The sequence below is a fragment of the Phocaeicola vulgatus ATCC 8482 genome, from assembly GCF_000012825.1.
GTDB classification, from domain to species: domain Bacteria; phylum Bacteroidota; class Bacteroidia; order Bacteroidales; family Bacteroidaceae; genus Phocaeicola; species Phocaeicola vulgatus.
On record NC_009614.1, the window covers coordinates 3,286,151 to 3,343,821 of the forward strand.

Annotated in this window: 56 protein-coding genes, 2 tRNA genes and 2 pseudogenes (2 of these 60 running past the window's edge); 20 read left to right on the forward strand and 40 right to left on the reverse strand. The window is 40.3% G+C overall.

The genetic code is table 11. The features are described from left to right. Positions 1-946 carry the start of a valine--tRNA ligase gene (locus BVU_RS12960; protein ID WP_005848198.1) on the reverse strand. 1,682 nt of this gene lie to the left of the window's left edge, so 946 of the gene's 2,628 nt are visible here — the first part of the coding sequence; it begins with the start codon at positions 944-946; the stop codon falls past the left edge of the window. Positions 947-1,056: 110 nt separating this feature from the next. Here BVU_RS12960 and mazG point away from each other — a divergent pair, with 110 nt between their 5' ends. Next, on the forward strand, positions 1,057-1,842 hold the full coding sequence (gene mazG, locus BVU_RS12965) for a nucleoside triphosphate pyrophosphohydrolase (RefSeq protein ID WP_005847278.1): 786 nt from the start codon (positions 1,057-1,059) through the stop codon (positions 1,840-1,842). Between the two features lie 193 nt (positions 1,843-2,035). Here mazG and BVU_RS12970 read toward each other — a convergent pair. The 21 genes and pseudogenes from BVU_RS12970 to BVU_RS13075 all read right to left on the reverse strand — a co-directional run bounded on the left by BVU_RS12970 (position 2,036) and on the right by BVU_RS13075 (position 25,976). Further along, positions 2,036-3,767 (reverse strand): annotated as a pseudogene (locus tag BVU_RS12970) (RagB/SusD family nutrient uptake outer membrane protein). Positions 3,768-3,790: 23 nt separating this feature from the next. Continuing rightward, positions 3,791-6,952, reverse strand: coding sequence for a SusC/RagA family TonB-linked outer membrane protein (locus tag BVU_RS12975; protein WP_011965651.1), 3,162 nt, complete (start codon positions 6,950-6,952; stop codon positions 3,791-3,793). 273 nt (positions 6,953-7,225) lie between these two features. Further along, positions 7,226-7,672 (reverse strand): hypothetical protein, encoded by a 447-nt coding sequence (locus tag BVU_RS12980; protein ID WP_005847287.1) that lies wholly within the window; start codon positions 7,670-7,672, stop codon positions 7,226-7,228. An 11-nt stretch (positions 7,673-7,683) separates the two neighbouring features. After that, positions 7,684-8,061 (reverse strand): hypothetical protein, encoded by a 378-nt coding sequence (locus tag BVU_RS12985; RefSeq protein WP_005847289.1) that lies wholly within the window; start codon positions 8,059-8,061, stop codon positions 7,684-7,686. Between the two features lie 44 nt (positions 8,062-8,105). Further along, positions 8,106-8,657: an RNA polymerase sigma factor gene (locus BVU_RS12990; RefSeq protein ID WP_011965652.1), complete on the reverse strand. Its 552-nt coding sequence runs from the start codon at positions 8,655-8,657 to the stop codon at positions 8,106-8,108. A gap of 33 nt (positions 8,658-8,690) precedes the next feature. Next, positions 8,691-9,620: a ribonuclease Z gene (locus tag BVU_RS12995; RefSeq protein ID WP_011965653.1), complete on the reverse strand. Its 930-nt coding sequence runs from the start codon at positions 9,618-9,620 to the stop codon at positions 8,691-8,693. 70 nt (positions 9,621-9,690) lie between these two features. Next, positions 9,691-10,137, reverse strand: a complete 447-nt coding sequence (locus BVU_RS13000; protein WP_005847295.1) for a cold-shock protein — start codon at positions 10,135-10,137, stop codon at positions 9,691-9,693. Positions 10,138-10,386: 249 nt separating this feature from the next. Further along, complete coding sequence (gene rpsA, locus BVU_RS13005) at positions 10,387-12,183, reverse strand: 30S ribosomal protein S1 (RefSeq protein ID WP_005847297.1); 1,797 nt, start codon at positions 12,181-12,183, stop codon at positions 10,387-10,389. A 526-nt stretch (positions 12,184-12,709) separates the two neighbouring features. Beyond that, entirely contained in the window at positions 12,710-13,411 is a 702-nt protein-coding gene (locus BVU_RS13015) for an SIMPL domain-containing protein (protein ID WP_005847301.1), read from the reverse strand. Between the two features lie 3 nt (positions 13,412-13,414). Next, the gene (gene murQ, locus BVU_RS13020; protein ID WP_011965654.1) at positions 13,415-14,251 is read right to left on the reverse strand and encodes an N-acetylmuramic acid 6-phosphate etherase; all 837 of its coding nucleotides are present in this window, start codon (positions 14,249-14,251) and stop codon (positions 13,415-13,417) included. Continuing rightward, positions 14,248-15,087 carry an ATPase gene (locus BVU_RS13025; RefSeq protein WP_011965655.1) on the reverse strand — a complete coding sequence of 280 codons (840 nt, stop codon included), beginning with the start codon at positions 15,085-15,087 and terminating at the stop codon, positions 14,248-14,250. The genes murQ and BVU_RS13025 overlap by 4 nt, the downstream gene beginning before the upstream one ends. 155 nt (positions 15,088-15,242) lie before the next feature. Further along, positions 15,243-16,028, reverse strand: coding sequence for a LytR/AlgR family response regulator transcription factor (locus BVU_RS13030; protein ID WP_008669963.1), 786 nt, complete (start codon positions 16,026-16,028; stop codon positions 15,243-15,245). Then, entirely contained in the window at positions 16,021-17,064 is a 1,044-nt protein-coding gene (locus BVU_RS13035) for a sensor histidine kinase (protein WP_005847311.1), read from the reverse strand. The genes BVU_RS13030 and BVU_RS13035 overlap by 8 nt, the downstream gene beginning before the upstream one ends. Before the next feature lie 116 nt (positions 17,065-17,180). After that, positions 17,181-17,819: an outer membrane beta-barrel protein gene (locus tag BVU_RS13040; protein ID WP_005847313.1), complete on the reverse strand. Its 639-nt coding sequence runs from the start codon at positions 17,817-17,819 to the stop codon at positions 17,181-17,183. Between the two features lie 12 nt (positions 17,820-17,831). Then, positions 17,832-18,464 (reverse strand): DUF4136 domain-containing protein, encoded by a 633-nt coding sequence (locus BVU_RS13045; RefSeq protein ID WP_005847315.1) that lies wholly within the window; start codon positions 18,462-18,464, stop codon positions 17,832-17,834. 25 nt (positions 18,465-18,489) lie between these two features. Then, positions 18,490-19,047, reverse strand: coding sequence for a DUF4251 domain-containing protein (locus BVU_RS13050; protein WP_005847317.1), 558 nt, complete (start codon positions 19,045-19,047; stop codon positions 18,490-18,492). A gap of 233 nt (positions 19,048-19,280) precedes the next feature. Then, the gene (locus BVU_RS13055; RefSeq protein ID WP_005847321.1) at positions 19,281-19,835 is read right to left on the reverse strand and encodes a DUF4251 domain-containing protein; all 555 of its coding nucleotides are present in this window, start codon (positions 19,833-19,835) and stop codon (positions 19,281-19,283) included. Between the two features lie 776 nt (positions 19,836-20,611). Then, positions 20,612-20,778: pseudogene (locus BVU_RS23035) on the reverse strand (glycosyl transferase); the annotation flags it as partial. 21 nt (positions 20,779-20,799) lie between these two features. Further along, the gene (locus BVU_RS13065; RefSeq protein ID WP_011965657.1) at positions 20,800-22,074 is read right to left on the reverse strand and encodes an MFS transporter; all 1,275 of its coding nucleotides are present in this window, start codon (positions 22,072-22,074) and stop codon (positions 20,800-20,802) included. A gap of 57 nt (positions 22,075-22,131) precedes the next feature. Continuing rightward, positions 22,132-23,448 carry a SpoIID/LytB domain-containing protein gene (locus tag BVU_RS13070; RefSeq protein ID WP_005847325.1) on the reverse strand — a complete coding sequence of 439 codons (1,317 nt, stop codon included), beginning with the start codon at positions 23,446-23,448 and terminating at the stop codon, positions 22,132-22,134. Between the two features lie 56 nt (positions 23,449-23,504). Beyond that, the gene (locus BVU_RS13075) at positions 23,505-25,976 is read right to left on the reverse strand and encodes a DUF4922 domain-containing protein (RefSeq protein ID WP_005847327.1); all 2,472 of its coding nucleotides are present in this window, start codon (positions 25,974-25,976) and stop codon (positions 23,505-23,507) included. 86 nt (positions 25,977-26,062) lie between these two features. Between BVU_RS13075 and rlmN the strand changes: the two genes are divergently transcribed. The 9 genes from rlmN to BVU_RS13120 are packed head-to-tail and all read left to right on the forward strand — an operon-like array spanning position 26,063 to position 34,841. Beyond that, positions 26,063-27,112, forward strand: a complete 1,050-nt coding sequence (rlmN, locus tag BVU_RS13080; protein ID WP_005847329.1) for a 23S rRNA (adenine(2503)-C(2))-methyltransferase RlmN — start codon at positions 26,063-26,065, stop codon at positions 27,110-27,112. A gap of 25 nt (positions 27,113-27,137) precedes the next feature. Continuing rightward, positions 27,138-28,202 (forward strand): DUF4837 family protein, encoded by a 1,065-nt coding sequence (locus BVU_RS13085; protein ID WP_005847331.1) that lies wholly within the window; start codon positions 27,138-27,140, stop codon positions 28,200-28,202. Between the two features lie 26 nt (positions 28,203-28,228). Further along, positions 28,229-29,329, forward strand: coding sequence for a 4-hydroxythreonine-4-phosphate dehydrogenase PdxA (gene pdxA / locus BVU_RS13090; RefSeq protein WP_005847333.1), 1,101 nt, complete (start codon positions 28,229-28,231; stop codon positions 29,327-29,329). Between the two features lie 41 nt (positions 29,330-29,370). After that, positions 29,371-30,081: a nucleotidyltransferase family protein gene (locus tag BVU_RS13095; protein WP_005847335.1), complete on the forward strand. Its 711-nt coding sequence runs from the start codon at positions 29,371-29,373 to the stop codon at positions 30,079-30,081. Positions 30,082-30,100: 19 nt separating this feature from the next. Further along, positions 30,101-30,952: a hypothetical protein gene (locus tag BVU_RS13100; protein ID WP_005847337.1), complete on the forward strand. Its 852-nt coding sequence runs from the start codon at positions 30,101-30,103 to the stop codon at positions 30,950-30,952. A gap of 7 nt (positions 30,953-30,959) precedes the next feature. Then, on the forward strand, positions 30,960-31,910 hold the full coding sequence (locus BVU_RS13105) for a CDP-alcohol phosphatidyltransferase family protein (RefSeq protein WP_005847341.1): 951 nt from the start codon (positions 30,960-30,962) through the stop codon (positions 31,908-31,910). Beyond that, a complete protein-coding gene (locus BVU_RS13110) occupies positions 31,907-32,908 on the forward strand; it encodes a lysylphosphatidylglycerol synthase transmembrane domain-containing protein (protein ID WP_005847343.1) in 1,002 nt (333 codons plus the stop codon). The genes BVU_RS13105 and BVU_RS13110 overlap by 4 nt, the downstream gene beginning before the upstream one ends. 4 nt (positions 32,909-32,912) lie before the next feature. Continuing rightward, the gene (locus BVU_RS13115) at positions 32,913-33,635 is read left to right on the forward strand and encodes an HAD family hydrolase (protein ID WP_005847345.1); all 723 of its coding nucleotides are present in this window, start codon (positions 32,913-32,915) and stop codon (positions 33,633-33,635) included. 6 nt (positions 33,636-33,641) lie between these two features. Continuing rightward, positions 33,642-34,841 carry a sugar MFS transporter gene (locus BVU_RS13120; protein ID WP_005847347.1) on the forward strand — a complete coding sequence of 400 codons (1,200 nt, stop codon included), beginning with the start codon at positions 33,642-33,644 and terminating at the stop codon, positions 34,839-34,841. Positions 34,842-34,894: 53 nt separating this feature from the next. Here BVU_RS13120 and BVU_RS13125 read toward each other — a convergent pair whose 3' ends face one another. Beyond that, positions 34,895-35,791 carry a PfkB family carbohydrate kinase gene (locus tag BVU_RS13125; protein ID WP_005848170.1) on the reverse strand — a complete coding sequence of 299 codons (897 nt, stop codon included), beginning with the start codon at positions 35,789-35,791 and terminating at the stop codon, positions 34,895-34,897. Between the two features lie 135 nt (positions 35,792-35,926). Here BVU_RS13125 and BVU_RS13130 point away from each other — a divergent pair, with 135 nt between their 5' ends. From BVU_RS13130 to BVU_RS13160, 7 genes are all read left to right on the forward strand, one after another. Beyond that, positions 35,927-37,234, forward strand: a complete 1,308-nt coding sequence (locus BVU_RS13130; RefSeq protein ID WP_005847351.1) for an inositol-3-phosphate synthase — start codon at positions 35,927-35,929, stop codon at positions 37,232-37,234. A gap of 166 nt (positions 37,235-37,400) precedes the next feature. Then, on the forward strand, positions 37,401-38,666 hold the full coding sequence (locus BVU_RS13135; protein WP_005847353.1) for a sigma-54 interaction domain-containing protein: 1,266 nt from the start codon (positions 37,401-37,403) through the stop codon (positions 38,664-38,666). Then, positions 38,653-39,180, forward strand: coding sequence for an LptE family protein (locus tag BVU_RS13140; protein ID WP_005847355.1), 528 nt, complete (start codon positions 38,653-38,655; stop codon positions 39,178-39,180). The genes BVU_RS13135 and BVU_RS13140 overlap by 14 nt, the downstream gene beginning before the upstream one ends. Before the next feature lie 16 nt (positions 39,181-39,196). Beyond that, positions 39,197-39,949 (forward strand): hypothetical protein, encoded by a 753-nt coding sequence (locus BVU_RS13145; RefSeq protein ID WP_005847357.1) that lies wholly within the window; start codon positions 39,197-39,199, stop codon positions 39,947-39,949. 5 nt (positions 39,950-39,954) lie between these two features. Next, positions 39,955-40,320: a preprotein translocase subunit SecG gene (secG, locus tag BVU_RS13150; RefSeq protein WP_005847359.1), complete on the forward strand. Its 366-nt coding sequence runs from the start codon at positions 39,955-39,957 to the stop codon at positions 40,318-40,320. Positions 40,321-40,480: 160 nt separating this feature from the next. Continuing rightward, on the forward strand, positions 40,481-41,239 hold the full coding sequence (locus BVU_RS13155) for an exodeoxyribonuclease III (RefSeq protein WP_005847361.1): 759 nt from the start codon (positions 40,481-40,483) through the stop codon (positions 41,237-41,239). A 154-nt stretch (positions 41,240-41,393) separates the two neighbouring features. Next, positions 41,394-41,687, forward strand: coding sequence for a hypothetical protein (locus tag BVU_RS13160; protein ID WP_011965658.1), 294 nt, complete (start codon positions 41,394-41,396; stop codon positions 41,685-41,687). Positions 41,688-41,909: 222 nt separating this feature from the next. Here the strand turns inward: BVU_RS13160 and BVU_RS13165 are convergent, their stop codons facing one another. The 5 genes from BVU_RS13165 to BVU_RS13185 form a co-directional block, all read right to left on the reverse strand. Beyond that, positions 41,910-42,614: a pirin family protein gene (locus BVU_RS13165; protein ID WP_005847365.1), complete on the reverse strand. Its 705-nt coding sequence runs from the start codon at positions 42,612-42,614 to the stop codon at positions 41,910-41,912. Between the two features lie 139 nt (positions 42,615-42,753). Next, positions 42,754-42,826, reverse strand: a tRNA-Gly gene (locus BVU_RS13170). A 9-nt stretch (positions 42,827-42,835) separates the two neighbouring features. Beyond that, positions 42,836-42,918 (reverse strand) — tRNA-Tyr (locus tag BVU_RS13175). 111 nt (positions 42,919-43,029) lie between these two features. Next, positions 43,030-43,536, reverse strand: coding sequence for a 6,7-dimethyl-8-ribityllumazine synthase (gene ribH, locus BVU_RS13180; protein ID WP_005848165.1), 507 nt, complete (start codon positions 43,534-43,536; stop codon positions 43,030-43,032). 92 nt (positions 43,537-43,628) lie between these two features. After that, complete coding sequence (locus BVU_RS13185) at positions 43,629-44,306, reverse strand: tetratricopeptide repeat protein (RefSeq protein ID WP_005848164.1); 678 nt, start codon at positions 44,304-44,306, stop codon at positions 43,629-43,631. A gap of 152 nt (positions 44,307-44,458) precedes the next feature. Here BVU_RS13185 and recF point away from each other — a divergent pair, with 152 nt between their 5' ends. After that, positions 44,459-45,574 (forward strand): DNA replication/repair protein RecF, encoded by a 1,116-nt coding sequence (gene recF, locus BVU_RS13190; protein WP_005847371.1) that lies wholly within the window; start codon positions 44,459-44,461, stop codon positions 45,572-45,574. After that, on the forward strand, positions 45,571-45,861 hold the full coding sequence (locus BVU_RS13195; protein WP_005847373.1) for a DUF721 domain-containing protein: 291 nt from the start codon (positions 45,571-45,573) through the stop codon (positions 45,859-45,861). The genes recF and BVU_RS13195 overlap by 4 nt, the downstream gene beginning before the upstream one ends. 353 nt (positions 45,862-46,214) lie before the next feature. On the opposite strand, the gene BVU_RS13200 is transcribed toward BVU_RS13195, so the two are convergent. From BVU_RS13200 to BVU_RS13230, 7 genes are all read right to left on the reverse strand, one after another. Continuing rightward, the gene (locus BVU_RS13200; protein WP_011965174.1) at positions 46,215-47,573 is read right to left on the reverse strand and encodes a transposase; all 1,359 of its coding nucleotides are present in this window, start codon (positions 47,571-47,573) and stop codon (positions 46,215-46,217) included. Between the two features lie 144 nt (positions 47,574-47,717). Then, on the reverse strand, positions 47,718-48,197 hold the full coding sequence (locus BVU_RS13205; protein ID WP_032934734.1) for a 5-formyltetrahydrofolate cyclo-ligase: 480 nt from the start codon (positions 48,195-48,197) through the stop codon (positions 47,718-47,720). Beyond that, complete coding sequence (locus tag BVU_RS13210) at positions 48,172-49,920, reverse strand: S41 family peptidase (protein WP_005848162.1); 1,749 nt, start codon at positions 49,918-49,920, stop codon at positions 48,172-48,174. Before BVU_RS13210 ends, BVU_RS13205 begins: the two co-directional genes overlap by 26 nt. A gap of 14 nt (positions 49,921-49,934) precedes the next feature. Continuing rightward, complete coding sequence (locus tag BVU_RS13215) at positions 49,935-50,369, reverse strand: deoxycytidylate deaminase (protein ID WP_005844718.1); 435 nt, start codon at positions 50,367-50,369, stop codon at positions 49,935-49,937. 4 nt (positions 50,370-50,373) lie between these two features. After that, complete coding sequence (locus BVU_RS13220) at positions 50,374-50,868, reverse strand: DUF4847 family protein (RefSeq protein ID WP_005844720.1); 495 nt, start codon at positions 50,866-50,868, stop codon at positions 50,374-50,376. 13 nt (positions 50,869-50,881) lie between these two features. After that, positions 50,882-52,924 (reverse strand): M3 family metallopeptidase, encoded by a 2,043-nt coding sequence (locus tag BVU_RS13225; RefSeq protein WP_005844722.1) that lies wholly within the window; start codon positions 52,922-52,924, stop codon positions 50,882-50,884. Positions 52,925-53,081: 157 nt separating this feature from the next. Continuing rightward, positions 53,082-53,759 carry a Crp/Fnr family transcriptional regulator gene (locus BVU_RS13230; RefSeq protein ID WP_005844724.1) on the reverse strand — a complete coding sequence of 226 codons (678 nt, stop codon included), beginning with the start codon at positions 53,757-53,759 and terminating at the stop codon, positions 53,082-53,084. Positions 53,760-53,947: 188 nt separating this feature from the next. Here BVU_RS13230 and BVU_RS13235 point away from each other — a divergent pair, with 188 nt between their 5' ends. Beyond that, positions 53,948-54,550, forward strand: a complete 603-nt coding sequence (locus BVU_RS13235) for a MarC family protein (protein ID WP_005844726.1) — start codon at positions 53,948-53,950, stop codon at positions 54,548-54,550. A gap of 158 nt (positions 54,551-54,708) precedes the next feature. Here the strand turns inward: BVU_RS13235 and BVU_RS13240 are convergent, their stop codons facing one another. The 5 genes in view from BVU_RS13240 to BVU_RS13260 are tightly spaced (at most 13 nt apart) and all read right to left on the reverse strand, a layout consistent with a single transcriptional unit that may run on beyond the window. Next, complete coding sequence (locus BVU_RS13240; RefSeq protein ID WP_008669987.1) at positions 54,709-55,725, reverse strand: FAD:protein FMN transferase; 1,017 nt, start codon at positions 55,723-55,725, stop codon at positions 54,709-54,711. A gap of 13 nt (positions 55,726-55,738) precedes the next feature. Next, the gene (locus BVU_RS13245) at positions 55,739-56,311 is read right to left on the reverse strand and encodes a manganese efflux pump MntP (protein WP_011965660.1); all 573 of its coding nucleotides are present in this window, start codon (positions 56,309-56,311) and stop codon (positions 55,739-55,741) included. A gap of 3 nt (positions 56,312-56,314) precedes the next feature. Continuing rightward, positions 56,315-57,016 carry a DUF6048 family protein gene (locus BVU_RS13250; protein ID WP_008669988.1) on the reverse strand — a complete coding sequence of 234 codons (702 nt, stop codon included), beginning with the start codon at positions 57,014-57,016 and terminating at the stop codon, positions 56,315-56,317. Further along, the gene (locus tag BVU_RS13255) at positions 56,964-57,512 is read right to left on the reverse strand and encodes a DUF6452 family protein (RefSeq protein WP_005844744.1); all 549 of its coding nucleotides are present in this window, start codon (positions 57,510-57,512) and stop codon (positions 56,964-56,966) included. Before BVU_RS13255 ends, BVU_RS13250 begins: the two co-directional genes overlap by 53 nt. 1 nt (position 57,513) lies before the next feature. Beyond that, positions 57,514-57,671: the 3' portion of a glycosyltransferase family 2 protein gene (locus BVU_RS13260; RefSeq protein WP_005844746.1), read on the reverse strand. It continues 796 nt past the right edge of the window; only the last 158 of its 954 coding nucleotides appear in the window; its start codon lies beyond the right edge, outside the window; the stop codon is at positions 57,514-57,516.

Below are 57,671 nucleotides of genomic sequence, written 5' to 3' on the forward strand. Positions count from 1 at the left end.
AACGGTCCATACCTACATACAGTCCGGCAGCTTCGCTCAATGTTCCGTTATCATTGAAGATATCAATGCTTGGCAAGTTATATTTTTCGCCAAGCATATAGTCATTCACATCATGGGCGGGTGTTACTTTCAGACATCCTGTACCAAATTCAATGTCTACGTAGTCGTCTTCGATAACCGGAATGATACGGTTTACCAGTGGTACAATTACCTTTTTGCCTTTCAGCCATTGGTTTTTCGGGTCATTGGGATTGATACACATGGCAGTATCTCCCATAATTGTTTCGGGACGAGTGGTAGCAACTACCGCATAGCGTCCTTCAGCATCACCTTCTACTTTGTAACGGAGATAATACAGTTTGCTGTGTTCTTCCTTATAAATAACTTCTTCATCACTGAGAGCTGTCAGTGCTTTTGGGTCCCAGTTTACCATGCGTACACCGCGATAGATCAAACCTTTGTTGTAAAGGTCTACGAATACTTTGATGACACTTTCGCTACGTTCTTCGTCCATGGTGAATGCTGTACGGTCCCAATCGCAGGATGCACCTAGTTTGCGCAGCTGTTTCAGGATAATACCTCCATGTTCTTCAGTCCATGCCCAGGCATGTTTCAGGAATTCGTCACGGCTAAGGTCAGTTTTCTTTATACCTTGTCCGGCCAGTTTGTTCACCACTTTGGCTTCTGTGGCAATGGAAGCATGGTCGGTTCCCGGCACCCAGCAGGCATTCTTGCCTTCCATGCGGGCACGGCGTACTAATATATCCTGAATGGTATTGTTTAGCATGTGTCCCATATGGAGTACTCCGGTTACGTTGGGTGGTGGAATGACGACTGTGTAAGGTTCACGTCCGTCGGGTTTTGAACTAAAGAGTTTGTTGTCCAGCCAATACTGATACCATTTTCCTTCCACGTCAGCGGGATTGTACTTACTTGCTAATTCCATTTTATATTTTATTTATTTAATTGATTATCGCATAATTGAGTGCAAAATTAATAAAAGTCGTTGGATTATTATGTACTTTTGCACTACAAAATGATATTAATAAACTGATTATGCATACAAGAAAAGAACAAATGGAAGCATTTGGCCGCTTCCTCGATATTTTAGACGAGTTGCGAGAGAAGTGTCCTTGGGATCGGAAACAGACGAATGAAAGTCTGCGTCCTAATACGATTGAAGAAACTTACGAACTTTGTGATGCTTTGATGAAGGATGACAAGAAGGATATCTGTAAAGAGTTGGGTGATGTGTTGTTGCATGTGGCCTTTTATGCAAAGATAGGTAGTGAAACAGGAGATTTTGATATCAAGGATGTGTGTGACTGTCTTTGTGAGAAGCTGATTTTCCGTCATCCTCATGTTTTTGGCGAAGTGAAAGCCGAGACTGCCGAGAAGGTGACTGAAAATTGGGAACAGTTGAAGATGAAGGAAAAGGATGGTAACAAAATGGTTTTGAGTGGAGTACCTTCTGCTTTGCCTTCGCTAATCAAGGCATACCGCATTCAGGATAAGGCCCGCAACGTGGGATTTGATTGGGAGGAGCGTTCGCAGGTTTGGACTAAAGTAAAAGAGGAGATCGGCGAGTTTGAAGCTGAGGTGGAGAACATGGATAAGGAGAAGGCGGAAGCGGAATTCGGTGATGTAATGTTCAGTCTTATAAACGCGGCCCGCCTTTACAAGATTAATCCGGATAATGCATTGGAACTCACTAACCAGAAGTTTATCCGTCGTTTCAATTACTTAGAGGAACACACCATCAAACAGGGAAAGAACTTGAAGGATATGACTTTGGAAGAGATGGATGCTATATGGAATGAGGCTAAAAAGGAAGAAAAATAGTAGGGTTGGAATTGTTTTTTATGATGTGTGCTATTTTTGTCTTGCTTGTTTTTCTGTTTTAATCAATAAAGGGTATTGTATTTATTCTAGGTAATTTAATGTATGGTGATATCAAATTGTGTTCTATAAGAATGAGGGGCTGTCTTTTTTATGACAGCTCCCCATTCTTTATGAAATAAGTTTTATATGAATTTTATTCTACCCATTCTTTGATGGCTTGTGAAGGATCAGGATTTAAAACAGCACCTTTGTTGAATACATTTTCATAAAGACTGATAAAGATATTCATCCAGGGCGCACAGTAGCCTTCTATTGAATTAAATCGATATCCGATAGGAGCATTAGTACCCGGATAACCACGAACAACTTGTAACTCTAACCGTTTGTAATCCCAAAAGATGATCCCTTCACCCCAGAATTCAATACGTTTCTGTTCAACAACCTTCTTTTGAAACTCTTTTAGATCATTTACTTTACATGTATAGCTACCCACAGAAGTATTATAACGAAATGTGTTTACGAAATCTTCTAATTTAGAAATACCGGCTGCTAATCCTTGGCTCATTCCTATTGCTTCGGCTTCGATTAAATACATTTCCTCTATACGCATTAACGGATAGTCAACGGCAGCTCCGATTGTATAATCGTTCATTTCTCCATTTTTAGGTCGGAATTTGATACCTGTATATGGAGGCATATCAGCGAAATCATCATCGGTCAACAAAGTTCTATATTTAGTTCCGGGAGCTTTGTGTGCATCTTCAGGAGCAATCCAAGTTGTTTTTCGCCAGTCTGCATTTGGTATTTGATCGAACAATTTTTTGCCGATAAGCTTGTATCCTTGCCATTTTCGGTTACCGTAACCGAAAGTTTGTTCAGGACACATGCTTCCGGCAAAGTTGAGCCAATAGCTATGTACATCCTCGGTAGTCATGATGGATCCCCATACCCATGAATTGGTTAGTACACTGTTGAAGCCGGTAGTATAGCTGTCTCCACCAAACCATTCCTTTTCAGTCAGAGGCATTGCTCCGCTTTCGTTAATGACTTTGCGTGCGTATTCGGCTGCTTTAGTGAAACAAGTTTCTTTTGATGCAATGTTTAAATCTGTATTGTTGTTTAGGGTGTTGAGATCTTCAGGGTAAAGTTCGAAACGAGATCCCATTTCCAGCCACATACGTGCCATCAGACCATGGACAACTGGGGTACAGGGCAAGTTTTTGGTTGGGCGTTGATAATCACTCAAAAGCTCCTCAGCTGAGGCTAGGTCATCTAATATGAATTTGTATACGGCATAGAAGGGAGCACGTGGATTATTACGCCCTTCTTCTTCTGTGGTTTCAGCGGTAATAATAGGTACGGTTATGCCATATAAATTTTTACTGGCTGCTTCTGCATCTAATTTCTCTACTCCTGTTTTTTTTATATTCATACATTCGGACTAAGTCCATGTATATCATGGCTCTATAAGATAGGCATATACCTTTATAATACTTGTTTTCGGGTGCATCATCTGCTTTTTCTAAAGCACTCAGTGCATTATTTACATTATTCAGAAACTTGTAGTTATAATACCAAATGGTATTGACAACATCGGCATCACCCAAATCATTACATACTCCATAAGTATCAAAAAAGTCAAATTTGGGTTCGTGGCAGAAGAAGTCTTCGCATGCACTTTCTCTGATTAAATTATATCCACTATATCCAAAATCATGATAAAATTGTGGACCGTAACTTCTAAATGCATTAATAAATGCGACTACTGAATTTACCATTGCGCTGATAGCTTGGTCAGATTTTCCTATTTGGTCTATGGTAGCTGTGCTACTTTCTGGAAATACCTCTTCGATACAACTGTTTAAGCTTAATGCTGATGACAGACATGCAGCAATCATTAGTTTGGTAATATATTTCTTTTTCATATTCTTGATTGTTTATGTGTTGATTAGAATTGTAAACTTAGACCGGCGGAGAATGCGCGTACGGCTGAATATTCTCCGGATGAATCTTTATTTCCGTTCCATGTTACGCGTGAATCGAAACCTTTTCTTTTTGACCAATAATAAACATTGTCACAGGCCACATAAATGCGCAGATTAGTTAGATATAGACTTCTAAGTGTTTTTTTGCTGAAAGTATATCCTAATTGAATGTTTTGAATACTTATGGAAGATGCATTAGTTAGAAACCTGTCGGATGTTTTTACACTGTACAGGTCATTGAATTGCCATTGTGGAATATCACTTTGAGTATTCTCCGGGCTCCATGCTTTATAAATATCTTTGTGAACATTGTATCCTAAATGAGTTGAAGTAGGAGGTGACATTAATGCTTGGTAACCATAGTCGTATGCCTGACCTCCTATACTGTAGTTTATTTGTGTAGAGAAATCAAAACCATAAAATGAAAGAGAGGTATTGATACCACCGTATAGGTCTGGAACAGCGTCACCACATAAGTATAGATCAGCTTGAGAATAGGTTGTTGTTGTTTTCATCTCACCGGTTTGCTTATCTGTATAATACCATTGTGGTTTGCCTTCTTCGGACACACCTGCATATTTTTGAACATAGTTAGTATACATTGGAAGTCCTTCTCCGTAATAATACAGACCGTTTACATAACCGGCATGTCCATCTATAATGTCTGTTTTTTTACTTTCTGCAAGACGGCTGATCTTATTTCTATAATGTGTTGCATTAAAGCCAATATTCCATGTTACGTTTCTAGTCTTGACTGGTATATATTTTAAATCAATTTCAACACCTTTGTTATTCATGTCACCAATATTGTCATAATAGCCTGAGTACCCTAATGATAAAGGTACAGAAAAACGGTTAAGCATATCAGTTGTTCTGCGATTGAAATATTCTATGCTGCCACTTAATCTGCCTTTTAATAGTTCGAATTCTATACCTAAATTTATATTTGTATTGGTTTCCCAGGTAATATTTTTATTTCCTTTTCTGGAAAAACCTAATGATAACTCATTATTGCTGTTATTGATATTGTAAGTATCTACATATAAGAAATCGTCTATTCTGTCATTACCCTGTTGACCTACAGAAAACTTTAGTTTTAATAAATCGAGCCATTTAATGTCATCCAACCATTTTTCTTTGGTAAGAATCCAAGCAGTTCCCACAGAGTAGAAATTACCCCAGCGATTATCCGGGTGAAAGCGGGAAGAGGCATCGCGCCGGTAAGAAAGTTGGAAAAAATATTTGCCGTCATAGTCGTACATACCTCGGAATAAATATCCTTCAGTATTGTATTTACTCTTATAGGATGACTCATCGTTGGTACCACTGATGGCACCGTTTAATTCTTGATTCTGAAAAAAAGAGAACATACTGTTTTTGGCTGCGTATAATTCTTCATAAACGTTATTAAAGCTTTCATGACCTGCCATCAATGAAACGTTATGTAATCCGAAGCTATGATTATAATTTAATATTTGTTGTAGGTTGAGGGTTGTTCGACGCCAATGCTGGACATTGATGCTTCCATTCAAAGAATTTGCTGTTCCATAAAAAGGATTTAAAGCATTTTTGTACCGGCTGTCACGTATCGAAGTGCCTGCATTGAATGTGAATTTGAAGTCTTTCAGGAAATTAACATCTATAAATGCGTCTCCATTCAAAGTATTTGCAGAGGTGTTATATGTATCGAGCTGACTTAATTTTATTCCGTTAGAGTTCGGGTTGATAGGACGGTTTAGAGGACCTTGGTTGGATACTCCGAAATCGTACATGTCACCATTTTTATCCTGCATGATCTTACCATTTGTATCACGTAGGTAAAGTGGATATATGGGAGCTGTATTGAAAGCTTGGCTAAAACCGCCAGCGGCTGAATTCTGTATTGAATGTGTATAACTGATGTTGGCGCCAAATCTCATCCACGGTTTAGCCTGATATGTGGTTTTCAAACGACCGGTGATACGGCTATAATCAGACCCTTCTGCTATACCGTCTTCATCTAAATATCCAAAAGAAGCATAGATTTGTGCTTTATCACTTCCGCCTGAAATATTGACGTTGTATTCTTGGCGTAATGCTGTATGATATACAGCATCGACCCAATTGTCGGGAGTGAGATAATAACCGTTTACTATCCGTCCTAATTTTGCATTAGGATTAAGAAGACCGTTTTTACCAATCAGATATTCTCCTTCAGGATATGAATATACGTTGTAGGATAAACCACCGGTTTGACTGTTGGTTCCTATCATATTAGTATTTGCGCTGACATATGCTTGGTCAGGAGTTTGTCCTTGGGCATTTAAATAATAATTGTATAATGCTTTATAGTGTGCTTGATAATATTCTCCTGGATCTTTTATGTAGTCATATTCTATTTCACCACGGGTATTGGCACTCCATTTAGCGTCTACTGTGATTTTTGCATCGCCTGCTTTAGCTGATTTTGTTGTTATAATTATGACACCGTTAGCACCTCGAGCACCATAAAGAGCTGTGGATGCTGCATCTTTTAGTACAGAAATAGATTCTACATCTGCTGGATTGATGTTATTCCATCCTCCTTCGTATGGCATACCGTCTAATACGATGAGGGGATCTGTTTTTGCGCTCATTGAACTGATGCCACGTATCAGAATGCTTGGAGTTTCTCCAGGCTGCCCATTTGTCATTGTCATTTGTAGGCCTGCCACTTGTCCAGATAAACTTTCTATGACATTAGTAACCGGACGTTTAGTTATTTGTTCTGTATGAATCATTTTTGCAGATCCTGTAAAAGCTGATTTTTTTGCAGTACCATAAGCAACTACCAAAACTTCTTCCATCACTTCTGTTGTTGAAGTCATAACAATTTTCATTTCCGGCTTGATGGTTACTTCTTGGGTTTCCATTCCAATGAAAGAAACAATAATTGTTTTGTTGGTAGGTGAGATGTTTGTAAGTGTGAACTGACCATTGATGTCGGTGATTGTTCCATTGGTTGTTCCTTTTACCAATACGGAAGCTCCGATTACCGGTTCGTTGTTTTCGCTTGAGATAACGGTTCCTTTCACTGTTACCTGTGCTTGTGCATGGCTTATTCCTACGAATAAGCATACGAATAGTAGTAATAGTGTCTTTTTCATAATGTTTGTAATAGATTTGTGAGTTTATGGTTTGTACAAACCTAGGAATAAAATCTAATAAATCAAAATATTTTCGATGACAAATGTTTAAAAATAAAAGTATATTCTAATCAATGTAATAAAAACTTAAACAAGCAAGAAAATTAACTTGTTTTTATAAAAGAAACATCTTAATCATTTTGTCGTTCCGCTGAACTTTTTACATACAAAAATCCCCAAATCTAAGTTGATTGATAGATTTGGGGAAAAAGTTGGAAATATCTCTTGTTGCTTTTATTTTTTTTGAGATTGGTGCATAATTTTTAAGATATCACGGTGGAATTTAATCTCTGCACGTTGTAACTTATATATTTTCTTGGGAGATAAGATTTTTTTAAAGCGCTGTAGATATTCCAAATCCAATTTATCGGCTTCAATCCTTGCTTTGACAATACCTTCTATAATTTGTTCGTATTCGGCATCGGTTGTTTTAGGATTTTTGCCTTTGCGTGCTTGCTCCCATGCTTTATCATTTACTGTTTTTTTACGGTCTTGTAATTCGAAGTAGATAGGGAAGAATTTAGTGGCCTCTTCTTGCGTTATTTCTGCTTTTTGCGTGAGATATGCTTCTTGTCTAGCTCTGAATTCTTCTTTGGTGAAACCAGGTTTCTTTTTGTCTTGCGCCTGTAGCGAAATGCTTATATATAAAGTGATAAGCAAGGTTGCCAGTCTTTGTATCATGTGGTTATTATTTAATTATACATATCTGAATTTGCATCTGTCAAGTATTGATAGAGCGTATAATCATCCATCATGGAATGATCTAAAATCGTTTCAATATATTCGTCTGAGAATTGTTCAGTTTCCGCTGCTGTAAAAATAGGAGTGTCTTGTTTAGGGGGACCTACAACAACTCTGACGCTGAACATCAATCCACAAAACATAGCTGCCATATATATCCAAGGCTTGATACGTTGCCAAGTAGTTATTGTTTCTTGCGGAGCAGAAGTTTGTTCCTTCTCCGGCAATTTATTCATCAACTCTTTTGAGAAGTTGTCGAAATAACCTTCGGGTACCATGAATGGATTTTTTGTCCCGCATTTTTTTAATAGTTCATCTTCTTCCTTCATAGTGGTTCTCCTTTCTTTGTTAGATACATTTCTTTTAAAAAGGTTTAAAGGCATTCTTTTAAAAAGTTCTCTATTTTTTTCACTGCATGGTGGTAGGAGGCTTTCAGTGCCCCTATACTTGTTCCTAATATTTCAGACATGTCTTCATATTTCATTTCTTGAAAGTATTTTAAATTGAATACTATACGCTGCTTTTCAGGGAGCGTCAGTAATGCTTTTTGAAATAATATTTGAGTTTCATCTCCATTAAAATATGTATTACTTTCCAGTTTGTTCACCATATCTGCATCAGCGTCGTCTATGGATAATTGGTTGGTGGCACGTTGTTTATTTAAAAAGGTCAAGCATTCATTCAAAGCTATGCGGTAAAGCCAGGTCGACATTTTGGCTTCGGCACGAAAATACTCTAGATTAGTCCATGCTTTGATAAATGTATTCTGTAACAGATCATTGGCATCTTCATGAGAAAGTACCATCCGGCGTATCTGCCAATATAGCTGTTCGCTGTATTCGTTGACAATACATTCGAAGGCTTCTTTTTGTCGTGCCGGGTCCTGTAATAACGCTATTATTTCTTTCTCATTATAAGTGTTCATGTTCCTATTTTTAAATTAGATATCCGGTTTATGTTATGGTTTAATGGATTCTATTGAAATTTTTAATGTTTCCCGTGCAAGTAGAGTGTTAGGAAAAATATCCGATGCTTCCTGTAACAATATGCTTTCATCTTCGTAGCGGGCTGAAAAATGTCCTATAAGAAGTTGTTTTACTTTTGCGGTACGGGCGATTTCTCCAGCTTGCGAAGCAGTTGTGTGAAAGGTTTCTTTCGCACGGGCTTGTTCGCTTTGTGCAAAGGTGGCTTCATGAAATAACAGGTCCACTCCGTATATTTGTTCTATGATATGTGGCAAATAAATAGTATCTGAACAATAGGCATATCGGCGGGGAAGGGCAGAAGGGATAGTCAATTTGTTGTTTGGTACTATTTTTCCGTCCGGTAATGTGTAATCGGCGCCATTCTTTATCCGGTTGAGTTCGTATACGGGGATTTCATAAAAGTCAATCATGTCGCGACGAATATGGGCGGGGATCTGTTTCTCTGAAAAGAGGAATCCGCATGTTGGTATCCGATGACGTAAGGGAATTGTTTCTATGGTTAGCGAACGGTCATCATAAATTATTTCAGCTTTGCCCGGATCAAAAGTTTGGAAAACGACTTTGTAACTCATACCTTTGCAAAAAAAGTCGAGTTGTGGAGTAAGAAGACGTTCTAATTCTGCGTGACAGTGAATATAGAGTGTGGCTGTCCTTCCCAGCATACCGAAAGTTGATATCAGTCCCATTAGTCCGAAACAATGATCACCGTGCAAATGTGAAATGAATATATGGTTTAGCCGGGTGAATTTCAGTTTTGATTTGCGTAATTGCATCTGTGCTCCTTCACCACAGTCTATCATAAATAGTTTTTCACGGATATTTACGACTTGTGATGTTGCAAAATGCCGTGTGGTCGGCAATGCTGACCCGCATCCTAATATATGTACTTCAAATTTCTCCATCGTTACAAAGATACTATCTTTTTTGAATGGAAAATAAAAAATGCCGTAAAAACGGCATTATAGGATTGAACTATTTCTTAAGTTTTATTTTCACAGCATTCATGCCACGTGACCCTTTTTCCAGTTCAAAAGTCACGATGTTATTTTCTATGATATTATCTATCAGTCCACTAATATGAAAGAAGTATTTCTCTGCATTCTTCAAATCTTTTACAAATCCATATCCTTTGGATACATTGAAGTGTTCTATTCTTCCTTCATGTACTAGTTCTATCGGTTCTTCAGTTCTACGAGGAGTTGAAACTTCAATGGTGGACATATCCACTTCTTGTGGTTTATTATTAGGAGTGGGAGGAGTATCGGTTATCATACCGTTCTCGTCTACATAGGCAATCATATCTTCAAAGGAAGATGTGCCGTTACTTTTTCTTTCTTCTTTTTTTTGCTGTTTTGCTAAACGCTTTTCTTGTTTTTTCTTTTCTAGATCTCGTTTGGTAAATGAAATAGGTTTCGCCATTTGATTCTTTTTAAATTAGTAATATACAGTTCGGCCTGCTACGGGGAAGTGTATGGAATTAATAGTGAGGTAATAAGAAAACGGGGGAGAAGTCGTTATGAAATACTAACTCGAAATTTTATTACTCTATAAAGATACGGTTTTATTACGGATATCCCATAGAATATTTTCCTTTTTAAGAAATAATGGCATAAAAAAAGGATGCATTTTAATAAATGCATCCTTTTGGCTTATCTTAAAGTAAACTGATTACTTCTTTTTGTTTTCCAACTGTTCTTTCAAAGCAGCCAAAGCATCGATATCGCCTAAAGTGGTAGAGGCTGCCTGATTTTGGATAGCAGGAGCTTCTTCTCTCTTAGTTGTTTTCTTTGCATTAGAAGCTGCTTTCTTTTCAGCTCTTTCTTCTGCCTTGGCAGCATCTTCGAAAATGCGGCTGTGAGACAGGATGATTCTCTTGGCATCCTTGTTGAATTCAATTACTTTGAATGACAGTTTTTCATCCAATTGGGCTTGAGAGCCATCTTCTTTTACCAAGTGTTTCGGAGTTGCAAAACCTTCTACACCATAAGGAAGAGCTACAACAGCACCCTTATCCAACATTTCGATGATAGTACCTTCGTGTACAGAACCTACAGTAAATACAGTTTCGAATACATCCCAAGGATTTTCTTCCAACTGTTTGTGACCAAGGCTCAAGCGACGGTTTTCTTTGTCGATTTCCAATACCTGAACTTCGATGTCTGCACCGATCTGAGTGAATTCAGAAGGATGTTTTACTTTCTTAGTCCAAGACAAGTCAGAGATGTGGATCAATCCGTCTACACCTTCTTCGATTTCTACGAATACACCGAAGTTAGTGAAGTTACGAACTTTTGCAGTGTGCTTGGAACCTACAGGATACTTTTCTTCGATAGTTTCCCATGGATCTTGTTTCAGCTGTTTGATACCCAAAGACATCTTACGTTCGTCACGGTCAAGTGTCAGGATAACAGCTTCTACTTCGTCACCTACCTTCATGAAGTCCTGAGCAGAACGCAAGTGCTGTGACCAAGACATTTCAGATACGTGGATCAAACCTTCTACGCCCGGAGCGATTTCGATGAATGCACCGTAGTCAGCCATAACGACTACTTTACCTTTCACCTTGTCACCTACCTGCAGGTTAGCATCCAAAGCATCCCATGGGTGCGGAGTCAGTTGTTTCAAACCAAGAGCGATACGTTTCTTTTCGTCATCGAAGTCAAGGATAACAACGTTCAACTTCTGGTCGAGTTCTACAACTTCTTTCGGATCGCTTACACGGCCCCAAGACAGGTCAGTGATGTGAATCAAACCGTCTACGCCACCAAGGTCGATGAATACACCGTATGATGTGATATTTTTAACAGTACCTTCCAGTACTTGTCCTTTTTCAAGTTTACCGATGATTTCTTTCTTCTGCTGTTCAAGTTCAGCTTCGATAAGAGCTTTGTGAGAAACAACAACGTTTTTGAATTCCTGGTTGATTTTAACCACTTTGAATTCCATTGTCTTACCTACAAATACATCGTAGTCGCGGATAGGTTTCACATCAATTTGAGAACCCGGCAAGAATGCTTCGATACCGAATACGTCCACAATCATACCACCCTTAGTGCGGCACTTGATGTAACCCTTAATAATTTCTTCATTTTCAAGAGCAGCGTTTACGCGGTCCCAAGAACGAGTAGCACGTGCTTTTTTGTGTGACAGAATTAACTGTCCTTTCTTGTCTTCCTGATTTTCAATGTATACTTCTACAGTATCACCTATTTTCAAATCTGGATTGTAACGGAATTCATTTAAAGGAATGATACCGTCTGATTTGTAGCCGATATTGACAACTACTTCGCGTTTGTTCATTGCAATAACAGTACCGTCTACAACCTCGCGGTCGTTTACTTTGTTCAGCGTACCGTCATAAGCTTTTTCAAGATCTTCGTGGCTCATGCTGGTTACAGCTTCGCCGTTTTCATAAGCATCCCAGTTGAAATCTTCAACAGGAGTGATGTTTTTTAAATTTTCCATTAATAAAATTGTTAAAATTCTCAGTTAATTACGTTAGACATTATATTGTTTATCTAATTTCGGGCGCAAAGATACAACAAAATACTGAAACACAAACAAGTTTACTGAAATTTCTTGCTGATTAAGATTTAAATGGGATATAATCGTTGTTTTTAATTTATGTTTGTACATTTGTAGAAATTTAACCTATTAAAATATGGTAGCGTTCATTTTAGTTTGTTTGGTTCTACTTTTAGGTCTTTTATGGGGATGGGAGACAAGAAAGAGGAAAAGTTGGGAACAGGAGTTCGTTAAGAAGAAAAATGGGGTGTGTTTGGTGAAAAAAAATTCGGATACCATATTGTATAATGTGGATGCATATATAATTTTGGTTGATCGGAATTTTTTGGTTGAAAAGACCAATTACTATAATTTGAATAATACTTCTGAAAGATAAGCGGAAAGTAATGTCCAGAGGCTTTAACGGTTATTTGTCCAAGCCTCTGAACAAAGAAGCTTTGTTTGATATGCTCCGCCAAATGGGAATTTAATCTTCCAAAGAGTAATCAATGGTGGTTACAACGCGGATGCGTTTGATGTAAGGAGTGTTGGCGTCACGATCCTCAATGCTGAATTGTCCCTGATAGGCTCTTTTTATCTTACCAAGTTCGCTGTCCGAGTCCTTGGCGAATTTAACGGCTGCCGCCCGTGCGTTTTTAGTTGCTTCCTCTATCATTTGAGGCTTGATGTCGTTTAAACCGGTGTAGTCATATTGCACATTGTAACGATAATCTCCACCCGTAATAGCGATACCTTGCTTTAAGAGTTCGCTTTGTTCGCTGATCATCTTTCTCACCAGATCTACTTTAGTTGAAGTAACCGTGATGACAGAGGTCACATTATAGCGGAAGGGAACTGAATTATTATTATAACGTTCGGCTTGCATGTCTATAATTTCCGGTGCATTGATACTGATTTCGTTTTCAGTGATTCCTTTCTGTTTCAAAAAACCGACAATTGCTTGGTTGGTTGCATTTATCTTGTTATATAAGGTCGGGAGGTCATTTCCCAGGTCTTTATACATCAAAGGCCAAGTTACTTTATTGGCCGGCACCTCCATTTCTGCCAGACCTTTCACATTCACTACTCTGTCTTTACCAGAGAAAGTATCCAATCCCTGTTTGATAAAATACCCCATCACCAACATGCCTATAGCAAGGATGACGGCTTCCAGTTTCCAACTTTTCATACTTCAGTTGTTTTTAGTGATACAATTATTTGTTTTGTAAGCGTCCAATGCCTTTTTAACAGAACCCTGTTCTTGCAGTAATTGTTTTGCTTCTGCTTTATTAATATGTAATTCGTCAATCAGCATTTGCACTCCTCGGTTTATTAGTTTTCGATTGCTGAGTTGCATGTTTACCATCCGGTTTCCTTTTACTCTGCCCAGTTTTATCATGACGGTGGTACTTATCATATTCAGTATCATTTTTTGCCCTGTGCCGCTCTTCATGCGCGAGCTGCCTGTGATAAATTCCGGACCTACTATCATTTCGATGGGTATATCTGCCACACTCGAGAGGGGAGAGCCCGGATTGCTGCTGATGCTTGCTGTTAATATTCCGTGTTCTCTTGCTTTTTGCAGTGCTCCTATTACATAAGGAGTTGTTCCCGATGCCGCTATGCCTATCAGAATGTCTTTATTTGTGATGTGATGGTCTTGCAGTTCCATCCAGCCTTTTTGACTATCATCTTCAGCATTTTCTACGGGACGTCTCAAAGCCTGTTCGCCACCGGCTATAATACCTATGACACAGGTATCAGGCATACCGAAAGTGGGTGGAATTTCAGAAGCGTCCAATACTCCTAGGCGTCCACTGGTTCCGGCTCCCAAATAGAATATGCGTCCTCCTTGATGCATACGTTCTACTATTTCATTTACTAGTTTTTCAATTTGTGGTATGCAGGCATGAACGGCTGAGGCTACTTTCCGGTCTTCTTCGTTGATACCTTCCAGTAACTCTCTGACGGATTTTTGTTCCAAATCCTCATGTATGGACGGTTGTTCGGTTATTTTTATAAAATTCATACTTCGAAATGATAATCCTTTAATCCTTCCAGTGGACTTTTTAAAACTTTTCCGATGGACACATTCAGTCTTAGAGCTGCTTCTTTTACTTCTTCTTGAAAGAAAAATGCAATAGAACCTGTGAAATGTACAAGAATATCATGATATTCGTATTGCATAACATTACGGGTGAAGAAATCAGTGAAGCAGGAAATTAATAGATTCCGTATCTCTGGTCTGTGCTTGTGGGCGAAAAGAAAAGGAGTCAGACCCGCCAGAAAGCGGTTGGCTAAAGGCTGTCGGTATACTTTATCTAAAATCAGTGCCGGGGTCAAATCGTATTCTTTAAGGAAATCTTGGCAAAGGTCATCGGGAAGTTGGTGTTTCAGTAAATCACCTACCAGACGTTTCCCTAATACGGCTCCGCTACCTTCATCTCCTAAAATATACCCTAACGGAGAAATATTAGCTGTTATTTTTTCCCCGTCATAAAAGCAAGAGTTGGATCCGGTTCCTAAAATACATGCAATTCCTGCCGTTTTACCACATAGGGCGTGGGCGGCACCTAACAAGTCACTTTCGACAAGGATATTCGCTTTGGGGAAGTTCTGCGCCAAAGCTGTTTTCACTATATTCGTCTTTTCGGGAATACATCCTGCACCATAGAAATAAATAGTTGTAAATTCAGTGGTGTCTCCCAACTGGGGAATTAGTGTGGAGGCAATCACTTCTTTTATTTCATCAACTGATTGGTGGAAGGGGTTGATACCTCCTGTTCGAACTGTCCTGCTGTTTGTCTTGGTGTTACCCAGACACCAGTCTGTTTTGGTGGAACCACTGTCTGCTATTACTATCATATCGGATAATAAGATGATTGTTAGTCTTACAAAAATAGTATAAATTTATCCGATATCCATTGTTTTCCGTATTTATTTGTCGGGCTCTTATATTATTTTAGTAACTCTGTTCCTATTACTTATAAGTTAGTGCTTTTTCATATAAACAGACTTTTTTAATAATTGAGCCACAGCTTCATTGCAGCTATCTTTTCTCTGCTTACAGTAATTTTATCTTTAAATGGCGGTTTTACCTGTACTATTATTTTTCCTAAAAAATAGTTTTCTATTTTCTGTATGGCATGTACACTGACCAATGTTTGCCGGTTGGTGCGGAAAAAAATATCGGGGTTTAGTTGTTCGGACAGTTTGTCGAGCGATAAATCTATGATATGCTCTTTTCCTTCTTTTGTGACGGCAAAGGTAATTTTGTTTTCAGAATAGAAATAAGCTATATCTTCTACTTGCAAGGTATACAGCTTTTCGTCTCCTGATATCAGGAAGCGGGTACGGTATTTTTTTTCCGGATTACTTATATTTTTCAGTAGGTTCAGTAATTCATTGGATGGGTTCGATAGGGTGGTATTGCCATATCTGGCAGTTAATCTTTCAAACTTTTCGATGGCTTCGGCCAATCTTTCCCTGTTTATTGGTTTCAGCAGATAGTCTATGCTGTTTACAGTAAAAGCACGTATGGCATATTCGTCGTAAGCGGTGGTAAAAATAATCATACTTTCGGGTTGGGCCTGTTCTATGAAAGCGAAAGAAATGCCGTCGGTCAGTTGGATATCCAGAAAGATTATATCCGGGTGTGGATGCTCCTGAAACCATTTTACAGATCCCTCTATGCTGCCGGGCAATACAACTATATCCCAGTCTGGCCTTAATCCTGACAACATTTTATGTAGCAGGCGTCCTGCAGGAATTTCATCTTCTATAATAGCGGCTTTTATCTTATTCATTCAGTAAAGGTATTTTTACGGTGAAATATTCAGAATCGTCAATAATTGTGATATGCAAGTTGCAAATCAGCAGATAGCGGGCAGATAAGTTCTTCAGTCCCATTCCTGATTTTGCAACATCCTTTTTTAATTTGATCTTGTTTCTTACGGAAAGAGTTTGATCTTTGTCAGAATAATCCAAATGGATGACCATTGGATTTTCCATATTGATGATGTTATGTTTTATCACGTTTTCGATAAGTAACTGTAGGGTTAATGAAGGGATTTTCTTGTTCAATAACGTGGGGGTCATTTTGTTTTCCAGTTGAATGCATTTTCCCAGACGCACTTGATGCAGATAGATATATGAATCCAGAAATTCCAGTTCATCACGTAAAGTGACAAGTCCTTGTTCCTGACTTTTTAGGATATAACGGTAAACATCTGATAGCTTTTGTGTAAAAACTACTGCGTTTTCCGGATTATATTCTATTTCGGATATTAAAGTATTCAAACTATTGAACAGGAAATGTGGATTTAATTGATTTTGTAAAGCCGTGTATTGCGCTTTGATGGAACTTTCTTCCAGCTTGGTTGTTTTTTCATGCAGAATAACCAGCTGCCTGTAAAAAGCGCTCGTGATACTTAAACTCACAATCACAATTTCTACCAACCATATAATCATGATCAAGCGCAGACCCGGACTGCTCAGTACAAATGGGAAAGGCAGTTCCAGCAATACTTTACAGATGGTCAGAGTAGCGTAATTCATGAAGAAAAGAATAGCTGCAATCAAAATGCAGTTGATAATCAGCTTGTTTCTCTTCTTGATAAAGAATAGAGAGCTTTTTTTCAGCCACCGGTTGATGACTATCAGACTGAAGCCTACCAGATTGAATATGAACACCACAGAAATAAATCCCAAAGAGGAGATTAATATTTTCTGATGTTGAGGCGTAAGGTCGGTATATAGTACCAGCGAAAGGTATGAGAAACATGCCAGCCCTGAAAACAGGAAAAAGTTGAAGAATTGATTGTATTTATTTTGCATAGCCATTCCGCTGTTGAAAATGATTTGGGTTATTTTACAAAAATATGAAAAAAAGAGGAAATTCAGAAAAGAATAGAATACTTTCCAAATCTCCTCTTTTATGAGCAAACGCTTAGTATGGATTAAAAACAAACTCCTACACGTACACCCATGCTATTCCTTCCATCTTCAGAATAAGTCAGGATATCGGTTTTATTGGTTGCGTAGCTATAATATACGGCTACATGAAATCCCAGACGTTGATAAGGCACCGGATGAATATCCATTCCCAGTTCGGGTGAAACATAGAATCCCCACGGGCGTTCATACCATTGTACCAGATTGTTGTAAATGGAGTTTTGGGAATACATGGCACCCGATTTGACTCCGAAGTAAGGTTTTACATACCTGTTATCCGGTAACTTGTAGGATACAGATATTCCGAAGGGTAGTTGGAACGCTGATTGTTGCTGGTCTGTTGTCAATGAAGCCGTTGGGGTGAGGGGGATGGTCCGGCGGTCCACATATCGGTGATTGGTATGAAAATTAAGGAAAGCTCCTATAGCCCAATAGGGCGTCAGATCATATTTTCCTTCAAAGTTCATTCCCCACCCGCTGAATTTATCGGCAAAGTTGCTGTTCAACGGCACATTCATCTGCCAGTCTACGTTAAAATGTACATTTTCCCAGGTCTGTGCTTTACTTGTGAAACAAAAGAGAACTAGTAACATTCCGATGAGGATACGTTGGGGAACTCTGTGTTTTAATATTTTCGTTTTCATGATTTTCCGGTTTTATTGTTTGTTTGACAGATAAGGAGATTGTGCAAATGCCTGATTGACGGCATTTAATGTCAACTGCATATTGAAATGGGAGTTTCCGTATAGCAGTCCTGACGCATAGGCATGCCAGATGACAGGCAGTTTGTTCTGGTTGGACTTATCGGCAGGTTGTCTTAAATCAACCATCTCCATAATCAGGGTTCCTGTGTCATAGCTGTAAGTTACCGGATAAGGATAATACCATCCTCCTCCCCAGTAGGGCCCCCAGAATCCGGCATCCCACCAGCCGCCATACCATCCTCCTGTGGTCATTTGTATTCTTTGTTGGGCGTATGACAACTGAATGCCTACATTGGCTTTTTCTTTATCTTCCGTCCGTACATAGCCTTTCTGTTCCATTTCATGGGCCACTGCACTGATAATGTTTTGGGCATTTTCATCTTTCCAATAATTGGCTTTCAGGCTGTTGTCCGGAACCAGAATGCTATCTGGCAGGTAATAGGTGGAAAACTCATTGAAATGTACACTGTTGTCATAATCAGTGTAAACGCTGTAGTCACTATCCAGTTTATTCATATCCGGATCTTTCTCGCACGAGGTAACTATCATGGCAAGCATGAATAGTGGAAATAGTAGCTTCTTCATATTCCTATAATTTTAGTTAAGTAGTTTATAGTGAGCGTCCTTTAAACACATTGGCTTTCTTTAGTGGCAATATTTGACCGGATAAAGTCATGTGGCTGGAATTAAAGTTCGGAAGAATATCTACAGTCGCATTGTTGCTTCCATAAGGTATGTCAATGTTTACTTGGGCTGAGATTCCGATTCCCATCACGTTCATACTGACATGAATATTACCTTTTTTGTCGGTTTTTACTTTATAGTTCGAAGCATTACCGTCTACGGTAATACCTCCTAGTCCGTTCGGACCGCTGAAAGGTACATTGAATGCTACTTGCACCACGGCCTTGTCACCGTCCAGTCCTACAAAGTTGGTGTTGGATGAAACGAAAGCGGAGGTTCCGTATTTAAAGTAAACTCTGTCCGCTTCCAGTACAAAGGTTTGGTTGTCTATTGCCTCTTTGGCTTCCTGAAATAACATTTTGTCCAAAGCTTCCTGAGCCGCTTTTTTTTCCTGACGTGTCATTTCCTTTTCTGTTGTTTGTGCCTGTGAGTATTCTACGCAGGTAAACAAGGTTACTAATGTTAATATTACAACTTTTCTCATAATACCTACTTTTTTATTTTATGTTGTTTTCCTATTGAAATCCGGTATAAATATAATAAGCTTTGTCATAAACAGGTAGTAATTTATTACTGAAACGGAAAAACCGGTTGCTGAAGTGTGTTTTGGAGGAGCTGAAATTAAAGGTGTGAAGAGGAATGAATGAGAAAAGAACAGCCCTGGAAATCTGCTTTAACAAAATTTCCGGGGCTTATTTTCTATGAACTATAAAGTGATTAGAAAGACCTTCCTTTAAATATATTTGACTTGTCAAGCGGTAGTATTTCACCGGATAAAGTCAGACGGTTGGAATTGAAGTTGGGGCGTATATCTACGGTGGCATTGTTGCTTCCATAAGGTAATGTTATACTTACCTGAGCAGATATACCTACACCCATTACGCTCATTGTCAGATATATGCTTCCTTTCTTGTCGGTTTTGATCTTGTAACCGGAAACATTGCCGTCTACAGTGACACCTCCTAATCCGTTAGGACCGCTGGCAGGAATGTTGAATGCTACCTGCACAGATGATTTATCACCGTCTACCATTACAAAATTGGTATTAGAAGAAACAAAGGCATTTCTTCCTCTTTTAAATATAACCCGGTCAGCTTCCAGTGTGAACGCTTTATTTTCTATAGCTTGTCTGGCTTCTTCGAACAAGGCTTGTTCCATAGCTTTTTGCGCCTCTTTCTTTTCCTGACGAGTCATTTTTTTTGTTGTTTGTGCTTGTGAGTAGCCTACGCAGCAAAACAAGGTGACGAATACTAATAAAATAATCTTTTTCATATATGTATCTTTTATGTTATTGTTTGGATATGAAACAAATATAATAATTATTTTGTTGAAAGGACTTTATCTTATTTTTTAATTAAAAGCTTCTATGACTTTATATTTTGTACAATGTGTCAAAGAGGGGAGGACAGTATGGCGAATCCTGGCGCAAAATCCAATGGAACTTGGTGCAAGATTGGGTAAACCTTGTAACAAGATATTGCGGAACTTGATACACGTACATAAGTACGTGTTGGCTTATGCTTGCGTATATGTAGCCCGATGCCAACGTATGTTGCAAGCTTTACGTTACTGATGTTGTTGAATATGTCTTTATGTTTTTAGAAAACATCAGCACCTTTTTAAAAAAAGATAACCGCCTTTTAAAAAAAGACAAGGGCGTTTTAAAAAAAGGTCAGCATGTTTCAGCGTATATGCCTATCATGTTCAGCGTACATTACTCCATCACTAAGCCGATATTCTTCCTTCTCCATTTATCCTTTCATCTTATTAAAAACACACAGTCAATCAAGCGGTTAAAACTGGAACCGCTTCCCCTCACTCCCGTTTCAACGGTAAGCGTCTCCGCGATTCTATCTTGTCGCTCTTTTTTCATTCTTATATTTTTGCCATGTATAAAAATGAATCATTATGGATTTAGCAGAAAAGGAGGATGAAAGGACAATGACGGGATGCCCCTTCATCACCGGAACACCCACCGGCAGGGTGTTTTGACGGTAAATGAAAGGAGAAGGGAAAAACGAATTAAAACAAATGCTGAAGTGCGGAGCCTATAATTTCAGAATTTCTAACGGACCCTTCCCAACTGTGCCGCTATGTTTGAGAATGAACTCTAAAAAGAACCATATGTTTTTTGTGTGCGGGCCAGCGTGTACATATCTGCGACACCCTCCCTGATTCCTTCCAGAGAGCCACAATCCGCCTGTCTTTCCGAGGACAGGCTGAAATAAAGGTCGGATCAACCTTTCTTCTTGCCGAACTCCGGATCAATTTTTAGCAGAGCCGTTACTCCGAAGGTGATAACGCAGCATATCATAATCCATATAAAGAAATGGGTGTATCCCATCTGTTCCTGAAGCCAGCCGGCAGCCATTCCCGGAATCATCATGCCTAATGCCATAAATGCGGTACAAATGGCATAATGTGCTGTTTTATGTTCTCCGTCTGCAAAATAAATAAGGTAGAGCATATAGGCTGTGAAACCGAATCCGTAACCGAATTGCTCTATAAAGATGCAAATATTGATGAGATATAAAGAATCAGGCTGGATATAGCTGAGATAAACATAGACTAAATCGGGTAAGGAAATGGCCCATACCATCGGCCAGAGCCATTGTTTCAAACCGTTACGGGCTACGGCTATTCCTCCTAAAATACCTCCTAGGGTAAGTCCGATGATGCCGACAGTACCTTGTACGAAACCTATTTCTTCGGTTGTCAGCCCCAAACCACCTTTTTCAACGGGGTCTATAAGGAAAGGAATGCACATTTTTGCCAGTTGAGCTTCGGGCAAACGGTAGAGTAACATGAAAAGAATGGCAATGCCTGCCTGCTTTTTTTGAAAGAAACTGGCAAAAGTACCAAAGAACTTTTTGAGCAGATTGGAAGCGGAAACTTCTTTGGAAGTATGATCTGAATCCGGACAGGGAAGAACAAACTTATGATAAATCCATATTCCAAGGAAAAGTCCGGCCAATACAAAAAAGGTGAGGGACCAAGCGTATGGTATATTATCTGTCATTATTTCCAGTCTTCCTGCAAGCATGATAAGTAATCCTTGTCCCGCAATGGTTGCAATACGGTAGAAGGTACTGCGGATTCCTACAAACAGGGCTTGCCGATGCGAGTCCAGTGCCAGCATGTAAAAGCCGTCGGCAGCAATGTCGTGTGTGGCGGAGCTGAATGCCAGTAACCAGAAAACGGCCAAAGTGAGTTGGAAAAAATGCTCTGTGGGGATGGTGAAGGCTATGCCCGCCAGTCCTGCGCCGATTAAAAGTTGCATGGTGATAATCCACCAGCGTTTCGTCTTGATAAGATCAATGAAAGGGCTCCATAGAGGCTTGATAACCCAAGGCAGGTTGAGCCAGCCGGTATAAAAAGCTAACTCGGTATTGCTGATGCCTAATCTTTTATACATTATGACCGAAATGGTCATTACTGCCACATAGGGCAGCCCTTGTGCAAAGTATAGAGTGGGTATCCATGCCCATGGCGAGGTATGCTTGTTTTTCATGGTTCCTTTCATTTTAAAGAGTCCGAATGGAATCCCCGCCCATGTGGGCGGGGCCTGTTAATAAAAACGGCGGATATCCGCACCTTTATAGTAATGCAATAGAATTTCATCGTAGGTATATCCCCGTTCTCCCATTACGGCAGCCCCGATTTGGCAGAGCCCTACTCCATGTCCCCAGCCGGCGCCGGTCAGCAGAAACCATTCGGGAACGCCGTTTTTCAGTTCTCCCTTATCTATTACAAAGGCTGAGCTGAACAGGTGGGAAGAAGATAGAGTGCGGCGTATTTCCAGTTCCTTTCCGATAGTCAATGTTTTTAGCGAACCTACAATTTTCAGTTTGCAGATACGTCCGGATTTGCCGCGTTGGATAGGAATCAGGTCGATGATGTCCCCATAATCCGATTTTGTATTTTGACGGATCAGTTCGGATAATTCTGCCTGGGAATAACGTACTTTCCAACGATAGAAATCTGTAGTTTCCTGATCGTAGTTGTTCAGAATTTGTGAAATGACTTTTTTATCGTGGGTATCACAGAACGAAACAGGAGAAGTACGTATCCAACGCTCTGCCTCTTCTTCTTTGGTCAGATCGGGTAACGGGCGGTTTTCTTCTTCTTCCGCATCACGGATTGTAGACAAGTAGGGATAATTCTTGTCTTCCCAGCAGTATCCGAATTCCTCGCTTGCACCTCCGCAGCATTTGGAGAAACGGGCATCGCAAATGCCGCGTTCATACATCAGCAATTGTCCGCGGGTGGCTCTTACTGCTTCGGTCACGGCGGCACTGGATGCTTTGGTTATTCCTTGGTAGCGTTGGCAATGGTCATCGGCGCAAACATCGAATATGGTATGATCTTCGCGGTCGTACCAGCGGATGTATTCGGTATCGGTTTTGATAAAGGAGAAAAAGCCTTCGTTTTTGTCACTCAAGGCCTTGCGTTTCTCTATTTGGGCAAACAGCCAGCTGCGTGATACCACGGCATGGGCTTTCAGAAACTCCAAAGAGGAAGTGGCGTTCATCTCCGAGGAGATGACGCTTATCAGATAGTCTTCGGCGGGAAGAATATTGATAGCGGTGATTTTGCCTTCGTCCACCACTAGTTTCAGTGTTCCCATAAAACTTTGGGTTTCTTGCCGTTCCCAGTGGAAATTAATTCCGATGGTTACGTCATATAATGAAAACGAGGCATGTTCGTCTTGTGGAGTGAAGGTCAGTTCGCGGTAAAGATTACCATTCCACAGAATACCTCCTTCGCTGAAGGCTACTTGTTGTTCACCACAGACCGTTTCTCCTTTAGCGAAAAAATTGCCGTTCAGTGAAAAATGAATTTCTTGTGCGTTTACTATTCCTACGCTTATTTCGGGTTCTTTCATTGTTATTCGTCTTGTTTTTGGGCTTGCTGTAATTCCTTCATCTCTTCGTGTTCTCTCTATCTTTTTGCTTTCTCGTCAAAATAACGTCCGGGTATCTTCTCGGCTTCTTCTACCGTTATTCCCACTTCTTTTATGATGGATGCCACTTTTTCTTCTGTTATTTTGTCGAAATCTTCCTGACGGGTGGTGACGATTACGCCAGCCATGTCCAAAGCTCCCGGACTGATGAGCATCTGTTCGCTGCCTTCTGCAAAGTAGCAGTCGGGACGGTGCTTGCTGCGGGGAAAAACCACCGTATAGTATAGATGGCCTTCCTTCCATAACAGCAGGTTGAACTTCGCTTCTTGTCCGTCTTCATCCGGTGGGAAAGCGGCGAGGGCACTGTATAACAGGGAGTCGTCATAATGCGTGTTGCTTGAGAGGATTACCAAAGGACAGGGATAGTCCTTGGTGTTGAGGTAAATTCGGCTACATTCTAGTGGATAATCTTCCTCTTCTTCTAGATAGGGAAAATACATGCTACGTATATCGATTGTCTGTGCGTGGGTTATCAGCTGTTGTACGTTCGGGATGATGGGAACATCAGTTTTTCTGACTCCTTGCAGATGGAGATGGTCCGGTGCAGAGGCTCCGCAATGTGCTCCATTATAGAATAGGGCGTAGTCCGGATATTTCTGTACGAATGCACGGACGTCATCGTAACTGAAAATATTCTCATCCATGAGTTGGGGGATGTGATCTTTATGGGCGATAGTGAGGTGATCCGGCAATATGGGATAAGGGTTAACGCATATTCTGTTTGCGGTGATGGTTTCCAGTGCTTTCTGCTCCTTAGGCTGGTTTTCCTTGCACAGGAAACAGGGGCGTGCTTGGATGCTGTCCTTATCCACTTTGGCGGTAGTCGAAACCGCACGCTGTGCATTGCACTGTACCACAAACGTGTAGCCGTTTATGGACAGTTCCTTGGTCTGTATAGTCTGTAATGCCTCGTGGTTGTGGTGTGCCAGTGGCCAGCACGCCAGTTGGCTGTCTATAAATCGCTTGATTTCATTCCGGTTCTTCAGCTCTTCTGTATATTTTTTGCGGATTCCCAGTTCACGGGTGCGCAGGCTGTCTTTGTAGTGATTGTTGGCATTGGTCTGCTCTATGCTCAGGGCGGCATCCGAGTTCCCTTCCCAGCGGCGGCACAGATAGAGTACATCATAGATTCTTCCTATCTTATATTGGCGCGAGAAAATGAGTCCCAGGGCATAATCTTCTCCGTAGCTGACATTGGGCACGCCTGTTTCGCGCAGGATAGGTGTGAAGAATGCGCGCGGAGCCCCCAGACCGTTGATGCGCAATGCGTTATTGTGTCCGTTCTCTTTCGTCCACTCGCTATGGTCTATCACTCCCGGAGCGATGGTGTTCAGCCGGAAGTCCGTCATGCGGTAAGTTCCTATTACCATGGCGCATTGCTCTTTGTAGAACGTGTCTACGATGGTTTGCAGGGTATGGGTGTCGCTGTACAGGTCATCGCTGTCAAGCTGTATGGCGAAGCGTCCGCACCGGGGGTGGTTGATTGCGAGGTCCCAGCATCCCCCTATGCCCAGATCGGTACGTTGGGGCTGAAGGTGGATTACCGCTTTGTTGTCCTTGTATTGACCGATGATTTCTGTGGTTCCGTCTGTCGAGTGATTGTCCACGATGATGATGTTGAATGGAAAGCGTGTTTCTTGTGCGAGTGCCGACCGGATGGCATCGTCAATGGTACGGGCGCGATTGCGCACGGGGATGATGACGGAGGCTTCATACTCGAAATTTCCTTTCTTTACATCCGTTTCCACACATATGGGTTCAAGGAGGGCATTGATAGATTTCAAGTATCGTGTGAATGCTTCTTCCATTTCTATCTGTACCTCTCTGTTACGGGGATTTACGTAGTCGAACTGCTTTTCGCCGGACAGGCGGTTGTCGCTTTCTGTTTCCGTATAAAGATATTCGTTGATATGTACCAGATGAGAATGGAGGGTAAGGAGCAGGCGCAGTTCATAAAGGGCGGCATACTCTCTTTCCTCTGTCATTTGGAGGCTGGCGAGGATGAATTCCGTTCTGTTGAATATCAGTAGCGGACCGAAATCGAAATCATCACGCACACTGCCGGGTTGGTAGTCGTTGACGGGATGTTTCTTCTTTTCTCCGTTTTTCCATTCATGATGGTCGGCATAGACCATGCCGCATTCTCTGTCCTGCAGGAAGTCCGTCATGCGTTCCAGTGCCTTGTAAGCCAGTTCCAAAGCAGAAGTCTTGGTGTAGAGCAATATATAAGGTGTGTCTGCTTTTTCAGCAATCATCTTCATTGTCTTAGAACTGGTTAGTGAATCAACAGGTAATATTTCGCATCCTTCGGGGGTGGATAATGTCTTGTTGGGTTCGATGTTCAGCAGATAGATTTTGTTGACTATGCTACTTTCTTTTAGAGCATGGATTGTCTGTTCTGCCGCTGTGCTTTCCCTATAAGGAATAAAGCAATTAATTGTTTTTCTCATTGTTAAAAAGTATTTCTCACGGCAAAGATAGGTAATATATCTTATTTTTTCTCTACCTTTGTACGCTAATTGTCTTTTAAATATAAATGGAAACTCCGAAAACAGCATTACTTGGCAGGACATTGGATGAGATTCAACAGATTGTGAGGAATCTGGGAATGCCTAAATTTGCCGCAAAGCAGATTACGTCTTGGTTGTATGATAAAAAGGTGGAAACGATAGACGAAATGACCAATTTGTCATTAAAGCATCGCGAAGCATTGAAAGAAGGGTATGAGGTGGGAGCATCTGCTCCGGTGGAAGAAATGCGTTCGGTAGACGGTACGGTGAAATATCTTTTCCGTACACCGGCTCATAATTTTATTGAAGCGGTTTATATACCCGATGAGGACCGGGCTACTCTTTGCGTTTCCTCGCAAGTGGGATGCAAGATGAATTGTAAGTTCTGTATGACCGGGAAGCAAGGTTTTACAGCTAATCTGAGTGCCCATCAAATATTAAACCAGATCTATTCTATTCCTGAAAGGGAAAAGCTGACTAATCTTGTTTTCATGGGTATGGGAGAGCCTTTCGACAATCTGGATGAGGTGTTGAAAGTGCTTGAGATTCTGACTTCAGAATATGGTTACGGTTGGAGCCCGAAACGCATCACTGTTTCTTCTGTGGGTTTAAAGAAAGGACTGGAGCGCTTTCTGAATGAAAGTGATTGTCATCTGGCTATCAGTATGCATACTCCGATTCCTTCGCAACGAAGGGATTTAATGCCTGCCGAGAAAGCTTTTTCCATTACGGAAATTATTGATATATTGCATAATTATGATTTTAGCAAACAGCGGCGTCTGTCTTTTGAGTATATCGTATTCAAAGGGGTGAACGATTCACTTATTTACGCTAAAGAGATTGTGAAACTTTTGCGCGGCATTGAATGTCGTGTCAATTTGATCCGGTTTCATGCCATTCCTAATGTGGATTTGGAAGGGGTAGATATGGAAACAATGGTTGCCTTCCGTGATTACTTGACGCAGCATGGCGTATTTGCTACGATCCGTGCTTCAAGAGGAGAAGATATTTTTGCTGCTTGTGGAATGTTGTCTACGGCTAAACAACAGAAGGAGAAAGGTGTTACATTACAGTAAATAACAACAATAATACCATATAATTATGAAACGAATAGCATTTTATTTAAGTTTGGTGCTGGTGGTTCTGGTACTGGCTTCTTGTAAGAAGGGACAAAAGAACTTGTTTACCCCCACGTCCAGCGGTAGGCCTTACGAAGTATTGGTCGTAGTAAATAAACCTGTATGGGATCGTCCTGCAGGACGTGCATTGTTTGATGTATTGGATACCAATGTGCCCGGACTGCCCCAGGCGGAACGTTCGTTTCGTATATCAAATGTGGACCCTCAGCATTTTGACCGTGTGCTGAAAATATTCCGTAATATCATCATTGTGGATATTCAAGATATTTATACTCAGCCCAAACTCAAGTTTTCCCGTGATGTTTATGCGTCTCCGCAGATGATTATGACAATTCAGGCTCCTAATGAAGACGAATTTGAGGAATTTGTAGCAAAGAACAGTAAAGTGATTATAGATTTCTTTGTGAAAGCTGAGATGAATCGTCAGATAACTTTGTTGAAACAAAAACATAGCGATGTGATTTCCACTAAGGTAGGAAGTATTTTTGATTGTGATATCTGGGTGCCGGTAGAACTGGCTAACTATAAAGAAGGCAAAGATTTTTTGTGGGCTTCTACTAATCGTGCTACAGCGGATATGAATTTTGTAATGTACTCTTATCCTTATACGGACAAGGATACCTTTACTAAAGATTATTTCATTCATAAACGTGATTCTGTAATGAAAGCAAATATTCCGGGTGAACGCGAAGGAATGTATATGGCAACAGACTCTATGTTTGTAGATGTGGAAGATATTGTTGTAAAAGGAGAGTATGCGCAAGAAGCCCGCGGATTATGGGAAATGGAAGGTGACATGATGGGAGGTCCGTTTGTGTCTCATGCACGGGTGGATCGTGCTAACGGCCGTGTCGTTGTGGTTGAGGCCTTTATCTATTCACCGGATAAATTGAAACGTAATCTGATGCGTCAGATGGAAGCTTCACTTTATACATTGAGATTGCCCAATGAAAGCTTGATTGACGAAATTGTAATTAGTGGTAATATTCCGGAAGAAAAAATAGATACAACAAGCCGGGTAAAGTAAGAAGAGACATATAATATATAATATAGATGGAAGATAACTACAAGATACGAGTTGGTATTACTCATGGGGATATCAACGGAGTAGGATATGAAGTAATTCTCAAAACTTTTTCGGATCCTACCATGCTGGAACTTTGTACACCCATTATTTATGGATCGCCTAAAGTGGCTGCTTATCATCGTAAAGCAATGGATATTCAAACAAATTTCAGTATTGTCAATTCTGCAGATGATGCTCAGCCGGATAAACTGAGCATCGTGAATTGTACGGAAGACGAATTGAAGGTGGAGCTCTCCAAACCGACACCGGAGGCTGGTAAAGCAGCTTTGGATGCGTTGGAGAGAGCTTTGCAGGATTATCGGGAGGGAATGATTGATGTTTTGGTAACTGCTCCTATCAATAAGCATACCATTCAGTCGGAAAGTTTTCATTTCCCCGGTCATACGGAATATATTGAAGAGCGTGTGGGGGAAGGACAGAAGGCGTTAATGATTTTGCTGAAGAATGATTTCCGGGTAGCTTTGGTGACTGGTCATGTTCCTGTACGCGAGATAGCACAAGATATTACCAAGGAACTTATTATGGAAAAATTGACTGTTTTCCATCGTTCTTTAAAAGAGGATTTTGGCATCGACAGTCCGCGTATAGCTGTGTTTTCATTAAATCCTCATGCGGGTGATGAGGGATTGATTGGTACGGAAGAGAGTGATATTATAATTCCGGCAATGAAGGAAATGGTTGCCAAAGGCATTCAGTGTTTCGGACCTTATCCGGCCGATGGCTTTATGGGATCTGGCAACTATACTCATTTTGATGGAATTCTAGCTATGTATCATGATCAGGGATTGGCTCCTTTCAAAGCTTTGGCAATGGATGAAGGAGTGAATTACACTGCGGGACTTCCCATTGTACGTACTTCTCCGGCACATGGTACTGCGTATGATATTGCCGGGCAAGGGGTTGCCTTGGAAGATTCTTTTCGCCAGGCTATTTATGTGGCTATGGATGTTTTCCGTAACCGTGTTGTCGAGAAAGAGATTCATGCACATCCGCTGCGTAAACAATATTATGAAAAACGGGATGATAGCGATAAATTGAAATTGGACACCATTGATGATGAAGATTAATGGACGATCGGTTTAAAATATAATTTCAAGAAAAAGTAGAAATGAAATTTGCAATTATATCAGCGGGTGAAGGTTCCCGGCTTTCGCAAGAAGGGGTTGCTTTGCCCAAACCTTTGGTGCAACTGAACGGAGTTGCCATGATTGATCGCTTGATACAGATTTTTGTACGTAACGGAGCTGATAAGGTGGTTGTCATTATTAATAATGAAAGTCCATTGACAAAAGAGCATTTGGCAAAACTACAGGCAGAAGCAGAGATCCCATTGGAAGTAGTTGTGAAAACTACCCCCAGTTCCATGCACAGTTTTTATGAACTGAGCCCTTATTTGCAGGATGATAAATTCTGCTTGACTACTGTGGATACTATATTCCGTGAAGAAGAGTTTTCGACTTTTATTGAAACGTTCAAACAATCGGAAACAGATGGGTATATGGCGGTAACGGATTTTATAGATGATGAAAAACCGCTTTATATATCTACGGACAGTGCTTTGGATATAACAGGTTTCCATGATGAGGCGACTCCCGAATGCCGTTATATATCTGGAGGCATTTATTGTCTGACCCCGGCAGCCGTTAAGACGTTGCATGGGTGTATGGAGAAAGGTATGTCACGTATGCGTAACTTTCAACGACAGTTGGTAGCCGACGGCTTGAAATTAAAGGCTTATCCTTTTACAAAAATTTTGGATGTAGATCATGCTGGTGATATCGTGAAAGCTGAAAATTTTCTAGCCGGTAAAGAGGAGTAACTTAAACACAACAGAAGGAATGGATGTAATTTCAATAATAGGGGTAAGCCGTGGAAATGAATATTCCCCCAATCATGTAGACAATGATGCCGCCATATTTTATAAGGTGACGGAGGAATTGCGGCGGTTGGGCTGTGAGGTGAAAGTTTATGCGGAGAAAGATTTCGTGGAACAGGGTGTCAAGGGAGATATTATTTTTGATATGGCCCGTGATAAGGTAACGATAGCTCGTTTGAGGTCTTTGGAGGATGAAGGTGCATTGGTGATAAACTCTGCCTACGGTATAGATAATTGTGTGCGTAAGCCAATGACAGAATTACTTATAAAGAACGGGGTTCCTCATCCGCAAAGTTTTATAATTTCTACGGCAGATGAGTATTTGGAAAATTGTTATCCTTGTTGGGTGAAACGAGGTGACTCTCACGCTATGGTGAAAGAAGATGTTGCCTACGCCACCTGTAAGGAAGAGGTAGAAAATATATTGGCTGATTTCCGTAAACGCGGTATTCCTGTTGCAGTCATAAACGAACACTTGCAAGGTGACTTGGTAAAATTCTACGGAGTGCATGGAACTGATTTTTTTTATTGGTTTTATCCCTCTCCTTGTTCGCACAGCAAGTTTGGTCTGGAGAAAATAAATGGGATAGCTAAAGGAATTCCTTTTAGCGTAGAGGAATTGAAAATACAAAGTGATAAAGCTGCCGAGGCGCTGAATGTGCCCATTTACGGAGGTGATTGTGTGATTTCAGCTGATGGCACACTGCGAATAATCGATTTTAACGACTGGCCCAGCTTTGCCCGTTGCCGTGAGGAAGCGGGAGGTAAAATTGCAGAGTGCATTTATAAACGGGCTAAAAAGCAAATGAAATAAAAAAGACATGAGTACAGAAAGTGAGAAGAAAGGAATAGAGGCTTCTTTCAAATCCATGGACACAGAGGAGTTCCTGGATATTTATTTCAACCGTCCCATAGGTTATGCATGGGCATTATTTTTTAAAAAACTAAAGGTACACCCTAATGTGGTAACCATTTTTTCTATCATTTTAGGTATAGGTGCTGGTGTGATGTTTTATTATCCTGATATGAAACATACTCTTTTGGGTATACTTTTGTTGATGTGGGCGAATCATTATGACAGTGCGGATGGACAATTGGCGCGTCTGACAGGACAGAAAACCCAGTGGGGGCGTATGTTGGATGGATTTGCCGGTGATATTTGGTTCTTTACCATTTATGCGGCAATTTGTCTCAGACTGATGAACCAACCCATGCCGTTTCATATTGGTGACGGCATGCATTGGGGTATTTTTATTTGGATATTGGCTATTGTTTCGGGTACTGTTTGTCATAGCAAACAATGTACATTGGCGGATTATTATCGTAATATTCATTTATACTTTTTAAAAGGGAAAAGCGGAAGCGAATTGGATAATTTCAAACAACAGCGTGAAATCTTCTACAGTCTGCCGTGGAAGGGAAACTTCTGGTGGAAAGCTTTCTTGTATTTCTATGGTAATTATACACGTCAGCAGGAAAGAATGACTCCTAATTTCCAACAGTTTTATGCATTGGTGAAGGAAAAGTATGGAGACAATATTCCACAGGAATTACGGGATGAATTTCGTGCGGCTAGCAAACCTTTGATGAAATATACCAATATCTTGACTTTTAATACACGTGCCATTGCTCTATATATCAGTTTGTTGATTGGCGAACCATGGTTGTATTTTGTGTTCGAGGTTGTTGTGATGACCTCTTTGTTTGTATATATGCGTCATTGCCATGAGGCGATTTGCGCACGATTGTATCATAAATACATAACGAAGTGAAAAGTAAGTATAGAAATATATTCCTGATGTTTGGAATTGCAGCCATCGTAGTGATGCTTTGTTCTTTTGATATGGAGTATGATGAACTACTGGCTAATTTGCGCCGGGCGGGAATGTGGTTGCCGGCTGTGGTAGGGTTATGGATTATTATTTATCTGTTCAATACCCTTTCTTGGTATATTATCATCCGGGATGGAAAAAAGGGAACACCTATTCCATTTTGGAAAGTTTATAAACTGACAGTTTCCGGATTTGCACTGAATTATGCCACCCCGGTGGGATTGATGGGAGGAGAGCCTTACCGCATTATGGAGCTGACTCCTTATGTTGGGGCCAGTAAGGCAACTTCATCAGTAATTCTTTATGTGATGATGCATATTTTCTCGCATTTTTGTTTTTGGTTTTTTTCTATCTTTTTGTATCTGGCTCTACGTCCGGTAGATATTGCCATGGGAACTATATTGGCTGTTGTGGGGGCGGTTTCTCTTTTAGCCATTTATTTTTTTATGAAAGGTTACAAGAATGGTATGGCTGTCCGTACTTTAAAATTGCTTCAGCATATTCCTTTTATCAAAGAATGGGCTAAACGTTTTTCGGAAAATAAACGCGAGGCTTTGGAACGTGTGGACAGTCAGATAGCCGAACTGCATAAACAGCGTAGATCTACGTTTTATGCCTCGTTAAGTCTGGAATTCATGGCTCGGATTATAGGATGTCTGGAAGTGTATTTCATATTGAATATTCTGACAACGGATGTCAGTTTTCCAGCTTGTATTTTAATTATGGCATTTACTTCTTTGTTTGCCAATTTGTTCTTTTTCTCGCCTATGCAATTGGGCGCACGTGAAGGAGGCTTTGCTTTGGCGGTAGGAGGGTTGGCTATTCCGGGAGCTTTTGGGGTTTATACCGGATTGATAACCCGTGTACGTGAATTGATTTGGATTGTAATTGGTGTGTTGTTGATGAAAGTCGGCAATGGTACACCTGCTAATAAGTAAGATAATGGATACATTGAAAAATATTCAGGGAGTTATATTTGATTATGGCGGTACAATAGATACGAACAGCTGTCATTGGGCGGAAGTGTTGTGGACTAAGTATATGGAACATCAGGTGCCGGTGGATAAGGAAAGTTTCCGTGAGGCATACGTTTTTGGAGAAAGGGCGTTGGCTAAATATCCTTTTGTCCAGCCTTGGCATAATTTTCATGATGTGCTTTCTATCAAGACTAAACTTCAGGTGGAATGGTTGGCGGAACAGAGAAAGTTGCCTATGGATGAGTTGCAACTGCAATCTTATGCAGTGAAAGTGGCAGACAGCTGTTATGGGTATGTGTTGGATATATTGCAGGTTACACGCCCGGTAGTGAAGGAGTTGGCTAAGAAGTATAGGTTGGTGTTGGTTTCTAATTTTTATGGCAATATACAGACTATTTTAAAGGATTTCGGACTTTTGGATTTCTTTGATGAGATAATTGAATCCTCTGTAGTGGGTGTTCGTAAGCCGGATCCTGCTATCTATAGACTTGGAGTAGATGCTATGGGATTTGCGGCAGAGAATGTGCTGGTGGTCGGAGATTCTTTCTTAAAAGATGTTGTTCCGGCCAAAGCTGTAGGTTGTCGCGTTGCCTGGTTGAAAGGAGAAGGTTGGGGAGGAGAAGTTATAGACGAATCTGTTCCTGATGTAATTATTACGGACTTGGCTCAATTGCTTGCATTATTGTAATAGGATATGGAAATACAAAGACACGCATTGGTGAAAAGGGACTATTTAGTTCCTTTTGTTTTAGTAACCTCTTTGTTCTTTTTATGGGGATTCGCACATGCTATTCTTGATGTATTGAACAAACATTTTCAAGAGGTGATGGATATTACCCGTACTCATTCGGCAATGGTACAGGTGATGTTTTATCTAGGCTATTTCATAATGGCTATTCCGGCAGGATTGTTTATAACCAAATATGGATATCGTAAGGGAGTTGTTTTCGGATTGTTGCTTTATGGAATCGGGTCCTTGATGTTTATTCCCGGCGAGTATTGGATGTCATTTGAATTTTTCCTGTTCTCTTTGTTTGTCATTGCTTGCGGTTTGGTCTTTTTGGAAACAGCTGCAAATCCTTATATGACAGAACTGGGGGATAGGGAAACAGCTGCCAGTCGGTTGAACCTGGCCCAGTCTTTTAATGGGCTAGGATGTATTTGTGGTCCTTTAGTAGGAGGACTGTTATTGTTCTCGGGGAAGGGAGAAGCAAATATCTCGTATCCTTATATGTTGATGGGAGTGGTTGTACTGGCAGTGGGATTTATTTTTTCCCGTATCAAACTTCCGGAGATTGTTCATGTTGACGATTTGGCTGACGGAGAAACGGTTAAGAGAAGTTTATGGTCGCATAAATTATTCTTATTCGGAATAGTGGCACTATTCAGTTATGAGATAGCGGAGATTTCTATTAATAGTTTTTTTATCAATTATGTGGTGGATGACGGGTGGATGAATGCTCGGGATGCGGCGGTAGTACTTTCTTTCGGTGGACTTGGATTGTTTATGTGCGGACGTTTTGCCGGTAGTTGGATCATGCAGCGAATCCGTGCGGAGAGAGTTCTGCTATGCTGTGCTTTGGGGACGGTAATGGCTACTTTTCTTATCGTTTGTAATTTAGGAAAGATTTCATTAATAGCCTTGTTTTTGGTATACGTGTTCGAAGCCATCATGTTTCCCACTATTTTTGCCATATCTTTGAAGGGATTGGGTGGAAAGACCAAACGGGCTTCTTCCTTCCTTATGATGTCTCCCGTAGGAGGGGCTGTTGGTCCTGTGCTGATGGGTTATGTGGCAGATAATAGTACCATGTCCTTATCATTCATCATACCATTTGTTTCTTTTTGTATTGTGTTATTCTATTCGTGGTATGCTGACGTGGAAAGAAACTGAAATGAATAATCCCGATACAGTTGTTAGGCTTTATCGGGATTGTCCATTTCTTCTTAAATTTTTTCAGCTTTTAAAGAACTGGTTCGGATGATATTCCATACATCCTCTTCGGTTTTGCTGAAAGGACCGGATGCCTCTAGTTTCAGTGTCGACATAGCTGCTGCAAAACAACCGGCTTCTTCATAGGAAGCCCCTTTATTACGCATATATAAATATCCGGTAGCATAAGTATCTCCACAGCCAGTGGCATCTACTATGTCTTTAGGAGGATAGGCAGGGATTTTATGAAATGTACCTTCCGCATAAATTATAGACCCTAAGCTTCCCAATGTAATCAATACCTCTTTTACTCCCCATTCTGCTAGTTGTAGGGCAGCTTGTTTTATGTCTGTCTGACCGGTAAGCACTTCCATTTCATGTTCATTTACCTTTAGAATGTCAATATATTTTAGTGCTTCTACTTTGTCTGTCCAATCTATCGGATAAACTTTTTCCCCTCGGACTTCACGTAAGTACCCTTGTGCATCTACAGCTAATATACCTTTGGTAGAAAGATATTTCACAACGTCCAAAGAGAAATCATCTGCTAAAAGACTTCCCAAATGAAAAATATGAGCATTTATGTTCTCTAGTTGTTCTACGGTGAAGGGATCGGCTTTAGCCAATACCCGCTGGCTGCGGTTGTCTTGATTCTCACCGTATGTATTCTCAAAATACACTGTCCGGTGACTAGGAATAACAGTAACTTTGATGCCTTTAGCACGAATATCTTCAACAGCTTTAAATTCACTTGGAGCTAGTGCCGTGACCAGCTGATAATGCTTTGTATCCTTTAAGTGACTGATTCCGTGTGAGAAATAATAAGAAGTCCCGCCGGGCATATAAGTCGTTTTTCTGGGTGTTACTATTTTATCTAATGTAATGTGACCTATGCAACAAATATCATTCATACCTATTTATATTAAACGGTCGCAAAGCTACAAAAAAAACTAGAAAAAGCATGGAAGTTTTCAAAAGAAGGTGTAACTTTGGCACAAATTATCTTAATCTCTGCTATGAGATGCAATTTTAACAAAGAAATTAGAATGGAAAAAATGAATGTGAAACCGGCAACCGGTAAATTAGGCGTTCTTTGTGTTGGATTGGGCGCTGTTACTTCAACTTTTATGACAGGTGTGCTGATGGCTCGTAAGGGATTGGCAAAACCTGTCGGATCTATGACTCAATATGATAAAATGCGTGTTGGCCGTGGAGAGAATAAAAAGTATTTGCATTATGGTGAAATTGTTCCATTGGCAAACTTAAATGACATTGTGTTTGGTGCATGGGATGTTTATCCGGCTAATGCTTATGAATCAGCGGTCAATGCTGAGGTTTTAAAAGAGAAAGATATTAATCCTGTAAAGGATGAATTGGAGAAAATAGTTCCAATGAAAGCTGCTTTCGACCACAACTATGCTAGTCGTCTGGATGGTGATAATGTGAAAGATTGCAAGAATCGTTGGGATATGATGGAACAGTTGCGTGAAGATATCCGCAATTTTAAAGTGGCTAACAATTGTGACCGTATTGTTGTTCTTTGGGCTGCTTCTACAGAGATTTATGTTCCTGTTGATGAAAAAATACACGGAACATTGGCAGCATTGGAACAGGCTATGAAAGATGATGATAAGGCTCATATCGCTCCGTCTATGTGCTATGCTTATGCTGCACTGTCGGAAGGATGTCCTTTCATTATGGGAGCACCTAATACAACTGTTGATATTCCTGCTATGTGGGAGTTGGCTGAAAAGACTAAAATGCCTATTGCCGGCAAGGATTTCAAGACGGGTCAAACGTTGGTTAAATCAGGTTTCGCACCGATTATTGGAACCCGTTGTTTAGGCTTGGACGGTTGGTTCTCTACAAACATTTTAGGTAATCGTGATGGTTTGGTGTTAGATGAGCCGGCTAACTTCCACACGAAGGAGGTCAGCAAATTATCTACACTGGAATCTATTCTTGTTCCGGAAGATCAGCCGGACTTGTATACAGACTACTATCATAAAGTACGTATCAATTACTATCCGCCTCGTAATGATAATAAAGAAGGTTGGGATAATATTGATATCTTCGGATGGATGGGGTATCCAATGCAGATTAAGATTAATTTCCTTTGCCGTGATTCGATTCTTGCTGCTCCTCTGTGCTTGGACCTTGTATTGTTGAGTGACCTGGCTGCACGTGCAGGACGTTTTGGTATCCAACGTTTCTTGAGTTTCTTCTTGAAGAGTCCGATGCATGATTATACTGAAAACGAAATTCCTGTCAATCACCTCTTCCAGCAGTATGCTATTTTGAAAAATGCCATTCGTGAAATGGGTGGTTATGAGGCCGATCAAGAAATCGACTAATTTATAACAGGATTTTTTATTCGGGCGTGGATTGCGCGGGTTTTCACGGTTTTTCTTTTAAAGACCGTATCTATCCGTGAAATCCACGTCTTATTTTTTATTTTTCTGCCATAATTTCTTGTTGTCTGCCTGAGAATTTGTAATTTTGTCATATAATAGAGTGAATATGGTTAGGTCAGAAATACAAAATGTAAAGCTCAGATTTGGTATTATTGGTAATGCCGAAGGGTTGAACCGTGCCATAGACGTGGCTATCCAGGTGGCACCCACTGATTTGTCAGTGTTGATCACCGGTGAAAGTGGGGTGGGAAAGGAAAATTTCCCACAGATTATTCATCAGTTCAGTCGCCGTAAACATGGACAGTATATAGCGGTGAACTGTGGGGCTATTCCTGAAGGTACTATAGATTCAGAGCTTTTCGGACATGAAAAAGGTGCTTTTACGGGCGCTATCAGTGACCGTAATGGCTATTTTGCCGAAGCCAATGGTGGAACCATTTTTCTGGATGAAGTAGGAGAGTTGCCTCTTGCTACTCAGGCACGTCTGTTACGTGTACTTGAAAGTGGTGAATTCATTAAGGTAGGTTCATCTAAAGTGCAGAAAACGGATGTGCGTATTGTTGCCGCTACCAATGTGAATCTGACGGAAGCCATTGCTGAAGGTCGTTTTCGTGAGGATTTGTATTATCGTTTGAACACTGTACCTATTAAAATACCTCCTTTGCGTGAGCGTGGAGATGATATAACTTTACTTTTCCGTAAATTTGCATCAGATTTTGCTGAGAAATATCGTATGCCGGCTATCCAGTTGACAGAAGATGCGAAAGTTTTGTTGCTGGCTTATTCGTGGCCCGGTAATGTGCGCCAGTTGAAAAACATCACTGAACAGATATCTATTATTGAAACTAACCGGGATATAACGGCAGAGATTTTGAGAAATTATTTACCAGAGCAACATGTGAATTCTGGTTTGCCTGCTTTGTTTGGAGTGAAAGCAAATACAGGGAAGGCTTTTGAAAGTGAGCGTGAGATTTTGTATCAGGTGTTGTTTGATATGCGGCGTGATGTGACTGACTTGAAGAAGTTAGTCAATACACTGATGGCGGAACGTGGCGCGCAATCTGTTCCGACGGCACCAGCTACTACGGCAGTTTCTTATTATCAGGAACCGCAACGGAATTTAGTTGCTACAGTGGTGCCTGCTACGCCTACCATAATTTCTGCCGCCAAACCGGCTCATCCTGTAGTAGATGATATTCAGGATACGGAGGAGGTTGTAGAAGAAGCCACTTTGTCATTGGACGAAGTGGAGAAAGAAATGATACGTAAGGCGCTCGACCGTCATCATGGAAAGCGTAAGAATGCAGCAAAAGATTTGAATATTTCAGAACGAACACTTTATAGAAAAATAAAAGAATATGGTTTGGATTAAACAATTGAAAGTAGTTGGTGTGTTGATGGTACTGGCGGGGATCGTAACTGCTTGTTCTATTTCATATAAATTTAACGGATCGTCTATAGATTATACAAAGGTAAAGACTATTTCGTTTGAGAATTTCCCAAACCGTTCAGCTGGCTTTGTTTGGGGACCGATGGAGAATATGTTCAATACGGCATTACAGGATATTTATATGCAACAAACTCGTTTAAAGCAAGTCAAGCGCAGTGGTGACCTGCAATTGTCTGGTGAGATAACGAATTATGAGGCATTTAATAAAGGAATTGGATCCGATGGCTATTCTAGTATGGTAGAATTGCGTATGACGGTGAGAGTGAATTTTGTCAATAGTTCCAATCCTACGGAAAATATGAACGGACAGCAATTTTCGGCTAGTCGTGAATATAATTCCAATCAGCAGTTAAGTGCTGTGCAGGATGAGTTGGTAAACCAAATGATTAAAGAAATTGTAGAGCAAATATTCAATGCTACAGTGGCAAACTGGTAGTGAGTGATTTTCCGTCATGATACAACAACAATTATATGAATGGATAACGCATCCTGAACGATTGAATCGGGATACTTTGTACGAGTTGCGGACGCTGCTTGCGCGTTATCCATATTTTCAGACGGTGAGACTGCTTTATCTGAAGAATCTGTTTTTATTGCATGACATAACATTTGGTGAGGAACTACGTAAGGCTGCATTGTATGTAGCTGACCGCAAGATTCTTTTTTATCTGATAGAGGGGGAGCGCTTTACTGTATCTTCCTTTGAAAAACAAGACCTACCTAAGGAAGAGGCTGGTTTGGATCGTACTCTTTCATTGATCGATACTTTTCTCTCTTCTTTGCCTGAAGAGGCCGCCGCTATGGAATTACCAATGGATGTAACAACAGATTATACTTCTTTTTTATTGCATGAGGAAGAACATGTGTCTGATGATATACCTCAGATGAAAGGACAGAATTTGATAGACAACTTCATTGAAAAGTCGGCAGAGGAACCTTTGTTACCTCAATTAGGAATAAAAGAGGCGGCACCGGTGAAGAATAAAGTTTCTGAAGAAGAGGAGTCGGAAGATAATGAAGAGGATATGGAGGATGAAAGCTATTTCACTGAAACATTGGCTAAAATATACGTTAAACAGCAAAGATATTCTAAGGCTCTTGAAATTATTAAAAAATTAAATTTGAAATATCCAAAAAAAAACGCTTACTTTGCAGACCAAATAAGATTTTTGGAGAAATTGATTATTAACACTAAATCAAAATAAAGAAAATGTATTTATTACTTATTGGATTAATTGTGCTTGCAGCTCTTTTGATGTGCTTCGTCGTACTGATTCAGAACTCAAAAGGTGGAGGCTTGGCTTCTAGTTTTGCTTCTTCAAATCAAATAATGGGTGTTCGCAAGACTACAGATTTTATTGAGAAATTAACATGGGGGTTAGCTGCTTTTATGGTGGCATGTAGTGTGCTTACTGCTTATTTTGTTCCTGCTGCTCATACAGATTCTTCTGTAATCATGGAAGAGGCAGTGAAAGAAGGAGCTACTAATCCGCTGAATGCACCTTCAGGTTTCGCTGCTCCGCAAACAAATGACGCTGCAACAGAAACTCCTGCTCCCAGTGATTCGGCACAGTAATTATAGAGAAAACATTTTCCTTAATTAATAAGGATAAGCGTCCTGTTTCGTTTACGAAAATAGGACGCTTTTTTGTTTTAAGTTTTTTTGCTTTGATAAGTATGCTTTTGTACTTACTTTTGTTCTGGAATGTTTTTAATCTACAAATAATAAAAGAATCATGTTGAAATTCATATCATGGAATGTAAATGGCTTGCGAGCCTGTTATGATAAAGGTTTTGTTGATGTTTTCCATCGTTTAGAAGCAGACTTTTTCTGCCTGCAGGAAACAAAGATGCAGGAAGGGCAACTGGATGCCAAGTTTGAAGGTTATCACTCCTATTGGAATTATGCTGAAAAGAAAGGGTATTCAGGCACAGCTATCTTTTCTAAAGTCAAACCATTATCTGTGACATACGGTTTAGGCATAGAAGAGCATGATCACGAAGGACGGGTAATCACTCTTGAATTGGAATCGTTTTATTTGATTACTGTGTATACTCCCAATTCGCAGGAAGAATTGCGACGGTTGGATTATAGAATGAAATGGGAAGATGATTTCCGTGCCTATCTGAAAAAACTGGAAGAAAAGAAACCTGTCATTGTGTGTGGTGACCTGAACGTGGCGCATAAGGAAATAGACTTGAAGAATCCTAAGACAAACCGTAAAAATGCAGGTTTCACTGATGAGGAACGTGCCAAGTTTACCACTTTGCTTGAGTCCGGTTTTACGGATACGTTCCGCTATTTTTATCCAGAGCAGGAAGGAATCTATTCATGGTGGTCTTATCGTTTTAAAGCCCGTGAAAAGAATTCAGGTTGGCGTATTGATTATTTTCTCACTTCCGATTCACTGAAAGATAGGTTGAAAGGTGCACATATTTATACGGATATCTTTGGCTCAGATCATTGTCCGGTAGAATTGACAATAGAACTCTAAGAAACACTCTGAAAAAGCTTTTGTTTCAACACGAATCTCAGATTATCTATAATTAAAAGATAATCTGAGGTTTGTGTCGTTGAAAGACTCTCTCTGTTTTACTTCCGTAAATTATTGATTCTTGTTTATCTTTACTTTGAAAAAACAAACTATAATGAAAAGTACAGATAGAGTTAGGTATAATTATTATTCTATTGATTTTGCTTGCGTGTCAATTGAGTTTATTACAAAAAGCCAGTGTATGGATGGAAAGTGGATTGCGTTCGGCCATTCAGAAGGAAGTTCTTATTTTTATAGTAGAGGATATCTCAAGTATTTGATGGTGGAATACCGTTTGTTCCCTGTTTTTATTATAAAGATTAGAATATGTGTACAGATTGTCAATACCGGAATCTTTGCTAAACTAAAAGATAAGGGATATTTGAACACAGCTCCGGCTGTCTTATAATTGGGAGAGGGAATAATCTGTTTATTATTGTATATACCTTCAAAAATTGTTTGTATTAGGACTTTCGTTTGAAGAAAGAGTTGGTCTGCTAGATGTGTAATTTTGTTCTGTAGACCGTGTGGCGTATAAAATTTGTAGAAAAATGGGGTTAAGATAAGGACGTAAAGAGGTATTTGTGGCGCAAATTTCCCGTTTGGATGATTGCGCCATGAATAATATGGTTTACATAGCTACTTCAATAGCCAGTATCTGTGTTTCGGAAGTGGCTTCGATAGTGACACTTTCAATGTCCCATATACCGATACCGTCACGGCGTGAAAGGTTTTCGCCTGCTACATTAATCTCTCCTTCTATAACAAAAATGTAAACACCTGTGCGAGGTTTGTGCATACGGTATATTACACTATGTCCGGCATCAAATGTACCTATTGAAAACCAGGTATCCTGCAACAGATGTGCCGGTGTGTTTCCGGAAGGAGAAATGAAAGTTGTCAGTTCGTTACGTTTCAATAACGGGCGGATATTATAATTATGGTACTCAGGTTTGGTTTCCTCTACATTAGGGATCACCCAGATTTGCAGGAATTTCAGATCTTCGGTTTTACTGGCATTGTATTCACTGTGATAGATACCTGTTCCTGTACTCATTACTTGAATTTCTCCGGGGGTGATGGTACTTTCATTTTGTACATTATCTCCGTGTCTTAAATATCCTTGTAAAGGAATGGATACTACTTCCATATTTTTATGCGGGTGCATGCCGAAACCTTCTCCGGGAGCCACTGTATCGTCATTCAATACGCGCAAAGCACCGAAGTGTATACGTCTGGGATTATAATAATCTGCGAAGCTGAATGTGTGGTAAGTTTTTAGCCATCCATGATTAAAATAACCTCTCGTGTTGGCTTTGTCAATAATCGTCTTCATAACTTAATGTCTTTTCTATTGGAATGTTGTTATTGATATAACAAATTAGAAGTTGAAAAGTTTGGAACATTGTTGAGTAATGAAAAAAATGGGGCGGTGTAAAATAAAAGAAGAGATGATCAAATCATCTCTTCTATAGAGCGGAAGACGGGGCTCAAACCCGCGACCCTCAGCTTGGAAGGCTAATGCTCTATCAACTGAGCTACTTCCGCAATTTTTTGTGGGCAAAGATGGATTCGAACCACCGAAGTCGAAAGACAGCAGATTTACAGTCTGCCCCATTTGGCCACTCTGGTATTTGCCCATTCGCTTTTAAGAGTCTATCTCAATTCTCTCATTGAGTAGGTTTGTTTCTCAATTGCGATGCAAAGGTACGGCTTTTTTTTGAATATGCAAATTATACAAGAACTTTTTTTCAAAAAATCTGCGTTTTTTGCAATTTCTCTTTAAAATCGAGCATTTTGATGGCAGTTATTGCACATTCATCCCCTTTATTTCCTAATCTTCCACCGGCACGGTCTTCTGCTTGTTGCATAGTATTGGTAGTAATCAAACCATAGATTACAGGAATATCTCCTTCGGCATTCAGTTGGGCAATACCTTGAGTGGTACCGGCACATACATAATCAAAGTGCGGAGTATCGCCACGAACTACGCAGCCTATTGCAATCACTGCATCTACTTTTCCACTTTTTATCATTTGTGCAGAACCGAAAGTCAGTTCAAAACTGCCGGGTACTGTTTGTACTAAAATATTTTTATCTTTTGCGCCATGTTTCTTCAAGGTACTTATGGCTCCTTCCAATAGGGGGCCGGTAATGTTATTGTTCCATTCGGATACTACGATACCGAAACGCATATTTTCTGCATTAGGAACTGAATTGAAATCGTAATCAGATAAGTTATGATACGCTGTTGCCATTGTTTTTTAGTTTTAGTGGTTTAATAAAAGAAAGAGGTTATCTGTACACAGGTGCAGACAACCTCTTTATATCATTAAGGTATATTCTTTTCTTATTTGATGGATGCACGTTCGATGTACTTATCAATGTCCATTGACTGGTAAGAATTGAAGTATTTTTCTTTCACCAAAGTGTATGCTTTAACAGCTTCACTATTCTTGCCCAACTTTTCGAACAATTGACCAGCTTGGATCAAATAGATAGGACTCAATGCCTGGCTGTCTGCTTTATCCGCTGCTTTCAGCAAAGTTCCTGCAGCTTTGTCCAATTGTCCCATTTCAGCATAACAGTTACCGATAGTTCCCAAAATGGCAGGGCTCACCAGCTGGTCTTTAGCGCTGAATTTATCCAGATATTTCACTGCATCTTCATATTTACCCAACTGTGCATAGCAGATACCTGCATAAGCATTGGCCAAATTACCAGCAGCGGTTCCACTGAATTCATCTGCTACTTTCAGAAAACCCTTGTAACCGATACTGTCACCATTCAATGCGGTTTCAAAGTTATCAGCTCCGAAATATTGTTCTCCTTTAAATAAAGCTTCTGATGCTTTTACTTCATTGGGGTCAGAAATAAAATGCTTATATCCCATGAAACCAGCTATGATAATCACTACTGCTGCAATAGTTCCAAGGATTCTTCCTTTGTACTTGATAAGGAATGCTTCTGAGGTACTCAGTGCTTCTTCCATATCTAATGGGTCCTGAGTGTGTTTTTGTTCTGCCATTTTTATATTTACTTTTTTATTATTTTTCGGATATTCTTTTTCGGTCAGCAAAAGTAGTTCATTTCTATGTATTAATGAAATTTACGGGCATATTTTTTTAGTTTTTCCCGTTTTTATCTCTAATTTTGTATCCTCAATTAAATAGAAGTTCTATGATACTGAAACGCATCTCGATATTGAATTATAAAAACCTGGAGCAGGCGGAATTGGAATTCTCGCCGAAGATGAATTGTTTTATCGGACAAAACGGTATGGGGAAGACAAATTTGCTGGATGCGGTTTATTATCTTTCTTTTTGTAAGAGTGCCACTAATCCTATTGATTCGCAAAATATCCGTCATGAAGGAGAATTCTTTGTAATTCAGGGTTTCTATGAAACAGACCAAGGTGAGCCGGAAGAGGTATATTGTGGATTGAAACGTCGTCAGAAAAAGCAATTCAAGCGGAATAAAAAGGAATATAACCGTTTATCGGATCATATTGGCTTTATTCCCCTTGTAATGGTGTCTCCTGCTGATGCGGAGTTGATTGCAGGAGGTAGTGACGGGCGCCGTCGTTTTATGGATGTGGTGATATCGCAATATGATAAGGAATATTTGGATGCGCTGATACGTTATAATAAAGCATTGACGCAGCGTAATGCTTTGTTGAAATCGGAACAGGAATTCGATGAGGAATTAATGCTGGTATGGGAGGAGATGATGGCATCTGCGGGTGAGGTCGTCTTTAAGAAGCGTAGTGAGTTTATTGCTGAGTTTATACCTACTTTCCAGTCTTTTTATTCTTATATCTCTCAAGATAAAGAGAAAGTGAATCTGGCGTATGAATCTCATGCTATGAGTGGGGGATTGCTGGATATTATCAAGGAGAGCCGTCGGCGCGACCGTGTAATGGGATATTCGTTGAAGGGAGTTCATAAAGATGACTTGATTATGCAGTTGGGGGATTTTCCGATAAAGCGGGAGGGGTCACAAGGACAAAACAAAACTTATCTTATCGCCTTGAAATTAGCTCAGTTTGACTTTTTGAAGAAAACGGGCGGCAATACTACTCCTTTATTGTTGTTGGATGATATTTTTGATAAACTGGATGCTTTTCGTGTGGAACAGATTGTAAAACTGGTAGCCGGAGATCGTTTCGGGCAGATTTTCATTACGGATACCAATCGGGATCATTTGGATAAAATATTGAAGAAGATAGAAAGAGAATACAAAGTCTTTGCTGTAGAAGACGGAGAAGTGACAGAAAGAAAGGAAATGGCTGAATGAAACGTAATGATGCGGAACAAATAGGGGAAATGATTCGGAAATTCTTCCGGCAGAATGCTTTGGAGGCGCCACTGAACGAGTATCGTCTGATACAGGCATGGAAAGATGTGGTGGGACCTGCCATTACTAAATATACGAGTAATCTTTATATTAAGAATCAAATTCTTTATGTACATCTCACTTCATCCGTGCTTCGTCAAGAGTTGATGATGGGGCGTGATTTATTGGTGAAAAATCTGAATAAGCAGGTCGGCGCACAAGTGATAGTCAATATTATTTTCCGTTGACAGGATGGTCTTCTGCTGTTTCTTTGGTATCCCCGAAGTTTCCTGCAATACTTCTTGTCAGGTGCGGATTTTGACGGATTTTTCTTATCTTTCTCGTAAAGTCCGCACTTGAAGAAGTGTAATGTGTAAGAGTAGCTTATGGAACAGTTCGTATCACGATAGATTCTATTTCAGGGATATTCAGTAAATGTCTCTAAAAAATAAGATGGCATATGAAGATGATAGGGCATGACCATTTCATATGCCCTTCTTATTGTCATTTTTCCGTGCTTTCTCACATACTTCTATCCGACAGGACATGACGTTCCGGAAGAAGTCTGATGACCTCTTCTGATTCTGTGAGTAAAATCATATCATGCTGCTTTAGCTGTTTTGTTTCTGATTTTTTCTATCATCAGTATGGCATTTGCCGTATGTATTCCAAAGAAAATCCACAGTATTTCCGTCTTCCTGTTTCTGGCCTTTATCCTTGAGAGCGAGTAATGTTGCTTTTGAGTGCCGAAGCTTCCTTCAAGCCGTGTTGCCCTTTCTTTTGAGAGTTCGCTTCTAAGCACCTTCCTCAAAGGCTCATCTTTGGCCGCCCTTCCCTTGCGCACAAAGGATGTGGATATCCCATATTTTGTACAGAACTTTCTGTTGGCATTATTGGCATATATGGAATCGGCAGCCACACATCTTACCCTTACATTCATAAGCTTCTGCTGCATACGGATACAGTCCTTCAAGCGTATACCCTCATTGAATGCCTTGAACGAGAGGTGTTCGATGAACGATATGCCGTCTATCTGTATATTATTGACCTTTGCACCGAACTCGACGGACTTGTTTTCCTTGCCTCTGACGATGGGACGTACATAATGACGGTCAATGCTGACGATGCGGTCACTGACTTTCCGCCCTTCAAACATTTCCTTTTCTTGTACAAGCACCTTTCTGATGATGGAAAGACGCTTATGATAATCCTGGGTATATCGGAGTAAAGCACCGTACTCGCTATGGATCCCATCCCTTTGACTGAGGAGCTTTTCAAGAAGCTTGATCATACGGCGCTTAAGCATTCTTGTCCTTGAAGCTCTCCTCTTTCTTTTCTTGCAGTAGGACAGATAGGATTCCGCCACATTCCTGTATTTGTTGCGCGGACGCCTTATGCCCAGCTCCCTGCAATGCCGGCATATATGCCTGTAGAGCCATTCGAGGCTTTCCCAAAGGAGTTTCATGTCCGTAGGAAAACGCATGTGGCTTTCATAGCATGTGGCATCGGTCATGCAGACGTGAAGGTTATCAAGATAAGGTTTCCAGTGTGAAGCCAGGAGCTCCTGGAAAGAATCAATGTCAAGGCGGGATGCTATCTCATTACGGATGGCACTGACTATCTTGAAGTTGGTTATGGGAAGGGACGGGGGAATCATAATTCCACAGAAAATCTGGTAGTGTATGTTCCCGTTCAGATGTTCCACCAGTTGCCTGTCGGAGAATCCGGTGTATGCCTTCAGGACCATAAGGGCGATCTTTGCGGAAGGACTGAATCTGTTCCTGCGTCCCAGGCGCCGGTCCGACAGGCCGGCGGCTTTTGCCATACATTCAAACGGAAAGACCGAATGAAGCTTGCCAAGCTCACTCTCATTAAAACTCTTGCGGTATTTTTCCAGAATATCAAATTCTGTAAAACCCAAAGTAGGGTGAATTTCTGAAATATTCACTATCTTTGCCATATCTTATTAGTTTGGATATTTCCCCCGTTTTGGCCGTCAAATCTTATTTTCGGGGGAATACCTAAAGATACAAAAAAGCCAACTAATTCGCAATACTTTGTGTATGAATTAGTTGGCTGATTTTGTAATATTTAATGAATGTCCCTATTTCAATATTCCATTCTCAGTCCAGACTTCATCCATTCTCCGGTCGAAAGGTTCGACAGGCAGCTTTTCGTTTACTTGAAAGTTATAACATATACCTATATTATAGGAATGAAGAAGAGGCAGTAATTTGTCATAATATCCTTTTCCTCTTCCCAACCGGTTGCCTCGGGCATCAAAAGAAACACCCGGTATAATGGCGAAGTCTATCTTCTCATACGCTGTAAATGCTTCTCCCGTCGGTTCCTCTATGTGATAAGCCTCACCGGTTTTCAGGTTTTGCCTGCCTGTATAAATACGAAGTTCCAACTCATCTCCTTTGACTACCGGCAGCAAAACTGTTTTCTGCCGGTGCCATTTTTCAACGAAGTCATGTGTCTGTACTTCATCATCCAATGAATAATAGAGCAAAACGGTACGGGCCGATGCAAACTTGGGATGCTGTTCCAGTTTCTCAAGCAAAGCAGCGGACTTCGTTATTAATTCGGTGATGCCGTGACGGCGCTTTTCTTGCGCTATCTGCTTGCGCAGTTGTTTTTTTAGTTCCTTCATCGCTTACTTTCGGTTCTATGGGTTGTTCGGGAGCTTTGGGAAATGATTCACCTTTATCCAATACTTCCAATGCTTTGAGGACAGTCTTGTCGCTCTTGTTCAAGTATTCTATATAAGCTTCCATGCCCAGCATGTTATAAATGATGTTTCCGTATAAATTTGTTTCAAACAGTTTCTGTGATTTATACATCAATATGTTGCGACGTTTTAGCCCTTTGTTCTCAGCGAAACGGGCGAATTGTTCCAAAATATTCTGATGCTTCAAATATTGCAGCAGGCTTTCCTCTGTTTCATATTTTTGCATTTCGGCACGGTGGTTGTCCGTATACTGGAAAGCAAACTGGATGGTCAGTCCGCGATTAACAGCCATGCGATAATAGGAAGTCATGCCGGTAGTATCCTGTGGTACAAAGATATCGGGCATAATACCTCCACCTCCATATACAGGACGGCCTAAAGAAGTTTCAAAGATTTGGCTTTGATCCTGTTTGATACTGTCTTGTGAGAAAAATTCTCCATGTTCGTAACGGGTCAGGATATCCATTTCATAATTTGCGTCATTACCTTTTACATACGGTTTCTGTATGCAGCGTCCTGACGGAGTATAGTAACGGGCAATTGTCAGACGGATGGCTGAACCATCGCTGAAGTCGATAGGTTGTTGTACCAGCCCTTTTCCGAAAGAGCGGCGCCCGATGATTGTCCCCCGGTCATTGTCTTGGATAGCTCCGGCAAAAATTTCGCTGGCAGAAGCCGAACCTTCGTCCATCAATACGACAATGGGCATTTTCTGGCTGCTTCCGGTTCCGTTGGATGTATAGTTCTCGCGTGGAGACTTGCGTCCCTGTGTATAAACGATGAGTCTGTTTTTGGGTAAGAATTCGTTTACCATCTGAATTGCTGCACCCATATATCCACCGGTATTACCGCGTAAGTCGATGACCACTCCTTCGCAGTTTGCCTGATTTAGCTTGGCTAATGAAATCAATAATTCGGGATAAGTCGTTTCACCGAATTTGTTTACTTTTATGTAACCGAATTTGTCATTCAGCATATAGGCGGCATCTACACTCTTTACCGGTATGTCACCACGAACAATGGTGAAATGTAAAGTTTCTTTTTCTCCCGGACGAAAAACGCCAAGTTTTACCTCACTGCCTTTGGGACCTTTCAGTCTTTTCATGGATTCATAGTTGGTGACAATTTTTCCTACAAAGGCACTGTCATCCACTTCTATGATGCGGTCTCCTGCCATCAGACCCACTTTTTCTGATGGTCCGCCTTGGATGACATTGTTTACATGGATGGTATCTTGCTGGATGGTAAACTGGATACCGATTCCGCTGAAACTTCCTTTTAAATCAGAATTTACAGCTTCCAGGTCTTTTGCCGGAATATAAGAAGAGTGGGGGTCCAGCTCACCTAGAATTTGCGGCATAGCATCTTCCACCAGTTCACCCATGTTCACTGTATCTACATATTGGTCGTCAATGATACGCAACAATGCATTCAGTTTGTTGGATGAAGTATTAATGATACCTAATTTGTTTCCTGAAAAGTGGTTGGCGTAAAAAGTTCCAATCAATATTCCGGTTACGATGCTTACTGCAACGATTACCGGCATAAAACGGGATGTTCGATTTTTGCTCATATCTTTATTTGCTATTATTCATTGGGATTGATATAGATTACTTCAATATTTGCGCGTTTCAATAAATCAAGCCCGTCTTCCAAACGGTATTTTTCTGAGTAAACCACACGTTTGATTCCTGCTTGGATGATGAGTTTGGCACATTCTATGCAAGGAGATGCGGTGACGTACATGGTTGCTCCGTCGCTGCTGTTGTTGCTTCGTGCTATTTTGGTGATAGCATTCGCTTCAGCGTGTAGTACGTAAGGCTTGGTGACTCCGTTGTCATCTTCGCATACATTTTCGAATCCTGCAGGAGTTCCGTTATATCCGTCGGAGATGATCATCTTGTCTTTTACGATCAATGCTCCTACTTGACGGCGTTCACAGTATGAATTTTCCGCCCAAATACTAGCCATGCGGATGTATCGTTTGTCGAGTTTGAGTTGTTTCTCTTCTTTCGTTTCCATTATTTCAGTCTTGCTTATTATGTGCAAATTGAATATAAGTTTTTTTCCCTTCGGGAGCTAGCAATAAAACATTGCTGTCACCTTGATAAAATATTGCATTATTCAATGCTTCTATGAACTCGTTGTTATAGCTTGTTGAAGGCGGAGTCTTGGTAAAGTTTATGTTTACTGTCCGGTCTTTTCCGTCCGCTTGCCATGTGCCTTCAATGGTTCCATTTTGTATGCTTCCTGTAAAAGTACCATCCGCTTTGAAAGTGATGTTGAAACCATGAATGATATCCAAGGCTTTTCTTCCTTCGGTTGCGATAGTCTTATCCGGATTGTGTGCCATTGCATTGTATTTGGGCTCTCCGTTCCGTTTGTCCCAATTTGCTTTACCATAGAAATCCACTACATGCCATGTGCCGCTTGCAAAGATTTCCTCTACATCGTCTTCATTGTTGCAACTCCATAAGAAAGGGAGTAGCATTAGTATATAAAGAATAGACTTTAGTTTCATATTGTTTGTTTTTTTAGTTGATGATTCCATTTCTTTTCAGCAAGGCATGGATACTGGGTTCTTGTCCACGGAAGCGTTTGTAAAGGGTCATCGGATGTTCCGTTCCTCCTTTCGAGAGAATATTCTCCCGAAAAGAAGCGGCGACTTCCTGGTTGAAGATTCCTTTTTCCTTGAATAAGGAGAAGGCATCCGCATCCAGTACTTCCGCCCATTTATAACTGTAGTATCCGGCAGAATATCCCCCCGCCATAATATGTGAGAACTGTACGGACATGCAGGTGTCTTCCACTCCGGGCAGTACTTGCGCTTTTTTCCATGCTTCTTTTTCATAAGCGCGGACATCTCCGTCAAATGTTTCCCGGCGGGTGTACCATGCCATATCCAGCAAGCCGAAACTTACTTGACGCAGGCAGGCATAGGCCACATTGAAATTGGATGCATCTACAATCTTTTGGATCAGTTCGGCAGGAATGGGTTCTCCCGTCTGATAATGTCTGGCGAATGTATTGAGAAATTCTTTTTCTGTGGCGAAATTTTCCATAATTTGTGATGGAAGCTCCACAAAATCCCAATATACGCTGGTACCACTCATGGTTGAATAGGTGGTATTGGCAAACATTCCGTGCAAGGCGTGTCCGAATTCGTGTAGAAAAGTGTTTACTTCTGAGAAAGTCAGCAATGCCGGTTTCCCAGCCGATGGCTTGGTGAAGTTCATGGTAACGGATACGTGGGGACGGCTGTTGACTCCGTTTTCTATCCACTGCTCCTTATAGCTGGTCATCCATGCGCCCGAACGTTTTCCGGCACGGGGGTGGAAATCTGTATAAAGTACAGCCAGGAAACTTCCGTCTTTGTCGAATACTTCATAAGCTTTTACATCGGGATGATAGACCGGAATTTCTTTATTTTCTTTAAATGTGATGCCATACAGACGGGTAGCCAGACCGAATACACCTTTCTCTACTTGGCTCAGCTCAAAATAAGGACGCAGCTCTTCTTCATTCAGATTGAATTTCTTATTTTTCAGCTTTTCTGAATAATAGGCCCAATCCCATGGCATCAGCTGGAAATCATTGCCTTCCATTTCGCGTGCCAATGCTTCAACTTCTGCCACTTCCTTTAGGGCGGCAGGGGTATAGGCATCCAGTAATTGGTTGAGCAGTTTGTATACGGCATCACTCGTTTCGGCCATGCGCTTTTTCAGTTTATACTCGGCAAAAGTGGAGAAGCCTAGTAAATGAGCCAGTTCCATGCGAATGTTTACCAATTGCTTGATGATGTCCACATTGTTGTATTCGTTATTGTGTGTACATTGGGTATTATAAGCCATATAGACTTCTCTGCGCAGTGAACGGTCATCACAATATTTCATGAAAGGAACAAAACTGGGAGCATCCAATGTAATGATGCTGCCTTCTTTTCCCTTATCCTTTGCTGTTTGAGCATAACTTTCCAATGAACTTTCGGGTAATCCTTCCAATTGTTTTTCCGTCAAAGCCAATTCGTAGTTATTTGTTTCTTTCAACAGATTCTGAGAAAAACGTAAGGTCAATATGCTTAATTCGGTATTCAGTTGGCGGAACTTTTCTTTTGCCTCACCGGTCAGGTTGGCACCGCTTCTTACAAAACCATCGTATGTCTTTTGCAGCAGTTGGGCGTCTTCACCTTTCAGTTGTAACTGGTCTTTTTGTTCGTATACGGCTTTTATACGAGCAAAAAGTTTTTCATTCAGACTGATGTTGTTGCTGTGTTCGGACAGTACGGGCATCATTTTTTCTGCCAATTCCTGCATCTCGTCACTGGTCTCGGCACTCATCAAATTGCCGAAAACAGTAGTTACGCGGTCTAGCAACGCACCTGATTTTTCCAAAGCAACAATGGTATTTTGGAAAGTCGGTGCTTCGGGATTATTGACAATTGCATCAATTTCCTCATTTTGTTCTTTCATTCCTTCCAACAAGGCAGGTTCATAATGTTCTATCTTGATAAGATGGAACGGAGCCGTGTCATGAGGGGTGTTATAGGGTTTTAAAAATGGATTTTTATTTTCAGTCATAGCACTATTTTATTTGACTTACAAATTTGCTAAAAAAAAGCATCACTATCCTCATTCTATTTACTTATTTAACAAAGTATATTAAATAGTTAGGTTAAAAATAAAAAAGCACAAGCAGAAATGCCTATGCTTTTCATTTTTATGGTTTTTTACCTGATTATTTATTCTTTTCAGTCAGTTTTTCCAACGCCGGAATGGAGATTTCCTTTCTGCTGAGTTGTACCAATCCCTGTTCCTGTAAATCATTCAGCACTTTTGACACATTGATTCGTGTCTCATCAATCAAACTCGCCAAATCCTCCATTTTGATTTTAAGGATTTTTTTTCCTTCGGGCTTCATGGAGCGCAGCACTAAAAAATTCAGTATTTTTTCTTCTGTATTACCTATGTGGCTGTTCCATAATTTTTCGTATGCCACTTGTGCTCTATTACTCAGAATATTTAAATAGTTAAGGCGGAAGATTTCGTAGTTGTTCAGTTCATTCAATACAAATAACTTGTCTATGGTAACTATGTTAATATCTGTACGTGCTTTGTAAGTCGCTGTATAGTTGGTTTGCATGCCGAATAATGAATAGGGCTCTATAACGAAAGGACTTCCAAAAGTTTCAAATAAGGCGTATGAATGTCGGTTATCGGTTGTTTGGGAGATTATCTCCCCATTTAAGAGAAAGATTAATTGAGTGCAAGGTGCACCTTGTTCCACAATGATATCATCGGCGTTGTATTTACGAAAATGTAGCTTTACCTTGCCTATGATATTGGTGAAGTCATTTTTACATAATCCCTGGAAGAGAGGGAGTTGTAAAAGTGTATCATACATTGTAATTTCCATAAGTTCTGTTGTTCGTTAAGTTATAGTTTAACATACAAAGGTAACGATAAAACGAGATTTATTATTTATAGGTGGAAGAACTTTTATTTTTTTTATTGTTTCTTACCGTCTCCTAATGTTTAAAAGCAGAATACTTGCGGACTGTATAAAAAATAAATATATTTGCATTCAAAAAAAAGGAGGAGTTTATGTTTGGATCATTTGATTTTCAAGAATTTTTAAGTGCGTTTATTGTGCTTTTTGCTGTCATTGATATTATCGGATCTATTCCTATTATATTGAATCTTAAGCAGAAAGGGAGAAATGTCAATGCTAATAAAGCTACCGGCATTTCTTTTGCTTTATTGATAGGTTTCTTTTATGCAGGGGATATGATGCTGAAGTTATTTCAAGTTGATATTGCTTCGTTTGCCGTGGCGGGTGCTTTTGTTATTTTTCTCATGTCTTTGGAAATGATTCTGGATATCGAGATATTCAAGAATCAAGGTCCTATCAAGGAAGCGACTTTAGTCCCCTTGGTTTTTCCGTTATTGGCTGGTGCGGGAGCGTTTACTACGTTGCTTTCCCTACGTTCGGAGTATGCTCCTGTAAATATTGTTGTAGCCTTGATATTGAATATGGTTTGGGTTTATGTAGTGTTGAAGTTGACAGATCGCATCGAACGTTTCTTGGGGAAAGGTGGAATTTATGTTATTCGTAAGTTTTTTGGAATCATTTTGTTGGCAATATCAGCGCGTTTATTTACTGCTAATCTGACTTTATTGATAGAGCAGTTTCAGAAAGCTCAGTAATATGCTGTTTTTTTACAGATAATAATGTCGGAACTCACCATAGATATTTTATTGGAAACCAACTGCTTTGTGTTGAATGGATATTAATCTGTGGTGAGTTCCGGTATCATTCCATTTGAATGGTAGCTGTTTGATATTTTGATACGCTCCTTTGGTGTCTATTTCTCGTTGATGATGAATTTCTTCATTCCGTCTGTAAAATAAGTTTCATATTTATCTCCTTCGCCTGAGCAAATAAAATAAGCATCCAGTTCAGGATGTGCTTCACAAAATGCTTTGGCTGAGTCCAGTCCCATCACCATGAAAGCAGTGGCGTATGCATCGGCACTGGCGCAATCTTTTGCAATGACAGTGGATGACAGGATACTATGTTGTACTGGATATCCGGTGCGTGGGTCTATGGTATGTGCATATTTCTTTCCACCTTTGTAATAGAAATTACGATAATTCCCTGATGTTGCCATACCTACATCACTAATGGCAAGCACAGTCTGTAATTCCTGGTTTACTGACAAGGAGTCATCTACAGGTTTGTTTATGCCGATACGCCAAGCGTTCATTTTGGAATTTTTGCCTCTTACCACTACTTCACCGCCTATATCTACCATATAGTTTTTTATCCCTTTACGTTCCAATAGCCTTGCTACTGCATCTACTCCGAATCCCTTGGCTATAGCGCTGCAATCCAGCATTATACGAGGGTCTTTTTTCATAATCCGGTTGTTCTGTAAATCTATTTTTTGATATCCTATCATTTGGCGTAAGCTGTCCACTATCAGTGAATCCACTCCTGTAGATTTTTTGAATCCGAATCCCCATGCATTTACCAAAGGTGCGACGGTGATATCAAAGGCTCCATGGGTTTCATCGGATATTTTCTTTGAGAGATGGAATACATGTACGAAAAAACTGTCAACTTCCGTCTTTTCATTGTGGTTTACGCGGGTGATTACGGAATTCGGATTGAAAGGAGAGAGGGAGTTGTCCACTTTCTTCAGTTCAGTTTCTATTTCTTCTTTCAGATTATCTTCGGACTGGTAGGTGATTTTGTATACTGTACCGAATACAAAGCCTTCATCCGTACGGAAAGGGGCTTGCTTTTTTAGAATAATAATTGTTCCTATTATCAGAATTGCTAGAAACGGCAATTGCCATGCTAATTTTTTTTTATTCATACCTGTATTTTAGTTAAGAAAGAAATAAATGTTCTATTAAAATTTTAACGCCGATAATAATCAAAACCAAACCTCCCCATAATTCCATGCGCAGGTTGAAACGCTTGCCGCAAAATACACCTATCAGACTTCCTAATGTTGAGATAACAAAAGAGGTAAAGCCGATGATGACAATAGGAGAAAGAATAGAAGTGAAAGAGTTTATTCCTACAAAAGCAAATGATATACCGATGGCCAAAGCATCAATGCTGGTTGCTATAGCCAGCGTAACAACCACTTTTAATTTAGTGGGGTCGAAGCAGCGTTTGTCTTCATTGCTGAAGCTCTCTTTTATCATACGCCCTCCCCAAAAGGCCAATAACCCAAAAGCGATCCAATGGTCATAATCCTCTATCAGGTGACTGAATCGGCTGGCGGCAAACCAGCCGATAAGCGGCATGACAGCCTGGAAAAGGCCGAAGAAGAATGCCATAATAAAAAAAGTGCGCCAGCAAATGCGACGCATGATAATTCCGCTTGTTATGGAAACTGTGAAACAGTCCATAGCAAGACTGATGGCAAGGAGCCATATTTCTAAAGTTGTCATTGGTTAAAATGGTAATTTGTATATTAAACTGTATGTTACTCCTAAGTTAGTCGAGTTGTTTTTTCCAAAACCGGGAATATACCAAGGTTCGGTGTGTTCCGCCTTTTTTATGTTCATGCGTATACGGTAACGTAGTGACCATCCCATGTAGAAATTCTTGTACACATTTACCTTTATTCCAGCCAGCAGTTCTGCCCAGGTTACTGTGGTCTTAATTCCGTCATAACTGAAAGGAATTTCAGGAAATCCCCATGTAGGATCCTTCATTGTCGGAGCATCTACATCGTATGAAAAAGAGGTGAATCCGTAACGTATGCCTCCATATAGAAAACCAGGCAGATAGGGCTTCTTGAAAAAGAAGTTGTAGTTCATGCCTATGCGGAAATAAGGAGCTGAGGCTTTATAATGTATATTGGTACCGTCATCAGTAGTGTCGGTGGTTCCATATCCAATTTCAGCTACGGGGACATAACGGTTTTTCAAATTGACCTCCACGCTGATTTCTGTACTTGTAATGTCACCTCCAAAAATTTTGCTTCCCAGGCCAAATATATCTACACCGATAGTAGTTCCCTGATAGAAGGGTACCTTTTCTTCCTCTATGGTTGTTTTTTTTTCTTGTGCCGCCAGTGTGGGGCTGTACAACAGCATACTACTCAGTAGCGTTAACAACGTAATATATGTTGAAATTCTTTTTTTCTTCATTATTGATGTCCGAATTTACAATCTCGATAGATTTTAGGTTATAGGTGGTGTATTTAATGTCTTCCACTTTATAAAACATCATGGTGCCACATTCTATATTCTGCAAGTAGGGGATATTTTGGTGAATGAGTGTGATAGTGTCACGCATCTTTTCCGTATAATGCAATACGTAGGTAGTTTTTGATGTATAACTCAAAGGCAGGCTCATACTGCTTTCCGCTTTATTGAATATCGTGTCATTCATCAATGAGTCTTTTACTACGGTTTCCTTAATAGTTCCATCTTCCAGTGTGTCACGTACAATCACATCGGTGGTGATAAATCCAGTGACGTCAAAAGCCGGACTGAATTTTACAGCTTGGTGTGTCTCTGCATCCAGAAAGTCGAAATGGGCAAAGGAATTGGTGGTAAGCGGACAATCGCTTTCCCCACAGCTTTGCATCAAGGTGCTTACGGTAATCAGGAGCAATAAGATAATGGCTGGTAGTTTCTTCATTTTAAAACTCTTTCTCTATTTTATAATTATTGCGTTCAGGAGCATTCCGGGCTATCAATTCTCCTATGAATCCTGCCAGAAACAGTTGGGTCCCCAAAATCATCAAAGTTAGGGCCAGATAGAAGTAAGGAGAATCAGTAATTAATATATAAGGTAAAC

What these genes read in the sequence shown, in the direction of transcription:
- BVU_RS13095 (WP_005847335.1), top strand. Translation starts at nt 29,371, where the DNA reads ATGAAATTTGCAATTATATCAGCGGGTGAAGGTTCCCGGCTTTCGCAA.
- BVU_RS13140 (WP_005847355.1), top strand. Translation starts at nt 38,653, where the DNA reads ATGGTTTGGATTAAACAATTGAAAGTAGTTGGTGTGTTGATGGTACTG.
- BVU_RS12980 (WP_005847287.1), bottom strand. Translation starts at nt 7,672, where the DNA reads ATGATACAAAGACTGGCAACCTTGCTTATCACTTTATATATAAGCATT.
- BVU_RS13165 (WP_005847365.1), bottom strand. Translation starts at nt 42,614, where the DNA reads ATGAAGACGATTATTGACAAAGCCAACACGAGAGGTTATTTTAATCAT.
- secG (WP_005847359.1), top strand. Translation starts at nt 39,955, where the DNA reads ATGTATTTATTACTTATTGGATTAATTGTGCTTGCAGCTCTTTTGATG.
- BVU_RS13235 (WP_005844726.1), top strand. Translation starts at nt 53,948, where the DNA reads ATGTTTGGATCATTTGATTTTCAAGAATTTTTAAGTGCGTTTATTGTG.
- BVU_RS12990 (WP_011965652.1), bottom strand. Translation starts at nt 8,657, where the DNA reads ATGAACACTTATAATGAGAAAGAAATAATAGCGTTATTACAGGACCCG.
- BVU_RS13130 (WP_005847351.1), top strand. Translation starts at nt 35,927, where the DNA reads ATGGAAAAAATGAATGTGAAACCGGCAACCGGTAAATTAGGCGTTCTT.
- BVU_RS13155 (WP_005847361.1), top strand. Translation starts at nt 40,481, where the DNA reads ATGTTGAAATTCATATCATGGAATGTAAATGGCTTGCGAGCCTGTTAT.
- BVU_RS13085 (WP_005847331.1), top strand. Translation starts at nt 27,138, where the DNA reads ATGAAACGAATAGCATTTTATTTAAGTTTGGTGCTGGTGGTTCTGGTA.
- BVU_RS13215 (WP_005844718.1), bottom strand. Translation starts at nt 50,369, where the DNA reads ATGGAAACGAAAGAAGAGAAACAACTCAAACTCGACAAACGATACATC.
- BVU_RS13035 (WP_005847311.1), bottom strand. Translation starts at nt 17,064, where the DNA reads ATGGCTATGCAAAATAAATACAATCAATTCTTCAACTTTTTCCTGTTT.
- BVU_RS13220 (WP_005844720.1), bottom strand. Translation starts at nt 50,868, where the DNA reads ATGAAACTAAAGTCTATTCTTTATATACTAATGCTACTCCCTTTCTTA.
- BVU_RS13125 (WP_005848170.1), bottom strand. Translation starts at nt 35,791, where the DNA reads ATGAATGATATTTGTTGCATAGGTCACATTACATTAGATAAAATAGTA.
- BVU_RS13250 (WP_008669988.1), bottom strand. Translation starts at nt 57,016, where the DNA reads ATGAAGAAAAAAAGAATTTCAACATATATTACGTTGTTAACGCTACTG.
- BVU_RS13225 (WP_005844722.1), bottom strand. Translation starts at nt 52,924, where the DNA reads ATGACTGAAAATAAAAATCCATTTTTAAAACCCTATAACACCCCTCAT.
- BVU_RS13245 (WP_011965660.1), bottom strand. Translation starts at nt 56,311, where the DNA reads ATGACAACTTTAGAAATATGGCTCCTTGCCATCAGTCTTGCTATGGAC.
- BVU_RS13050 (WP_005847317.1), bottom strand. Translation starts at nt 19,047, where the DNA reads ATGAGAAAAGTTGTAATATTAACATTAGTAACCTTGTTTACCTGCGTA.
- BVU_RS13015 (WP_005847301.1), bottom strand. Translation starts at nt 13,411, where the DNA reads ATGAAAAGTTGGAAACTGGAAGCCGTCATCCTTGCTATAGGCATGTTG.
- BVU_RS13075 (WP_005847327.1), bottom strand. Translation starts at nt 25,976, where the DNA reads ATGAGAAAAACAATTAATTGCTTTATTCCTTATAGGGAAAGCACAGCG.
- BVU_RS13230 (WP_005844724.1), bottom strand. Translation starts at nt 53,759, where the DNA reads ATGGAAATTACAATGTATGATACACTTTTACAACTCCCTCTCTTCCAG.
- BVU_RS13195 (WP_005847373.1), top strand. Translation starts at nt 45,571, where the DNA reads ATGAAACGTAATGATGCGGAACAAATAGGGGAAATGATTCGGAAATTC.
- BVU_RS12995 (WP_011965653.1), bottom strand. Translation starts at nt 9,620, where the DNA reads ATGGAGAAATTTGAAGTACATATATTAGGATGCGGGTCAGCATTGCCG.
- BVU_RS13200 (WP_011965174.1), bottom strand. Translation starts at nt 47,573, where the DNA reads ATGGCAAAGATAGTGAATATTTCAGAAATTCACCCTACTTTGGGTTTT.
- rlmN (WP_005847329.1), top strand. Translation starts at nt 26,063, where the DNA reads ATGGAAACTCCGAAAACAGCATTACTTGGCAGGACATTGGATGAGATT.
- murQ (WP_011965654.1), bottom strand. Translation starts at nt 14,251, where the DNA reads ATGAATTTTATAAAAATAACCGAACAACCGTCCATACATGAGGATTTG.
- BVU_RS13070 (WP_005847325.1), bottom strand. Translation starts at nt 23,448, where the DNA reads ATGAAAGAACCCGAAATAAGCGTAGGAATAGTAAACGCACAAGAAATT.
- BVU_RS13040 (WP_005847313.1), bottom strand. Translation starts at nt 17,819, where the DNA reads ATGAAAACGAAAATATTAAAACACAGAGTTCCCCAACGTATCCTCATC.
- BVU_RS13210 (WP_005848162.1), bottom strand. Translation starts at nt 49,920, where the DNA reads ATGAGCAAAAATCGAACATCCCGTTTTATGCCGGTAATCGTTGCAGTA.
- BVU_RS12985 (WP_005847289.1), bottom strand. Translation starts at nt 8,061, where the DNA reads ATGAAGGAAGAAGATGAACTATTAAAAAAATGCGGGACAAAAAATCCA.
- BVU_RS13000 (WP_005847295.1), bottom strand. Translation starts at nt 10,137, where the DNA reads ATGGCGAAACCTATTTCATTTACCAAACGAGATCTAGAAAAGAAAAAA.
- BVU_RS13160 (WP_011965658.1), top strand. Translation starts at nt 41,394, where the DNA reads ATGAAAAGTACAGATAGAGTTAGGTATAATTATTATTCTATTGATTTT.
- pdxA (WP_005847333.1), top strand. Translation starts at nt 28,229, where the DNA reads ATGGAAGATAACTACAAGATACGAGTTGGTATTACTCATGGGGATATC.
- rpsA (WP_005847297.1), bottom strand. Translation starts at nt 12,183, where the DNA reads ATGGAAAATTTAAAAAACATCACTCCTGTTGAAGATTTCAACTGGGAT.
- ribH (WP_005848165.1), bottom strand. Translation starts at nt 43,536, where the DNA reads ATGGCAACAGCGTATCATAACTTATCTGATTACGATTTCAATTCAGTT.
- BVU_RS13100 (WP_005847337.1), top strand. Translation starts at nt 30,101, where the DNA reads ATGGATGTAATTTCAATAATAGGGGTAAGCCGTGGAAATGAATATTCC.
- BVU_RS13135 (WP_005847353.1), top strand. Translation starts at nt 37,401, where the DNA reads ATGGTTAGGTCAGAAATACAAAATGTAAAGCTCAGATTTGGTATTATT.
- BVU_RS13105 (WP_005847341.1), top strand. Translation starts at nt 30,960, where the DNA reads ATGAGTACAGAAAGTGAGAAGAAAGGAATAGAGGCTTCTTTCAAATCC.
- BVU_RS12975 (WP_011965651.1), bottom strand. Translation starts at nt 6,952, where the DNA reads ATGAAAAAGACACTATTACTACTATTCGTATGCTTATTCGTAGGAATA.
- BVU_RS13025 (WP_011965655.1), bottom strand. Translation starts at nt 15,087, where the DNA reads ATGATAGTAATAGCAGACAGTGGTTCCACCAAAACAGACTGGTGTCTG.
- BVU_RS13065 (WP_011965657.1), bottom strand. Translation starts at nt 22,074, where the DNA reads ATGAAAAACAAGCATACCTCGCCATGGGCATGGATACCCACTCTATAC.
- BVU_RS13120 (WP_005847347.1), top strand. Translation starts at nt 33,642, where the DNA reads ATGGAAATACAAAGACACGCATTGGTGAAAAGGGACTATTTAGTTCCT.
- mazG (WP_005847278.1), top strand. Translation starts at nt 1,057, where the DNA reads ATGCATACAAGAAAAGAACAAATGGAAGCATTTGGCCGCTTCCTCGAT.
- BVU_RS13055 (WP_005847321.1), bottom strand. Translation starts at nt 19,835, where the DNA reads ATGAAAAAGATTATTTTATTAGTATTCGTCACCTTGTTTTGCTGCGTA.
- BVU_RS13240 (WP_008669987.1), bottom strand. Translation starts at nt 55,725, where the DNA reads ATGAATAAAAAAAAATTAGCATGGCAATTGCCGTTTCTAGCAATTCTG.
- BVU_RS13185 (WP_005848164.1), bottom strand. Translation starts at nt 44,306, where the DNA reads ATGGCAGAACAAAAACACACTCAGGACCCATTAGATATGGAAGAAGCA.
- recF (WP_005847371.1), top strand. Translation starts at nt 44,459, where the DNA reads ATGATACTGAAACGCATCTCGATATTGAATTATAAAAACCTGGAGCAG.
- BVU_RS13115 (WP_005847345.1), top strand. Translation starts at nt 32,913, where the DNA reads ATGGATACATTGAAAAATATTCAGGGAGTTATATTTGATTATGGCGGT.
- BVU_RS13030 (WP_008669963.1), bottom strand. Translation starts at nt 16,028, where the DNA reads ATGAATAAGATAAAAGCCGCTATTATAGAAGATGAAATTCCTGCAGGA.
- BVU_RS13045 (WP_005847315.1), bottom strand. Translation starts at nt 18,464, where the DNA reads ATGAAGAAGCTACTATTTCCACTATTCATGCTTGCCATGATAGTTACC.
- BVU_RS13255 (WP_005844744.1), bottom strand. Translation starts at nt 57,512, where the DNA reads ATGAAGAAACTACCAGCCATTATCTTATTGCTCCTGATTACCGTAAGC.
- BVU_RS13145 (WP_005847357.1), top strand. Translation starts at nt 39,197, where the DNA reads ATGATACAACAACAATTATATGAATGGATAACGCATCCTGAACGATTG.